52 protein-coding genes (1 of these 52 cut by a window edge) are annotated in these 57042 nt (G+C 64.4%); 32 read left to right on the plus strand and 20 right to left on the minus strand.

Annotated elements, in window-relative coordinates; all coding sequences use genetic code 11:
- On the minus strand, positions 1-245 hold the 5' portion of the coding sequence (gene pilM, locus ACFOSU_RS01865; protein WP_380685878.1) for a type IV pilus assembly protein PilM. The gene continues 835 nt to the left of window position 1, outside the view; only the first 245 of its 1080 coding nucleotides appear in the window; its start codon is at positions 243-245; its stop codon lies off the left edge, out of view.
- A gap of 325 nt (positions 246-570) precedes the next feature.
- Here pilM and ACFOSU_RS01870 point away from each other — a divergent pair, with 325 nt between their 5' ends.
- From ACFOSU_RS01870 to ACFOSU_RS01885, 4 genes are all read left to right on the plus strand, one after another.
- Positions 571-2928, plus strand: a complete 2358-nt coding sequence (locus tag ACFOSU_RS01870) for a penicillin-binding protein 1A (RefSeq protein ID WP_380685880.1) — start codon at positions 571-573, stop codon at positions 2926-2928.
- 84 nt (positions 2929-3012) lie between these two features.
- On the plus strand, positions 3013-3648 hold the full coding sequence (locus ACFOSU_RS01875) for a hypothetical protein (RefSeq protein WP_380685883.1): 636 nt from the start codon (positions 3013-3015) through the stop codon (positions 3646-3648).
- Positions 3626-5095 carry a DHA2 family efflux MFS transporter permease subunit gene (locus ACFOSU_RS01880; protein WP_380685885.1) on the plus strand — a complete coding sequence of 490 codons (1470 nt, stop codon included), beginning with the start codon at positions 3626-3628 and terminating at the stop codon, positions 5093-5095. The genes ACFOSU_RS01875 and ACFOSU_RS01880 overlap by 23 nt, the downstream gene beginning before the upstream one ends.
- Positions 5061-5540, plus strand: coding sequence for a universal stress protein (locus ACFOSU_RS01885; protein ID WP_380685887.1), 480 nt, complete (start codon positions 5061-5063; stop codon positions 5538-5540). Before ACFOSU_RS01880 ends, ACFOSU_RS01885 begins: the two co-directional genes overlap by 35 nt.
- A 2-nt stretch (positions 5541-5542) precedes the next feature.
- Here ACFOSU_RS01885 and cysQ read toward each other — a convergent pair whose 3' ends face one another.
- Positions 5543-6343: a 3'(2'),5'-bisphosphate nucleotidase CysQ gene (gene cysQ / locus ACFOSU_RS01890; RefSeq protein ID WP_380685889.1), complete on the minus strand. Its 801-nt coding sequence runs from the start codon at positions 6341-6343 to the stop codon at positions 5543-5545.
- Positions 6344-6446: 103 nt separating this feature from the next.
- Positions 6447-7754, minus strand: a complete 1308-nt coding sequence (locus ACFOSU_RS01895) for a DEAD/DEAH box helicase (protein ID WP_380685891.1) — start codon at positions 7752-7754, stop codon at positions 6447-6449.
- 358 nt (positions 7755-8112) lie between these two features.
- On the opposite strand from ACFOSU_RS01895, the gene trxA reads away from it, so the two are divergent.
- Complete coding sequence (trxA, locus tag ACFOSU_RS01900; protein ID WP_380685892.1) at positions 8113-8439, plus strand: thioredoxin TrxA; 327 nt, start codon at positions 8113-8115, stop codon at positions 8437-8439.
- Between the two features lie 409 nt (positions 8440-8848).
- Positions 8849-10108: a transcription termination factor Rho gene (rho, locus tag ACFOSU_RS01905; RefSeq protein WP_380686443.1), complete on the plus strand. Its 1260-nt coding sequence runs from the start codon at positions 8849-8851 to the stop codon at positions 10106-10108.
- 90 nt (positions 10109-10198) lie between these two features.
- Here the strand turns inward: rho and ACFOSU_RS01910 are convergent, their stop codons facing one another.
- The 10 genes from ACFOSU_RS01910 to rph all read right to left on the minus strand — a co-directional run bounded on the left by ACFOSU_RS01910 (position 10199) and on the right by rph (position 20023).
- The gene (locus ACFOSU_RS01910; RefSeq protein ID WP_380685894.1) at positions 10199-10711 is read right to left on the minus strand and encodes a DUF7282 domain-containing protein; all 513 of its coding nucleotides are present in this window, start codon (positions 10709-10711) and stop codon (positions 10199-10201) included.
- 107 nt (positions 10712-10818) lie between these two features.
- Entirely contained in the window at positions 10819-11406 is a 588-nt protein-coding gene (locus ACFOSU_RS01915) for a PqiC family protein (RefSeq protein ID WP_380685895.1), read from the minus strand.
- On the minus strand, positions 11403-13094 hold the full coding sequence (gene pqiB, locus ACFOSU_RS01920; protein ID WP_380685897.1) for an intermembrane transport protein PqiB: 1692 nt from the start codon (positions 13092-13094) through the stop codon (positions 11403-11405). The genes ACFOSU_RS01915 and pqiB overlap by 4 nt, the downstream gene beginning before the upstream one ends.
- On the minus strand, positions 13091-14401 hold the full coding sequence (locus ACFOSU_RS01925; protein WP_380685899.1) for a PqiA/YebS family transporter subunit: 1311 nt from the start codon (positions 14399-14401) through the stop codon (positions 13091-13093). The genes pqiB and ACFOSU_RS01925 overlap by 4 nt, the downstream gene beginning before the upstream one ends.
- Positions 14402-14465: 64 nt before the next feature.
- A complete protein-coding gene (locus ACFOSU_RS01930) occupies positions 14466-15761 on the minus strand; it encodes a citrate synthase (RefSeq protein WP_380685902.1) in 1296 nt (431 codons plus the stop codon).
- 36 nt (positions 15762-15797) lie between these two features.
- Complete coding sequence (locus ACFOSU_RS01935; protein ID WP_380685904.1) at positions 15798-17069, minus strand: malic enzyme-like NAD(P)-binding protein; 1272 nt, start codon at positions 17067-17069, stop codon at positions 15798-15800.
- A 240-nt stretch (positions 17070-17309) separates the two neighbouring features.
- The gene (locus ACFOSU_RS01940) at positions 17310-17498 is read right to left on the minus strand and encodes a CPXCG motif-containing cysteine-rich protein (RefSeq protein WP_380685906.1); all 189 of its coding nucleotides are present in this window, start codon (positions 17496-17498) and stop codon (positions 17310-17312) included.
- Positions 17491-18708 (minus strand): radical SAM family heme chaperone HemW, encoded by a 1218-nt coding sequence (gene hemW, locus ACFOSU_RS01945; RefSeq protein WP_380685908.1) that lies wholly within the window; start codon positions 18706-18708, stop codon positions 17491-17493. The genes ACFOSU_RS01940 and hemW overlap by 8 nt, the downstream gene beginning before the upstream one ends.
- Entirely contained in the window at positions 18695-19300 is a 606-nt protein-coding gene (rdgB, locus tag ACFOSU_RS01950) for an RdgB/HAM1 family non-canonical purine NTP pyrophosphatase (protein ID WP_380685910.1), read from the minus strand. Before rdgB ends, hemW begins: the two co-directional genes overlap by 14 nt.
- 3 nt (positions 19301-19303) lie before the next feature.
- Positions 19304-20023, minus strand: coding sequence for a ribonuclease PH (gene rph / locus ACFOSU_RS01955; protein WP_380685912.1), 720 nt, complete (start codon positions 20021-20023; stop codon positions 19304-19306).
- 151 nt (positions 20024-20174) lie between these two features.
- Between rph and ACFOSU_RS01960 the strand changes: the two genes are divergently transcribed.
- The 7 genes from ACFOSU_RS01960 (at position 20175) to ACFOSU_RS01990 (ending at position 28929) form a co-directional block, all read left to right on the plus strand.
- A complete protein-coding gene (locus ACFOSU_RS01960; RefSeq protein ID WP_380685914.1) occupies positions 20175-21038 on the plus strand; it encodes a YicC/YloC family endoribonuclease in 864 nt (287 codons plus the stop codon).
- Between the two features lie 5 nt (positions 21039-21043).
- The gene (gene gmk / locus ACFOSU_RS01965) at positions 21044-21625 is read left to right on the plus strand and encodes a guanylate kinase (RefSeq protein WP_380685916.1); all 582 of its coding nucleotides are present in this window, start codon (positions 21044-21046) and stop codon (positions 21623-21625) included.
- A gap of 69 nt (positions 21626-21694) precedes the next feature.
- Positions 21695-22009, plus strand: coding sequence for a DNA-directed RNA polymerase subunit omega (gene rpoZ / locus ACFOSU_RS01970; RefSeq protein WP_380685918.1), 315 nt, complete (start codon positions 21695-21697; stop codon positions 22007-22009).
- 152 nt (positions 22010-22161) lie between these two features.
- On the plus strand, positions 22162-24324 hold the full coding sequence (locus ACFOSU_RS01975; RefSeq protein WP_380685920.1) for a RelA/SpoT family protein: 2163 nt from the start codon (positions 22162-22164) through the stop codon (positions 24322-24324).
- 75 nt (positions 24325-24399) lie between these two features.
- Complete coding sequence (locus tag ACFOSU_RS01980) at positions 24400-24795, plus strand: RidA family protein (RefSeq protein ID WP_380685922.1); 396 nt, start codon at positions 24400-24402, stop codon at positions 24793-24795.
- Positions 24773-26917, plus strand: a complete 2145-nt coding sequence (recG, locus tag ACFOSU_RS01985) for an ATP-dependent DNA helicase RecG (RefSeq protein WP_380685924.1) — start codon at positions 24773-24775, stop codon at positions 26915-26917. The genes ACFOSU_RS01980 and recG overlap by 23 nt, the downstream gene beginning before the upstream one ends.
- Before the next feature lie 68 nt (positions 26918-26985).
- Positions 26986-28929 (plus strand): CASTOR/POLLUX-related putative ion channel, encoded by a 1944-nt coding sequence (locus ACFOSU_RS01990; protein WP_380685926.1) that lies wholly within the window; start codon positions 26986-26988, stop codon positions 28927-28929.
- Positions 28930-28939: 10 nt separating this feature from the next.
- Here ACFOSU_RS01990 and corA read toward each other — a convergent pair whose 3' ends face one another.
- Positions 28940-30025, minus strand: a complete 1086-nt coding sequence (gene corA / locus ACFOSU_RS01995; protein WP_380685928.1) for a magnesium/cobalt transporter CorA — start codon at positions 30023-30025, stop codon at positions 28940-28942.
- Positions 30026-30116: 91 nt separating this feature from the next.
- Entirely contained in the window at positions 30117-30821 is a 705-nt protein-coding gene (locus ACFOSU_RS02000) for a ComF family protein (RefSeq protein WP_380685930.1), read from the minus strand.
- A gap of 67 nt (positions 30822-30888) precedes the next feature.
- On the opposite strand from ACFOSU_RS02000, the gene bioB reads away from it, so the two are divergent.
- The 8 genes from bioB to ACFOSU_RS02040 all read left to right on the plus strand — a co-directional run bounded on the left by bioB (position 30889) and on the right by ACFOSU_RS02040 (position 39507).
- Positions 30889-31941 (plus strand): biotin synthase BioB, encoded by a 1053-nt coding sequence (bioB, locus tag ACFOSU_RS02005; RefSeq protein WP_380685932.1) that lies wholly within the window; start codon positions 30889-30891, stop codon positions 31939-31941.
- 8 nt (positions 31942-31949) lie between these two features.
- A complete protein-coding gene (gene bioF / locus ACFOSU_RS02010; RefSeq protein WP_380685934.1) occupies positions 31950-33131 on the plus strand; it encodes an 8-amino-7-oxononanoate synthase in 1182 nt (393 codons plus the stop codon).
- The gene (gene bioH / locus ACFOSU_RS02015) at positions 33128-33913 is read left to right on the plus strand and encodes a pimeloyl-ACP methyl ester esterase BioH (protein ID WP_380685936.1); all 786 of its coding nucleotides are present in this window, start codon (positions 33128-33130) and stop codon (positions 33911-33913) included. Before bioF ends, bioH begins: the two co-directional genes overlap by 4 nt.
- 6 nt (positions 33914-33919) lie before the next feature.
- A complete protein-coding gene (bioD, locus tag ACFOSU_RS02020) occupies positions 33920-34591 on the plus strand; it encodes a dethiobiotin synthase (protein ID WP_380685938.1) in 672 nt (223 codons plus the stop codon).
- Positions 34592-34678: 87 nt separating this feature from the next.
- Positions 34679-35164 (plus strand): DUF2244 domain-containing protein, encoded by a 486-nt coding sequence (locus ACFOSU_RS02025; protein WP_380685940.1) that lies wholly within the window; start codon positions 34679-34681, stop codon positions 35162-35164.
- Between the two features lie 44 nt (positions 35165-35208).
- A complete protein-coding gene (gene coxB, locus ACFOSU_RS02030; RefSeq protein ID WP_380685942.1) occupies positions 35209-36720 on the plus strand; it encodes a cytochrome c oxidase subunit II in 1512 nt (503 codons plus the stop codon).
- A 35-nt stretch (positions 36721-36755) separates the two neighbouring features.
- Positions 36756-38387: a cytochrome c oxidase subunit I gene (gene ctaD, locus ACFOSU_RS02035; RefSeq protein ID WP_380685944.1), complete on the plus strand. Its 1632-nt coding sequence runs from the start codon at positions 36756-36758 to the stop codon at positions 38385-38387.
- Between the two features lie 244 nt (positions 38388-38631).
- Complete coding sequence (locus ACFOSU_RS02040) at positions 38632-39507, plus strand: cytochrome c oxidase subunit 3 (RefSeq protein ID WP_380685946.1); 876 nt, start codon at positions 38632-38634, stop codon at positions 39505-39507.
- An 89-nt stretch (positions 39508-39596) separates the two neighbouring features.
- Here ACFOSU_RS02040 and ACFOSU_RS02045 read toward each other — a convergent pair whose 3' ends face one another.
- Complete coding sequence (locus tag ACFOSU_RS02045; RefSeq protein WP_380685948.1) at positions 39597-39803, minus strand: twin transmembrane helix small protein; 207 nt, start codon at positions 39801-39803, stop codon at positions 39597-39599.
- Between ACFOSU_RS02045 and ACFOSU_RS02050 the strand changes: the two genes are divergently transcribed.
- From ACFOSU_RS02050 to cyoE, 4 genes are read left to right on the plus strand one after another with little or no spacing between them, the layout of a single operon-like run.
- A complete protein-coding gene (locus tag ACFOSU_RS02050; RefSeq protein ID WP_380685950.1) occupies positions 39804-40544 on the plus strand; it encodes an SURF1 family protein in 741 nt (246 codons plus the stop codon). It abuts the gene before it with no gap.
- Positions 40541-41119, plus strand: coding sequence for an SCO family protein (locus tag ACFOSU_RS02055; protein ID WP_380685953.1), 579 nt, complete (start codon positions 40541-40543; stop codon positions 41117-41119). Before ACFOSU_RS02050 ends, ACFOSU_RS02055 begins: the two co-directional genes overlap by 4 nt.
- 12 nt (positions 41120-41131) lie before the next feature.
- Entirely contained in the window at positions 41132-42136 is a 1005-nt protein-coding gene (locus tag ACFOSU_RS02060) for a COX15/CtaA family protein (RefSeq protein WP_380685955.1), read from the plus strand.
- The gene (gene cyoE / locus ACFOSU_RS02065; protein WP_380685957.1) at positions 42129-43052 is read left to right on the plus strand and encodes a heme o synthase; all 924 of its coding nucleotides are present in this window, start codon (positions 42129-42131) and stop codon (positions 43050-43052) included. Before ACFOSU_RS02060 ends, cyoE begins: the two co-directional genes overlap by 8 nt.
- Here the strand turns inward: cyoE and ACFOSU_RS02070 are convergent.
- A complete protein-coding gene (locus tag ACFOSU_RS02070; RefSeq protein WP_380685959.1) occupies positions 43049-43378 on the minus strand; it encodes a YqcC family protein in 330 nt (109 codons plus the stop codon). The two genes, cyoE and ACFOSU_RS02070, sit on opposite strands and share 4 nt — an antisense overlap.
- Positions 43379-43414: 36 nt before the next feature.
- The gene (locus ACFOSU_RS02075) at positions 43415-44020 is read right to left on the minus strand and encodes a transglycosylase SLT domain-containing protein (RefSeq protein WP_380685961.1); all 606 of its coding nucleotides are present in this window, start codon (positions 44018-44020) and stop codon (positions 43415-43417) included.
- Between the two features lie 225 nt (positions 44021-44245).
- Here ACFOSU_RS02075 and ACFOSU_RS02080 point away from each other — a divergent pair, with 225 nt between their 5' ends.
- From ACFOSU_RS02080 to ACFOSU_RS02090, 3 genes are all read left to right on the plus strand, one after another.
- On the plus strand, positions 44246-46078 hold the full coding sequence (locus tag ACFOSU_RS02080) for an assimilatory sulfite reductase (NADPH) flavoprotein subunit (RefSeq protein ID WP_380685963.1): 1833 nt from the start codon (positions 44246-44248) through the stop codon (positions 46076-46078).
- Between the two features lie 70 nt (positions 46079-46148).
- The gene (locus tag ACFOSU_RS02085) at positions 46149-47900 is read left to right on the plus strand and encodes an NADPH-dependent assimilatory sulfite reductase hemoprotein subunit (RefSeq protein ID WP_380685965.1); all 1752 of its coding nucleotides are present in this window, start codon (positions 46149-46151) and stop codon (positions 47898-47900) included.
- Positions 47869-48423, plus strand: a complete 555-nt coding sequence (locus ACFOSU_RS02090; protein WP_380685967.1) for a DUF2059 domain-containing protein — start codon at positions 47869-47871, stop codon at positions 48421-48423. Before ACFOSU_RS02085 ends, ACFOSU_RS02090 begins: the two co-directional genes overlap by 32 nt.
- A gap of 21 nt (positions 48424-48444) precedes the next feature.
- Here the strand turns inward: ACFOSU_RS02090 and ACFOSU_RS02095 are convergent, their stop codons facing one another.
- Positions 48445-49104 (minus strand): TetR family transcriptional regulator, encoded by a 660-nt coding sequence (locus tag ACFOSU_RS02095; protein ID WP_380685969.1) that lies wholly within the window; start codon positions 49102-49104, stop codon positions 48445-48447.
- A 199-nt stretch (positions 49105-49303) separates the two neighbouring features.
- Here ACFOSU_RS02095 and ACFOSU_RS02100 point away from each other — a divergent pair, with 199 nt between their 5' ends.
- The 4 genes from ACFOSU_RS02100 to ACFOSU_RS02115 all read left to right on the plus strand — a co-directional run bounded on the left by ACFOSU_RS02100 (position 49304) and on the right by ACFOSU_RS02115 (position 55382).
- Positions 49304-50365 carry a ferredoxin reductase gene (locus ACFOSU_RS02100; protein WP_380685971.1) on the plus strand — a complete coding sequence of 354 codons (1062 nt, stop codon included), beginning with the start codon at positions 49304-49306 and terminating at the stop codon, positions 50363-50365.
- 63 nt (positions 50366-50428) lie between these two features.
- Positions 50429-51547, plus strand: coding sequence for a fatty acid desaturase family protein (locus ACFOSU_RS02105; protein ID WP_380685973.1), 1119 nt, complete (start codon positions 50429-50431; stop codon positions 51545-51547).
- Complete coding sequence (locus ACFOSU_RS02110; RefSeq protein WP_380685975.1) at positions 51531-51842, plus strand: hypothetical protein; 312 nt, start codon at positions 51531-51533, stop codon at positions 51840-51842. Before ACFOSU_RS02105 ends, ACFOSU_RS02110 begins: the two co-directional genes overlap by 17 nt.
- 72 nt (positions 51843-51914) lie before the next feature.
- Complete coding sequence (locus ACFOSU_RS02115; RefSeq protein WP_380685977.1) at positions 51915-55382, plus strand: mechanosensitive ion channel domain-containing protein; 3468 nt, start codon at positions 51915-51917, stop codon at positions 55380-55382.
- A gap of 34 nt (positions 55383-55416) precedes the next feature.
- Here the strand turns inward: ACFOSU_RS02115 and ACFOSU_RS02120 are convergent, their stop codons facing one another.
- The gene (locus ACFOSU_RS02120; protein ID WP_380685979.1) at positions 55417-57000 is read right to left on the minus strand and encodes a glucan biosynthesis protein; all 1584 of its coding nucleotides are present in this window, start codon (positions 56998-57000) and stop codon (positions 55417-55419) included.
- Positions 57001-57042: the final 42 nt, after the last annotated feature.

Consider the following 57042-nt stretch of genomic DNA (forward strand, 5'->3'; position numbering starts at 1 on the left):
GCTGCCTCGCGGGTGCGCGTGCCGCTGCGATCGAGCACACGCCGCATGACCGCCGCGACCGCGTCGGCATCGACGATCTGGTCGTTGGCGACCGCTTCGGGCGGCAGGGCTTCACTGGCGTAGCTGAGTACCCGGTATGCGCCGGCGCGGCCTTCGAGTTCGAGTAATTTGATGCGCGTCGCGCTGATATCCACGCCCAGCAGCGGCCGTGCTCTTGGCTTGAAGAATTGCTCGAAACGCCCCATCCGATTCCCCCTAGGCAGTGATTTCACGTCTGTTTTCGCCACGTGCCGTTTCCCCAACGGCCCGCGACGGACGCGTGTGCCATACGATGCACCGCGCCCACAACGCCAAATCTCCGGGTGTAACTATACCCGACACCGAACGCTTGGCAACGGCTGTGTCGTGTATTTAAGCATTTGAATCCGCGCATCTAATCCGGTATCGGCCGATTGCGGCCGTCTCTGACCGGCGCGCGCAAAAAAATGCGGGCCTCGGTATCATGAGCCGGGTTTTATCACTGAGCGGCCCGCGAGCCGTACGTTGCCGATGAAAGCGATGCCGCGCGCCTTGAAGTTTCTTGTATTTCTGATGGCCGGGCTGCTGTCGGCGGCCACGCTCGCCGTGTGCGTGGTCGGTGGGGTGTATCTGTACTTCGGGCCGCAGTTGCCGCAGGCCGGCGATATCGGCGAGCCGGAACTCAACGAGCCGCTGCGCGTGTACACCGCGGATCGCAAGCTGATCGGCGAATTCGGGCTCGAACGGCGCCTGCCGCGAACCTACGATGAGATTCCGCCGGCCATGGTCCAGGCTTTCGTGGCCGCGGAGGACGACCGCTTCTTCGACCACCCGGGCGTGGATTACCAGGGCATCATCCGGGCGGCGATCAACCTGGTCGAGACCGGGCGCAAGACCCAGGGTGGCAGCACCATCACCATGCAGTTGGCGCGCAATCTCTATCTGAGCAACGACCGCACCTATGTGCGCAAGATTAAGGAGATCATCCTGGCGCTGCGGATCGAATCCAAGCTGACCAAGGAACAGATTCTCGAGATCTATCTGAACAAGATCTATCTGGGCAACCGATCCTACGGGGTGGGCGCGGCGTCGCAGGTGTATTACCACAAGCCGCTCAAGGAACTGAGCCTGGCGCAAATGGCAATGATCGCCGGCTTGCCGAAAGCACCGTCGCGCTACAACCCGATGGCCAATCCCGAGCGTGCCAAGCAACGACGCAACTACGTGCTCACGCGTATGCATGAACTCGGTGAAATCGACGACGACGCCTTCAAGCAGGCGATGGCCGCGCCGGTCAGCGCCACGGCAAAGGTCGCGGATGACCGCTTCGAGGCCGACTACGTTGCCGAAATGGTGCGCCAGGATATCGTGGCGCGCTTCGGTGACGAGGCCTATACCCAGGGTTTCGATGTGACCACCACCCTCGACAGCAGCCGCCAGCGGGCCGCCAACCGTGCGTTGCGGCGGGCGCTGCTGGGTTACGACGAACGCCACAAGTGGCACGGTCCGGAAAAGACGCTGGACGCTGGCGTTGTGGATGACGCCACGGCGCTCAAGAATGCGCTCGAACAGTTCAACGTCGCCGGCGGCCTCGTGCCTGCCGTGGTTACCAGCGTCGGCAAGCGCAGCATCGGTCTTGCGACCGAACAGTACGGCGAGGTCAATCTGGCGGCATCGCAGATTCCCTGGCTCGGCAAGAGCGATCCGGCCAGCAAGCTCGTCTCCCGGGGCGATGTCGTGCGGCTGGCGTATACCGGCGAAAAGGACAAGAGCAAGTCGTGGACGTTGGCCGAGGTGCCCGAAGTGCAGGGGGCGATGGTCGCGCTCGATCCTGTCGACGGCGGTATTCAGGCGCTTGCCGGCGGTTTCGATTTTTCGCTGTCCAAGTACAACCGCGCCGTACAGGCTCGTCGACAGCCCGGTTCGTCGTTCAAGCCGTTCCTGTATTCGGCCGCGCTCGCCAACGGTTTCACCACGGCGTCGCTGGTCAACGATGCACCGGTGGTCTATGACTCGCCCGGGCTCGACAATGCCTGGCGCCCGCAGAACTACAGCGGCCGAATCTACGGCCCGACGCGGCTGCGTGAAGGCCTGGTGCATTCGCGCAATCTGGTCTCGATTCGTCTGCTGCGCAGCGTGGGCGTGAACAAGGCGATCAACTACATCAGCCAGTTCGGGCTGCCGGCCAACCAGATGCCGCACGACCTGTCGATGGCGCTGGGCAGCGCCTCGTTCTCGCCGCTGCAGATGGCCCAGGGTTACGCCGTGTTCGCCAACGGCGGCTTTCGCGTCAAGCCTTATTACATCAAGAAAATCACCGACGCGCGAGGCAAGGATCGCTTCATCGCCGAGCCCCAGGTTGCCTGTGACAGCACCGCCGATTGTCCCGCGCTGCAGGCCTCGGGCGGTAGCCAGGATGCGTCGCGGTTGGCGCCGCGCGCGATCGACGCGGACAACGCCTATCTCGTTGGCGACATGATGCGCGACGTGATTCGCCGTGGTACCGGCCGCCGGGCGCTCGTGCTCAAGCGATCGGACTTGTCCGGCAAGACCGGCACCACCAACGATCAGATCGATGCCTGGTTTGTCGGCTTCAACGCCGATCTCGTGGGCATCAGCTGGGTCGGCTTCGACAAGCTCACCCCCATGGGGCATAGCGAAACCGGCGCCCACGCTGCGCTGCCGATGTGGGTCGATTTCATGCGTAGCGCGCTTGCCGGCAAGCCGGAGGACCCACCCAAACGCCCGGCCGATCTGGTGACGGTGCAGATCGACCCGGAGACCGGCGAGCGCGCGATCTACGGCGGCGGGATTCCGGAAATTTTCCGGCCGGATCACGTGCCGTCGGAGGCAGCAGCGAGGCGCTCCGGCGCGAATGCACCTTCGAATGAGGTGGAACAGCTTTTCTAGTTTTCCGGGCGCTTGCGACACGGCCGGCAGGAGAGCGCCGGCCGGGGTCCACGGTTTGCCGGATCTACAGGCGGAGTTTGAATCATGGCCAGCGCGCGCAAACAGGCGGCGCAGCGTCAACACATGGCGCAGCTTGCGGCTCGACTGATGTCCGAGCAGGGGATTCGTGATTTCCGGATCGCCAAGCAGAAGGCGGCCCAGCATCTGGGCATCGATGTCAGAAACAGTATCCTGCCCAAGAACAGCGAGATCGAGGCCGCGCTCGCCGAACATCAGCGCCTGTTCGCGGGCGACGAGCAGCCGCTGCGATTGCGCGCCATGCGTGAAGCGGCGCTCAACGCCATGCGCCTGTTCGCCGACTTCAGGCCGCGCCTGGTGGGCGACGTGCTCTCCGGTCTGGCCGATGCCCATTCCGATATCCAGCTGCACGTATTTGCCGAGCAGTCCGAGGCCTTCGATTTCTTCCTGCAGGCGCAGGGGATACCGTTCGAGATAGCCGAGCGCCGGTATCGCGTCAGCCGGGATGAGCACCGTTTCTATCCGGCGTTCCGGTTCGTGGCCGGAGACCATGCGTTCGAGGCGACGCTGTTCGCCGCGACCGAGATCCGCGAGGCCCCGCGCAGCCTGGTGGACGGCGGGCCCATGGAGCGCGCCAGCGCAAGTCAGGTCGAGCGTCTGATCGCCGACGAAGACATTCGTGAACGGCTCGCGAGCCTCTGAAGCGCCGCCGGCTTCGGCGCGCAAATGGCCGGTCACGCTGACCGTGATCATGGGCACGGTCGCGGTGGTTCTGAATGCCACGGTCGTGAACGTGGCGATCCCGCCGATCATGGCCGATTTCGGCATGGGCCAGATCGCTGCGCAATGGCTGGCGACCGGCTTCATGGCGGCGATGACCGCGACCATGCTCGCCAGCGCCCGGGTGATGGAGCGATTCGGCCAGCGGCGCACCTTCGAGCTGGCGATCTGGGTGTTTCTGGCCGCCTGTGTGCTGGCCGCGATGAGCCCCAGCAGCAGCGTGATGATCGCCGCGCGCGTGCTCCAGGGCGCCACCGCCGGCATCATCCAGCCGCTGGGGCTGGTGATGATCTTTCAGGTCTTCGACGACAGCGAACGCGGCAAGGCGCTGGGTATGTACGGCATGGGCGTGGTACTTGCGCCGGCGATCGGACCGGCGGTCGGCGGTGTGCTCATCGACTGGTTTTCCTGGCGCGTGATCTACCTGCCGGCTATTCCCTTCGGCCTGCTCGCGCTGTGGGGGGCGCGTCGTTATTTCGTCGACGAGGTGTCGCCCAGCCGGGTGGCTTTCGACTGGCTCGGGCTGGCCCTGCTCTGTGCCAGCCTCGCGCTGTTGCTGATCGGCCTGTCCGAGTTGTCCGATACGCCGGTTCGCGGCTGTGTGCTGATCGCGACCGGTGTGCTCGCCATGCTGGCGTTCATCCTGCGCGCTTTGAAAGCGAGCGCGCCGCTGATCGATCTGTCGGTGCTAGCGTATCCGCGTTTTGCGCTGGCCAGCCTGTTGGCGATGTTCTACGGCGCTGGCCTGTACGGATCGACCTATCTGCTGCCGTTGATGGCGCAAAGCGTGCAGCAGTTCTCGGCGGGCACCACCGGTCTGGTGATGATGCCCGCCGGGCTGGCACTGACCGTGATCTTTCCGATCGCCGGTCGGTTGGCCGACCGGATGCCGGCGCACCGGTTGATGCTGGTGGGCTGCGGCGGGTTCGCGATCGGCATGGTCGGGCTTGCATTCAGCCATCCGGCTACTGCGTTTGTTGCCCTCGCCGGCTGGATCGCCTTCGGCCGGATGGCGCTGGGTGTGATGATGCCGGCCCTGAATATCGACGGTCTGCGCAGCCTGCCCGCGCAGCTGACCCATCAGGGCTCGGGGATGATCAACTTCACGCGCCAGCTGGGTGGCGCATTCGGGGTCAATCTGTTCGCGCTGCTGTTGCAGTGGCGCGTCGGCGCCAATATGGGCGACACGATCGATCTGCACAGACTGTTCAATCAGGCCAATCCTGCGCCACAATCATTGAGCGCCTTGACAACGGGCTTTCGTGAGACCTTCATGGTCATGGCGTTACTGTTTGTGGTGGCCATGGTTATTGCAGCCTGGATGGGGGTGTTACATGCAAAATTTCGAAAAGATTCTTCTCGCGTATGACGGCAGTGAGCAGGGGCGTGTGGCGCTGCGGCGTACGTTGCCCCTGCTGGGTGCCGGCGAGGTGGAAGTGCATCTACTGGCGGTCGTGCCATTGACCGGCGCCGTCGCGGCGGCAGAAGGCTTCTATACCGAAAGCATGTACGAGGCCGAGCGCGAGCGCGTGGAGAAGATCCTGGCTGAAGGCGTGGCTCTGCTCAAGGGGCGCGGCATCGATGCCCAGGGCCATCTGCGCGCCGGTGAGCCGGCGCATCAGATCACCCGTCTGGCCGACGAACTGCGCGTGAATCTGGTCGTCGTCGGCCACCAGCGCCGCGGCGTGCTGGCGCGCTGGTGGCAGGGCTCGGTCGGCGCGTCATTGCTCGACCGTCTCGACTGCAGCCTGCTAGTGGCCCAGGCCTGCGGCGAACACGAAGGCGCGGACGAGGGCGAGGACGAGCAGGAATAAGCCTATTCGGGCAGGTAGGCCTGCCAGTCGTGGCGGCTGTCGCCGTAGGCCAGAAACCAGTCGTTGAGCACGCTGTCGGTCTCGTTGTAGCGCAGATGCTGACCGTGCACGTCGATAACGTCACCTCCCGCAACGGCGAGCACGGCATGGCCGGCGGCGGTATCCCATTCGCTGGTGGGGCCCAGACGCGGATAGAAATCCGCGGAACCCTCGGCGATGACACAGAACTTGAGCGATGAGCCCATGCTGACCGGCTCGTAGTCGGGCATGCGCGCGAGCAGGGCGTCGATTTCCGGCGAGCGATGCGAACGCGAGACCAGCACGCGCGGCTTGGCGGTGTGGGCGTCTGCGCTGTGGATGGCCTGGGGCGCGTCCTCGCCGACCTGGCGAAAGGCGCCGATTTCACGCGCGGCGAACCATATCGTATCCAGCACCGGCGCATACACCACGCCGAGCACCGGCTCGTGGTCGCGAATAAGCGCGATATTGATCGTGAACTGATCGTTCTTCTTGACGAACTCGCGGGTCCCGTCGAGCGGATCGATAAGCCAGTATTCGTTCCACGTGCCGCGCTCTTCGAAGGCGATCGATGCGCCTTCCTCGGACAGCTGTTTCGTGTCCGGCGTGAGCTTGTCCAGATCGGCCTTGATGCTGCGATGCGCGGCCAGGTCGGCCTGGGTCAGCGGGCTGTCGTCGCTCTTGGTCTCGACGTCGAAGTCACTGTGGTAGATCGGCAGGGTTTTCTGGCCGGCAGCGACAGCGATGTCGCAGACGTGGTCGAGCAGTTCGCGGGTGAGTTCCATGGCAGCGTCGGCAGGCGGATTGAGCGCCGCATCATACCCTGTCGCTGTCAGAGTCGAAAAAGTCGCCAGGCGCGTTGGCGCCTGGCGGTGCCTTTTCAGACGGTCAGGCCCGGCGCGAGCGCGGCCGTCCCGATCCACCGCTGCGGCGCCCCCCACCGCGCGGCTTGCGCGGCCGGCGCGCCGGCACGACGACGTTGTCGGCGAATGCCTCGTTCTGCGGCATCTCGGCTTCGATCTTGTGCTCGATATAGGCTTCGATGTCCGGCAGGGAATAGACATATTCCTCGCAGGCAAAGGAAATGGCGTACCCGGTGTTGCCGGCGCGTGCCGTGCGACCGATGCGGTGGACGTAGTCCTGCGCATCCTGCGGCAGATCGAAGTTGATCACGTGAGTCACGTCCGGGATATGCAGGCCGCGCGCGGCCACGTCGGTGGCCACCATGATCGGCAGTTCGCCCCGCTTGAAATCCTCGAGCAGGCGCAGGCGCTTGTTCTGAGCGACGTCGCCGGACAGCGTGGCCGCCTTGAAGCCGTTGGCGTTGAGGCCGTCCTCGACGAATTCCGCGGTGCGTTTGGTATTGATGAAGATCAGCGTACGACCGTTGTCGACGCTGCGCAGCGTGCCGAGGAGCAGGGCGAGCTTGTCGTCCTTGGACACATGGTAGAGCTTCTGCGTTATCGCGCCGATATTCACTGTCTCGGTGTCGGTGCGAATCAGCGTGGGGCTGTTCATGTGCTCGTAGGCCAGTTCCAGCACGCGGTGTGACAGCGTTGCCGAAAACAGCAGATTCTGGCGGTTAGCGGGCGGCGGCATCTGGCGGAACATGTAGCGGATATCGTCGATGAAGCCGAGATCGAACATGCGATCGGCTTCGTCGAGCACGGCCACTTCGATGGCCTTGAGCGTGTAGATCTTCTGCTTGTAGTAGTCGATCAGTCGGCCCGGCGTGCCGATGAGAATATCGACGCCGTCGGTAATCGCCTGGCGCTGTTCTTCATAGCCGGTGCCGCCATAACAGACAACGCACTTCAGGCCGGTATCGGCCGCGAGGGGCAGGGCGTCGTTGTAGATCTGGTCGGCCAGTTCGCGTGTGGGCGCAAGAATCAGCGCGCGCGGCTGGCTGGCCTTGGCGGGGGCATGCTCGCTCGGCTGGGGTTTGTCCTTAAGCAGACGATGCAGCGTGGCGAGCAGGAAAGCCGCGGTCTTGCCGGTGCCGGTATGAGCCTGGCCGGCGATATCGTGGCCTTCGAGTGCCAGCGGCAGCGTTTCCGCCTGGATCGGCGTGGCGTGCGAAAAACCACGCTGTACAAGGCCGGTGAGGATTGTCTGGTGCAGCCCAAGGCTGTCGAGACGCGTGTCGGTGAGCAGCTTTTTCTGTTCCGGCGCGTCAACGGGTTGGGTTTCGGTCATATGAGCCCTTGAAATACGGGTGCGAGAATCCGCGATGACAACGATATCGCACAGGGGTTGAAAAACATGCCGATATAGGCTCCAATAGCAGTCATCGTTGCGAACACAGAGATTCGCTGCTCTGCCCGAGTCGGTTGGCTCGTATTTCAGCACCGTTTTTCAGCAACCCCCACTATAACAGCTTGTGACCGTCACGGTTGTCGGGTGGCCTCGCCGGATGGCTTACGTCCGTGCAGCTTGCAAATTTCCGCTGTAGCCCTTAACTACCTGCCAGTTGGTGCCGCGCCCATGCGAATGGGTGGGCATGCAGTAGCAAACCTTTAGTCTATTTTGTCCTGCTTTATTATCGAGGACGTCCATGAGTGAAAATATCGTAAAAGTCAGCGACGACAGCTTCGACAAGGATGTGCTGTCCGCGCCCGGCCCCGTGCTGGTTGATTACTGGGCCGAATGGTGTGGCCCGTGCAAGATGATCGCACCGGTACTCGACGAAATCGCCGACGAGTACGACGGTCGCCTGACCGTGGCGAAGTTGAATATCGACGACAACCCGAATACGCCGCCCCGCTATGGCATCCGTGGCATTCCCACGCTGATGCTGTTCAAGGACGGTGAAGTGGCCGGAACCAAGGTCGGTTCCGTGTCCAAGACCCAACTGGCCGAATTTGTCGACCAGCACATCTAGCAATAGATTCGGCCGTCGGCATTCGCCGGCGGCCCGCTTTCGATCCGGCCCGTGCGGTCCGATCCGAAAGGACAACCCCCATGATGCTATGCCAATCACCCGTCCGTTCACTGCGAAGCACATCGTGCTTTGCTGCAACTTGTAGATAACCGTGTCCGAAGAAACACTCGACGAACGCCAGTCCAAGGATTCCAACAATAACGGCGGTAACGGTGGTGGCAACAACCGCCGCGGACGCCGGCGCAAGACGCCCAATGGCGGCGGCGGTGGCGGCGGTAACAAACCGCCGCGGAACAACAACGGCAATCGCGGTCGCGGTGGGCCCAACAAGGGCGGCAACAATCCGCCCAACGAGGATATCGACGAGGCCGAATTCGAGGCCTATGCCGGAGTTGCCGGTGACGGGCCGATCCTCAATCTCAGCGAGCTCAAGCAGAAGACGGCCGCCGAGCTGATGGAGATGGCGCAGGAGATGGGTCTGGACAACCTGACCCGCATGCGCAAGCAGGATCTGATCTTCGCCATGCTCAAGGGGCATGCGAAGTCGGGCGAGCGCATCTACGGCGATGGCGTGCTCGAGACCCTGTCGGATGGCTTCGGCTTCCTGCGTGCCAGTGAATCCTCCTATATGGCCGGGCCGGACGATATCTATGTCTCGCCGAGCCAGATTCGTCGTTTCTCGCTGCGCACCGGCGACACGGTCAGCGGACGCATCCGTCCGCCCAAGGAATCCGAGCGTTATTTCGCGCTGCTCAAGGTCGACGAGATCAACGAGGATCCGCCCGAGAAATCCAAGGGCAAGGTGCTGTTCGAGAATCTCACGCCGCTGTTCCCGACCGAACGGTTGATCATGGAGCTGGGCAACGGCTCCACCGAGGACATCACCGCGCGCACCATCGATCTGGTCGCGCCGTTCGGCAGGGGCCAGCGCGGCCTGGTGGTTTCGCCGCCCAAGGCCGGCAAGACCATGATGCTGCAGAACATCGCTCAGTCGATTGCGCAGAACAGCCCCGACTGCCATCTGATCGTGCTGCTCATCGACGAGCGCCCCGAGGAAGTCACCGAGATGGAGCGTTCGGTGCGCGGCGAAGTGGTCTCCTCGACCTTCGACGAGCCGGCATCGCGCCATGTGCAGGTGGCCGACATGGTCATCGAAAAAGCCAAGCGCCTGGTCGAGCACAAGAAGGATGTCGTCATTCTGCTGGATTCGCTCACCCGCCTGGCGCGTGCCTACAACACCGTGGCGCCGTCCTCGGGCAAGGTGCTCACCGGTGGCGTCGATGCCAACGCCCTGCAGCGGCCCAAGCGTTTCTTCGGTGCGGCGCGTAACGTGGAAGAGGGCGGCAGCCTGACCATCATCGCCACCGCGCTGGTCGAGACCGGTTCGAAGATGGACGAGGTCATCTACGAGGAGTTCAAGGGCACCGGCAACATGGAGGTCCATATGGATCGCCGTATTGCCGAGAAACGCATCTACCCGGCGATCCACGTCAATCGTTCCGGCACACGTCGGGAAGAGAAACTGGTCTCGCAGGACGAGTTGTCACGCATGTGGGTGCTGCGCAAGCTGCTCCACAGCATGGACGACGTGGCCGCAATGGAACTGCTCATCGATCGCATGAAGCAGACCAAGACCAACGCCGAGTTCTTCGATTCGATGAAGCGTTAGATTGCCGACGGTTAAACGTTGCGCATTAAAAAAGCGGGCCACTGGCCCGCTTTTTTTGTATGCGACATCCGTCGCTGATCTGTTCGACCGCTATTGGACCATGAAGGGTTTGATCACCGGCTTGTTGTCGGCTTTCATGGCGCCGTCCTTCTTGCCGCCGGACTCGGCGAACTCGTAGCTGCCGTGCGCGCCGGTGTCGTCGTGCAGCATGGCAAAGAGCTTGTCGCCGGATTCGACCGGCTCGTCCAGCTTGATCTTCACATCCGCGTGCTCGCCTTTCCTGATCATCATGTGGCCAATCGACTCGGGCGCCTTGAGCTTGCCATCCGCGTCGGCGGCGTGGATGACCAGATAGCCATCCTGCGGCACATACAGATCCTTGATGACCACGGTGTCGTCCGCGATCTTCTGGTCCGCGACCTCGAGCATCGGCGCCTTCATCGACACCGAGTCCTTGGCCACGCTGTCCTTGGACATCATGCTGCTGTCGTTTGAGCCCATGCTGTCACCGCTGTCGCTGGCGGCGAGGGCCATACCGCTGCCGGCGATCAGGCTGACGGCCATGGCGGCGGCAAGGGTGCGATTGTGTGTCTGATTCTTCATCTATCATCTCCTGGTCACTGATTCACTGTCAGCGCGTCCAAGGATAGTGTCGAGGCACAAACACAGGCTGAACAGGCATCGAAAACAGGGCGCCTGCGGCACCGCGGCTACTGCGTGGCGAGGGTTTCCGACAGGGGCGGTACAAGGCTTTCCGCGGTCATCCGCCAGCCACGCGAGAGGCTTTCGACCAGGGCGTCGTAGCCGTCGTTCTGCAAGGGCAGGCGCTGCTCGAAGTGACGCCCGGCAAGCCGCGTGCCGCTGGCGTCGACAAGCTGCCACTGGCCGGCGATATGGGCATAGCCGTCGTAATGGCCCATGAACTGGTCGACCCGGGTGACCAGATGCAGCGCCGAGGCCGGTGCGTTGCTTCCCGGGCGCTGGATATGGGCGTTGTTCACGCTGCCGTCGAGCGCTGAATAGAGGCCGTCGGTCAGCTGTGTCGCCAGCGGCGAGGCCCAGCGATTGTTGTTGGCCATGACCACGCGATGCGGTTCGGTCTGATAGACGATGCCGCTATCATCCAGATAGGGAGCGACGGTGACCCGGTCGATGATCAGCACGGGGGCGGCGACATGGCTGGCACGTACGGCCGGCGCGCTGGTATCGAGCAGGAACATCGATGGCGCGCCACCGCTGCCGGCGCAACCCGTCAGCAGGAGGACGCAGCAGCTCAGAGTCAGACAAAAACGGGTCATCGGGCAGCCTTCGGTATGGGGTCCTTGCCGTCGGGCGGACCGAAGATGAGGGCGTTCGGGTCGTTGCGCAGCGTACGTGCCAGCGGGGCGACATCGTCGAGTACGCGGTTCAGGCGATTCATCGACCGGTCGAGCTGATCGTAGGCCGGCGCGCCCTGCTGGAAACCGTCCAGCGTCTGCTGCAGTTGCGACAGCGACTCGCGGACCTCGCCGGGCAACGCCCGGGTGTCGGAATCCGACAGCAGGCGGTTGATGCTGCGGGTGGCCTTGTGCAACTCGTCGAGCGTCGCGTTCGAGGTCTCGAGCGTGTGCTTGAGGTCGTTGACGATGGGCCGGACGTCGATGGCGTTGAGGCGATCCATCAGGCTCGACAGCTGCTGCTGGATGCTGGTGATGCTGCTGGGCACACTCGGAAACACGGCGTAATCGCCGAGCGTGCTGGCCTGGTAATCGTCGCCGCCGTTCTCGAACTGCATGTCTATGAACATGGCGCCGGTCAGCAGATTGCCGGACTTGATGGTCGCGCGCAGGCCGTTCTTGAAGAACCGTTCCATGTTCTCCCGCCACTGCGCATCGCTCCAGTTCGACCAGCTGTTGGACGGACGTTGCGGCTCGATCGCGATGAGAACCGGTATCTTGAAATTCGAGTAGCGTTTGAAGTCGAAGTCGTCACGGAAGAACGGCACTTCCTCGACCGTGCCCACACGCAGGCCGCGATATTCGACCGGCGCGCCGGGGCTCAGCCCGCGCACGGAATCGTCGAGCAGGATCACGTACTCGATCTTGTCGTCGAAGCGATCCTGTACCGCGGCGTTGCGGGTGGCATAGAGTTCGTAGTGGGCGCCATCCTGGGCCGGCTTGCCGTTTTCCACGCCGTCCGGCTGACCGAAGGTGACACCGCCGGCAAGTACGCTCTGGATCGAACCCAACTGGACATCGACGCCGTCCGAGCCCAGGTGAAAATCGATCCCCGAGCGCAGCCAGAACTGGGTGGTATCGCTGACCAGCGTCGAGAACGGTTCGCGCACAAAGACCTGATAGTCCATGCGTTTCTTTTCGATGTTGAAATGGGTCGACTCGATCTGGCCCACGGTCTGGCCCTGGTAGATGATCGGGTCGCCCACGGCGAGCGAATTGTCGTTATCGCTGGTCAGGCTGAACGAAATGCCCGGCTCGTCGGTGGAAATAGCCGGCGCACTGTCGCGCACGTCGAATTCGTATTGTTCGGTGTCGGAGCTGCCCGGCTGCAGCTGGATATAGGCGCCCGACAGAATCGTGCCCAGGCCACTGATGCCCTGGCGGCCGACCCGCGGCTTGACGATCCAGAAGCGGCTGTCGGCGACCAGCAGATCGGCGGTGTCCGGGTCCATGCGCACGGTGACGATCGCGCCGTTGTAGTCGTCGGCCAGATGTACCTGCGTGACGTGGCCGACCTCCACGCTGCGCACCTTGACCTGCGTGCTGCCGGCCTCGATGCCGTCCGCGGTGGCCACTGCCAGCGTGATTTCCGGGCCCTTGGAGACGATGTTCTGATAGATCAGCCAGGCTCCGATCAGGGCGGCGCCCAAGGGAATCAGCCAGACCGGCGACAACCGCCCACGTTTCGGCCGGCTCAGCACTGCAGCGTTATCTTGCGCCGCTGGCTCGTCTGCGTGCGCCTGTGTCTTGTGGTCAGTGGGTTCGCTCATTCAGGGGCAACGGGGTGGTCGGGGCGAAAGCGCGGGTTGCTGTCGCTGTGATCCGCGGGTCGCCACAGCAGACGGGTGTCGAAGGTCAGCGCGGCAATCATGGTGATGACCACGACCGCCGCAAACGATAGCGCCGCCGGGCCGGGGTGGATTGCCATGAGCGCCCCGGCCTGGACCAGCGAACCGAGTATGGCGACCACGAACACATCGATCATCGACCAGCGGCCAATCTTTTCGGTAATCCGGTACAGCCGGGTCTTGTCGAGCGCATTGCGATACCAGCCGAACTGGGCGGCCAGGCACAGCCAGGCCATTGCCACGATCTTGCTGATCGGTACGACAATACTGGCCACGAAGATCACCAGCGCGATCGGCCAGGAGCCGGCCGCCGCCAGATGGACCACGCCACCGATGATGGTCTGGGGCTCGGCTTCGCCCAGCGTCACGGTCGACAGGATCGGATAGACATTGGCCGGAATGTACAGGATCAGCGCCGCCACCAGTAGTGCCCAAGTCAATTGCACACGATCGGCACCGTGGCTCCAGTGTCTTTTCCTGCAACGCGGGCAGCGATGCGCCGGATTGATCAGGAACGGCGTATCACAGGCGTGGCAGACCATCAGCCGCTGGCTTTCGCCGCTGCGCTCATAGTCCAGACGCGCGACGACATGGGCGTCGAGCACGCCCTGCGGGGCGATGCCGTCCCAGAGCGTGATCCAGTCGACCAGCGTGAAGGTACGGATCAGCAGCAGCGAATAGACACAGAACGCAATGAACGACGCCCCGATATGAATATCGGCCAGCGCTATGATCTTGATCAATGCCACCAGCACGCCAACGATGAACACATCCGACATCAGCCAGGGCTCGAGCGGGCGCAGAATACGGGCCAACACGATCGCGCCGGGCAGTCGGGCGCCGGCCCGCACGCCCAGGCACAGATAGATCAACGCGAACAGATAGAGCGCGGGCAGACCGACGGTGGTGGCCAGCAGCAGGATCGCCAGCGACGGATAGTGGTAACCGAGCAGGGACTGGGCGGCGTCGAGAAACGACATCGTGTGGCCGATACCGCGGGTCGAGAAGCTCAGGAAATCGAAGGCGAAAACCAGGCCGAGCATGATCGCGGCGGCCAGCGCCCAGGCCAGCGTGCGTTGGACGTCGCGCTGGGCGGCGGGGGCGACATGGTGATGACAGCGCGGGCAATGGGCCGATTCGCCCGGTGCGCGCTGCGGCAGGGTCATGAGCCGGTCGCACTGCCGGCACAGCAGTACGCGTGAAGAGGCGGGCGCGTTTGCAGTACTCATCTGTGCCCCTCCGCGCCGGTCGAAAACGGCGCAGACGGCGGGTGCCGCCCGCGCCGTGTCTGCTTCAGCGCTTGTCGATATTGATGTAGTCGCGCAGTTCGTAACCGGTGTAGACCTGACGCGGACGCGCGATGCGCATGCCGGGGTCGGCCATCATTTCCGACCAGTGCGCGGCCCAGCCGACAGTACGCGCGATCGCGAACATGGGCGTGAACATGTTGATCGGAATACCCAGCGCCTGGTAGATGATGCCGGAATAGAAATCCACGTTCGGATACAGCTTGCGCTCGATGAAGTAGTCGTCTTCCAGGGCGATGCGCTCGAGTTCCAGGGCCAGCTCGAACAACTTGTTGTTCTGCATGCCGAAGTGCTCGAGGATCTCGTGGCAGTAGCCACGGATGATCGTGGCGCGCGGGTCGAAGTTCTTGTAGACCCGATGACCGAAGCCCATCAGACGGAACGGATCGTCCTTGTCCTTGGCTTTCTCCACGTACTTGCCGACCTGCGACACGTCGCCGATCTGGCTGAGCATGTTGAGCACCGCCTCGTTGGCACCGCCATGCGCCGGCCCCCAGAGCGCGGCGATGCCGGTGGAGATCGCGGCGTAGGGGTTGGCGCCGGTGGAGCCGGCCATGCGCACGGTCGAGGTGGACGCGTTCTGCTCGTGATCGGCGTGCAGAATGAACAGCACGTCCAGCGCCTTGGCGGCCACCGGGTCGATCTCGTATTCCTCGGCCGGCACGGCAAAGCACATGCGCAGGAAGTTCGAGGCGTAGTCGAGATGGTTCTTGGGCCCGATCTTGGGCTGGCCGATCGAGTGCTTGTAGGCGGCGGCCGCGATCGTGGGCATCTTGGCGATCATGCGGCGCGCGAAGATCTCGCGATGCTCGGGGTTATTGACATCGGTGGTGTCGTGATAGAACGCTGACAGCGAACCGACGATGCCCGTGAGCATGGCCATCGGGTGGGCGTCGTAGTGGAAGCCGTCGTAGAACTTCACCAGCGACTCGTTGAGCATCGTGTGATGCGTGATCGCATCGCGGAACTCATCCATTTCCGGCGCGTTCGGCAACTCGCCGTTGAGCAGCAGGTAACAGACTTCCAGAAAGCTGGATTTCTCGGCCAACTGATCGACCGGATAGCCGCGATACATCAGGATGCCGTTCTCACCGTCGATGAAGGTGATATCGGAGGTGCAACTGCAGGTCGCGGTGAACGCCGGATCGTAGGTGAACACGCCCTGCTTGGTGTTGAGCCCGCGCACATCGACAGCAGGGGTGCCGAGGCTGCCCTCGATCACCGGCAGTTCGGTGGTGTTGTCGTTGCTCGGATTATTCAGCGTAAAGGCTTTCTCGGTCATCTACGATCTCCCGGTTTTTGCCCGCAGTGAACTGGATCAGTCCGTGGTGGCGTCGACCACCGGCTGCGGATAATGCGAAGGGTATTCGGTGCGTGCCACGCCGGTTTCGATCGCGGCAGTCGCGACGGCGGGCGGTATGAAATCGATCAGGCGCGGATCAAACGGGCTCGGAATGATGTAATCCGGTCCGAACGCCATCTGCTTCTGATCATGCGCTTCCAGCACGCTGTTGGGAACGGCCTGGCGTGCCAGTTCGCCCATGGCGCGCGCGGCCGCCACGCACATCTGCATGTTGATGCGCCGGGCGCGCACATCCAGCGCGCCGCGGAAGATATACGGAAAACCGAGAACGTTGTTGACCTGGTTCGGGTAGTCGCTGCGCCCGGTGGCCATGATCAGGTCGTCACGTACGCTCTTGGCGTCTTCGGGGCTGATCTCGGGATTCGGGTTGGACAGGGCGAATACCACCGGTTTGGCCGGCATCGATTTGATCTGCGCTTTCGAGACGGTGTCGGGGCCCGACAATCCGACGAACACATCGGCCTGGGCCATGGCGTCATCGACCGTGCGCAGGTCGGTCTTGGTGGCGAACTGGGCCTTCTGCTCGGACAGGTCGTCGCGATCGGAATGGATCACGCCCTTGCTGTCGCACATGAATACATTTTCGAGCTGTGCACCCATCTCGAGCAGCAGCTTCATCGAGGCCACGCCGGCGGCGCCCGCGCCCATGCATACGATCCTGGCGTCGGCCAGCGTCTTGCCCTGCAGTTCCAGCGCGTTGATCAGTCCGGCGGCCACGATGATGGCGGTGCCGTGCTGGTCGTCGTGAAAGACCGGGATATCCAGGCGCTCGATCAGCGTCTGCTCGATCTCGAAGCAGTGCGGGGCGGCGATATCCTCGAGATTGATGCCACCGAAAGTCGGCGCGATGCGCACCACGGTTTCGATGAATTCCTTGGGGTCCTCGGTGTCGAGTTCGATATCGAAGACGTTGACGTCTGCGAACTTCTTGAACAGGACCGCCTTGCCTTCCATGACCGGCTTGCTAGCCAGCGCACCGGTGTTGCCCAGCCCCAGCGTCGCGGTGCCGTTGCTGATCACGGCGACGAGATTGCCCTTGGAAGTGTAGAGATAGGCATCTTCGGGATTGTCGCGAATCGCCTTGACCGGCTCGGCCACGCCCGGCGTATACGCCAGCGACAACTCACCGTAGGTCGTGAAAGGCTTGGTTACCGAAATCGCCAGCTTCCCCGGTTTGGGTTTGGCGTGATAGTCCAGAGCTTCCTGTTTGCGCGAGTAGTCGGCCATGCAGAGTGCGTCGTGTCCGGCGAATCGGCGCTGCAGTGCACAATGCGTGCCGCAGGCCAGGATAATCGAATAGGCGAGTATACCGGCGCGGCCGCGTCGCGACTAGCGAACGGCCCCGAGCATCAGCCGTTGGCGCGTCGCCAGCGGGCGTTGGCCGATACGCGACAATCAACGCGCCAGGCCGTCAACGCCTGGTCGCACCGTGTCGGCCCGCGTTGCACTGCAGTGGATGCGATCGCGTCAGTCGTTTTCCGGGCGCGCGTCGATTCCGGCCAGGCCGCCTTCGCTGTCGACGTCGACTATCAGCTCGATCGGCTGGCAGCAGACGAAACAATCCTCGACATATCGCTGCGGGCCGGCGGAACAGTCGACGAGGACAGTGATCGTCTCGCCGCAATAAGGGCAGGTGACGGCGGCTTCTTCAAGCATGGTCGGGCGCCTCGTCTGCCGGGTCCGGAACGAGTTCCGCCAGAATTGAATCGAGGAAATACCAGCCGCGTTCGGTGGCGGCGAGGTGGTCGTCGTGCACAGCCAGCAGGCCGTCGTCGCACGGTGTGGTCAGATGGGCGAGCAGCTGGTCCCAGTCCAGTCCAGTCCGGCTTTCGTAGTCGTGGCGGGACAGGCCCTGCCGCCGTCGCAGCGCGCCCAGCAGGCATTCGAAGCGAGCATCGTCCGCAGTCAGCTCGCGTGTCTCGGCAATCGAGACCGGCTGACCGGCCGCGCTCATATAGCCGGTGGGCCAGCGCACGCGCGCAGTGCGTTCGATGATGCCGTCGGCGCGGGTGCGCTTGCCGTGGGCGCCGGCGCCCACGCCCAGATAATCGCCGAAGCGCCAGTAGTTGTCGTTATGCCGGCAGGCCGCGCCGGGCTTCGCCCAGGCCGAGACTTCATATTGCACATGGCCGGCGGCGATCAGGCGTTCGCGGGCCGCCTCGAAGATATCGGCGACGCTGTCGTCGGGCGGCAGTGCCGGCGGATGCTTGTAGAACGGCGTATTGGGTTCGAGGGTGAGCTGGTAATAGGAAATATGTCCGGGATCGAGGGCGATGATCTGGTCGACGTCGGCCATGGCCGTTTCCAGAGTCTGTCCCGGCAGGCCGAACATGAGGTCGCAATTCAAGCGGTCGAAGCCGGCCTGCTGAGCATCGTCTATCGCGGACAGCGCTTCGGCGGCGCCGTGGATCCGGCCGAGCGCCTTGAGACAGTCGTCATTCAGGCTCTGGATGCCCAGCGACAGGCGATTGACCCCGGCTGCGCGCAGATCGGCAAACCGCGAGCGTTCGGTGGTGCCGGGATTGGCCTCGAGCGTGATCTCGCAGTCGCGGCTGAGCCCCGGGCCGGCATCGAGCGCGGCCAGGATACGGGCGATCGATGCGGGCGCGAACAGGCTCGGCGTGCCGCCGCCGAAGAACACGGTATCGATAGGGCGCGGCTCGTCGGCTCTTGCCAGTGTCCAGTCGGCGAGCAGGGCGTCGACATAGGCGGTTTCCGGCAGCGTATCCGGCGCCCGATGCGAGTTGAAATCACAGTAGGGGCATTTGCGCACGCACCAGGGCAGGTGGACATAGACCGACAGCGGTATCCCGGTCCGGTCGGCGCGCGCGGGCTGTGTCGCGGCGGAGATCTCAGCCGTCGGCACGCAGTTGCTCGATAAGACGCTGCATGGCCCGGCCGCGGTGGCTGATCGCATTCTTGCGTGCCGGCGCCAGTTCGCCGGCACTGGCACGCTCTTCGGCGACCCAGAACAGCGGGTCGTAGCCGAAGCCGCCGTCGCCGCGCGGCGCGCGCAGAATCGAACCACGCCAGATGCCGTGGGCGATGAAGGGTGCCGGGTCACGCGCGCCGCGGGTGGCGGCGAGACAGCAATGAAAGGCCGCGCCCCGTTCGGCGTCGACCACGTTGGCAAGCCGTTCCAGCAGCAGTCGGTTGTTGGCCGCATCGTCGCCGTGGGTGCCGGCATAGCGCGCCGAATGAACCCCCGGCGCGCCATCCAGGGCATCGACTGCAAGCCCGGAATCGTCCGCGATCGCGGGCAGGCCGGTATGGGCAGCGGCATGACGGGCCTTGATCAGGGCGTTGTCGACGAACCCGATGCCGGTCTCCTCGGCCTCGGGCACGTCGAAATCGCTCTGGGCGACCAGGTCAATGGCCAGCGGCGCCAACAGCGCGCGCATCTCGGCGAGCTTGCCGGCGTTGCCGGAGGCCAGCACCCAGCGCGTTGCCGTGCTCATGGATCAGGCGCGCGCGGCGCGCTGGGCCTCGAGCAGTTCGCCGATGCCTTTTTCGGCATGGCCGAGCAGGGCGTCGAGTTCGTCGCGCTTGAAGGCATGGCCCTCGGCCGTGCCCTGGATCTCGATGAAACCGCCGGCTTCATTCATGACCACGTTCATATCGGTTTCGGCCTGCGAGTCTTCGGCATAGTCGAGATCGAGTACCGGGGTGCCGTCGAAGATGCCTACCGACACCGCGGCGATCTGGCCGTGGATCGGATTGCTCTTGAGCTTGCCGGATCGGGTCAGCGAATCCATGGCGTCGAGCAGGGCGATATAGCCGCCGGTGATCGACGCGGTCCGGGTGCCGCCATCGGCCTGGATGACATCACAGTCGACGGTGATCGTGCGGCTGCCGAGCGCGTTCATGTCCACGACGGCGCGCAGGCTGCGTCCGATCAGGCGCTGGATCTCGACCGTGCGCCCGCCTTGCTTGCCGCGTGCGGCTTCGCGGCCATTACGGCTGCCGGTGGCGCCCGGCAGCATGCCGTATTCGGCGGTCAGCCAGCCGGTGTTCTGGCCGCGCAGCCACGGCGGGACGCGCTCTTCGACGCTCGCGGTGCAGATCACGCGGGTGTCGCCGAAGCTCACGAGGACGGAACCCGCTGCGTGCTTGGTAAAATTGCGCTCGAAATGCACGGCGCGCAATTCATCGGGTGCTCGGCCGCTGGGTCGCGTGGTCAAGGTTCTGCCTCGTCGGATCGATCTTGAATGGGGCGCAGAGTGTACCAGCGCCGGCCTGTCGACCCCGTGCCGGCGCCGGTGCTGCTGTTGACGCCGCCAGCTATGCGATACTGCGCCGCCAGCCCGAGACCCAACCGATACAGGCAGGCCCATGACCCGCAGCATGACCGGATTCGCACGCAGCCAGGCCCAGGGTGACTGGGGAGAGCTCGTCTGGGAACTGCGCAGCGTCAATCACCGTTATCTCGATATTCATCTGCGTCTGCCCGAATCGCTGCGCGCGCTCGAGCCCGCGGTGCGTGAAGCCGTGGGCAAGCAGCTGTCGCGCGGCAAGATCGACGTCAGCGTCAAGCTGGCCGCGGCCGATGCCAGCCAGACCATCGAGATCGACCACGATCGCCTCGAAGCGCTCGCCCAGGCGCTGTCCGACGTGCGCTCGACGGTGATCGATTGTCGGGCGCCGGACGCGCTGCGGCTGCTGACTTTCCCCGGCGTCCAGCGTGAGGCCGAGGGCGATACCGATGCGCTCAACCGGGACGCGCTGGCCGCGCTCGGCGATGCGCTGGCGCAGCTGCAGGCCACGCGCGCCGAAGAGGGCGAACGCCTGGCCGCGTTGCTGCGCGAGCGTGCCCGGCTGATCGCCGAGCACGCCGACGCAGCGGCCGCGCGCCTGCCGCAGGTCAAGCAAGCCTGGTACGACAAACTGCACGCCCGGCTGGCCGAGCTCGACGTGGAGACCGATCCGGCACGCCTGGAACAGGAACTCATCTTCACCACCCAGCGCATGGATGTGGCCGAGGAACTCGACCGGCTGCACAGCCATGTCACCGCGCTGGATCAGGCGCTGGCCAAGAACGAGCCGGTCGGCCGGCGGTTGGATTTCCTCATGCAGGAGTTCAACCGCGAAGCCAATACCCTGGGCTCCAAGTCCCAGGACGCGCAGCTGACCGCGCACGCGCTCGAAATGAAGGTGCTCATCGAACAGATGCGCGAACAGGTCCAGAACATAGAGTAGTGAGCGTGTCGACAAAACATACCCGCGGTCAGCTGTACGTCATTTCCGCGCCCTCGGGTGCGGGCAAGACCAGCCTGACCCATGCCCTGATCGAGCGTCTCGAACGCGTGGGTCGCCAGGCCCGTTTCTCGGTGTCCTACACCACGCGTGCCGCGCGCCCCGGCGAACAGGACGGTGTGGACTACCACTTCGTACCGATGGCCGATTTCCAGGCGATGATCGAGGCCGGGGCGTTTCTCGAATACGCCCAGGTGTTCGATCGCTACTACGGCACTTCGGCGGCCGAGACCGAACGCTGGATCGCGCACGGTCAGGATGTGGTGCTGGATATCGACTGGCAGGGGGCGAGACAGGTGCGCGAGCGCGCGCCCGACACCATCAGCATCTTCATCCGGCCGCCGTCGCGCGAGGAGCTCGAACGACGGCTGCGCGACCGGGCCTCGGACGATGATGCCGCCATCGCACGCCGGCTGGCCGAGGCGGACGACGAGATGGCGCGCGCGGACGAGTACGATTATCAGATCGTCAACGACAGTTTCGAGGATGCGCTCGCCGAACTCGAGCGTATTTTCCTGAAATCGACATAAACGCCTTGTGCACGGCGCGCAAGAGCCGGTAAACTACGCTGTTTACTAATCCCCCAGCGAGACCTAAGCATGGCACGAGTCACGGTCGAAGATTGTCTTGAGCATGTGAACAACAAGTTCGAACTGGCCACCATCGCGGCCAAGCGCGCGCGCCAGCTCGCCCGCGGCGCCAATGCGCGGTTGCCCTGGGAAGACGACAAGCCCACCGTGATGGCCCTGCGCGAGATCGCCGCGGGCGAGATCGATATCTCGATTCTGGACGAGCCGGACCTGCCGCCGATTTCCACGAGCATGGATACGCCGCGGCCCGCCGAGCCGACCGAAGACGAACTCGATATCGAGGCGGCCAAGAAAGCCAAAGCGGCCGACGACGCCGATATCTAGCGCTTGTCGACGCGTTCAGTTGCAAAAAGGCCGCTGTCTTCAGCGGCTTTTTTTATGCCCGCATGCGGTAGGTAAGGGCTTCGGCGTGTCCGCGCACGAGGTGGGTTGACGCTCCAGTCGTCAACCGGCCGGCTTCCCGGTAATCTGGAGGCATGGAACTGACCAGCGGATTCACCCGTATCCAGAGTCGTATCCGCACCTCGCGCATCTCACGCGAGTTCGGTATCGATACCCTGGCCGAACATCTGGAGAGCTATCTCCCGGAGCCGGCCATCGCGCGCGTGCGCGCCGCCTACGAGTTTGGCGAGCGCCAGCATCGCGGACAGTTCCGCAAGACCGGCGAGCCGTATATCTATCATCCGTTGGCGGTCGCCCGGATCCTGGCCGAGATGCGACTGGATGCGACCACGCTGATCGCCGCGATTCTGCACGACGTGATCGAGGATACCGACGCCGCGCGCGATGAGGTCGCGGCGCGTTTCGGCAAGGAAGTGGCCAATCTCGTCGATGGCGTGTCCAAGCTCGACAGGGCCCAGTTCCACAGCCGCGAACAGGCTACCGCCGAGAGTTTTCGCAAGCTGATGCTGGCCATGACCCACGACCTGCGGGTCATCATGGTGAAGCTGGCCGACCGGCTGCATAACATGCGCACGCTCGAGGGCATGACCGCCGCCAAGCGGGCCCTGATCGCCAAGGAGACACTGGATATCTATGCGCCGATCGCCCGACGCCTGGGTATCAACAGCATGCGCGTCGAACTTGAGGAGCTCGGCTTCGCCAATCTCTACCCCCAGCGTTACGCGGTGCTGCAACGCGCCAGCCGTTCGATCACCGGCGACCGCCGCAGCTTGCTGCGCGAGATCGAGGAGACGTTGTCGCGCGGGCTGGCGGCCGAAGGCATCGGCGCCAACGTCAAGGGACGGCGCAAGAATCTCTACAGCATCTATCGCAAGATGCGCGAAAAGCACCGCCGTTTTCTCGACGTGTTCGATCTCTACGGCGTGCGCGTGATCGTCGATTCGGTGGACGACTGCTACCGGGCGCTGGGCATCGTGCATCATCAGTACCGGCCGATCACCGAGCAGTTCAACGATTTCATCGCCAATCCGAAACTCAACGGCTATCAGTCGTTGCACACCACGGTCATGGCCCGCGGCGGGATCAAGTTCGAGGTCCAGATCCGGACCCGCGAAATGGACCAGATCGCCGAGAGCGGCATCGCCGCGCACTGGCAGTACAAGCTGGGCGAACGGGTCGGCAAGCTCGGCAATCTCGACGCCGAGGAATGGCTCGGCCATCTCACCGAAATGCACGTCGGCGAAGCCGATTCGCTGACCTTCGTCGACGATCTGCGCATGGATCTGTTCCCGGACGAGGTCTATGTGTTCACGCCCAAGGGCAAGATCATACGGCTGGCGCGGGGATCGACCTGTGTCGATTTCGCCTATGCGGTGCATACCGAGCTGGGTGATCGCTGTGTCGCGGCTCGCGTCGACGGGCATCTGGCGCCGCTCAACAGTCAGCTCGAGTCGGGGCAGACCGTCGACGTCATAACCGCCAAGCACGCCCGGCCCAACGCCGCCTGGCTGCATTTCCTCAAGACCGCGAAAGCCCGCAACGGCGTACGCAATTTTCTCAAGAACCAGCGCGCCGACAAGGCTGAACGCCTGGGGCAGCGCCTGCTCGACAAATCCCTCAGCGATCTGGGACTGTCGCTGCGGCGTCTGTCGCGCACCGATATCGACCGCGGCCTGTCCGAGATGGACGAGCCCAGCCTGCCGGCGTTGTATGCCGCGATCGGGCTGGGCAAGAGGCTGGCGCCGCTGGTGGCCCGGCATTTTCTGTCCGGCGACGCACCGATCGCCAAGGGCCGGCGCGCCAAGCCTCTGGCTGTCGAAGGCACGGAAGGTCTGGTGGTCGAGTTTGCCAAATGCTGTCATCCGGTACCGGGCGACGCCATCCACGGCCAGGCGAGCATGGGCCGGGGCCTGGTCGTGCATCGTTTCGGCTGTGCCTATTCGCGGCGCAAGGGCGCCTCGGCGGACCGGGTGGAGCTGACCTGGGCCGACAACGTCAGCGGCGAATACAACGTCGAGTTGCGTGTGACCGCCAGCAACAAGCGAGGCCTGTTGGCGACGCTGACCGCCAAGTTCGCCGATTCCGACTGCAATATCGAGAACATCACCTTCCCCGAACGCAGCGGCGCATTGATCACCATCCGGTTTCTCGTCGGCGTGCACGATCGCCATCATCTGGCCAGCGTTATCCGCCGCCTGCGTCGGGTAGCGGCGGTGGAGCGGGTCGAGCGCTGCTGAGTGTTTTCAGGGCGGGCTGCTCGACCGGTGGCCGCTGTGTGACAATAACGGGCTGATTCCCAAGGCCGACACGCAATGATTAAACCGATCAGCCATCAGATCATCGAGACCAAGGAGGCACCGGGCGCAATCGGTGCCTATTCGCAGGCCGTCAAGGCCGGCAATACCCTCTATATCTCGGGTCAGATCCCGCTCGACCCGGCCACCGGCGATCTCGTCGATGGCGATATCGAAGCCCAGATCGAGCGTGTGTTCGACAATCTCGCGGCGGTGGCCAAGGCCGCCGGTACCACGCTGGCTCATGTGGTCAAGTTCACGATCTATCTCACCGATATGGCCGACTTTGCCGCGGTCAACACGGTGATGCAGGCGCGGCTCGACGCGCCGTATCCGGCTCGTGCCGCCGTCGGTGTAGCCGCGCTGCCCAAGGGTGCACGCGTCGAGGCCGATGCCATCCTCGTCCTCGGGTAGGCGCGCCGGCGCGGCACCTGCCGCACCGCGAGCACTGCGTGCCGGTGATCCCTGCAGCCGTCTGAGCGGCGTCGGCCCGAAGCTGGTCGACAAGCTGGCGGGGCTAGGCATCGAGCGCATCGGCGACGTGCTGCTGCACCGGCCGCTGCGTTACGAGGACCGTAGCCGCATCACGCCGGTTGCCGAGTTGCCGTGGCAATCCGGCCCGGCGCTGGCGGTGGTGCGCGTGGAGGCCTCGGAAGTGCGCCACGGCCGCCGCCGCAGCCTGCTGGTGACCGCCAGTGATGGCGCGGCGCGGCTGTGGCTGCGGTTTTTCCATTTCGCACCGTCGCAGCAGGCGCAGATGAGCGCGGGTACCTGGCTGCGCATATTCGGCGAACCCCGCCCCGGCGTCTACGGCGTGGAAATGGTGCATCCCGAATATCAGGTGGTCGCCGACGCGGCGGCGGGGCAGGCGATCACGCCGGAACTGCGCGCGGTCTATCCGACCACCAGCGGCGTGACCCAGCCACGGCTGCGGGACATGGTCGATCAGGCGCTCGCACAGCTGCAACGGCCCGAGTTCTGGCCGCCGGCGCTGCCGGCAGATCTGGAGCGCGAGATCGCGGGAAAGACCGGCCCGATCAGCGCGCAGCAGGCGTTGCACACCATTCACCGGCCGACGCCGAATGACGATCTGGGCGCGCTCATCGAGGGCAATCATCCGGCTGTGACCCGGCTCGCCTTCGAGGAACTGCTGGGCCATCAACTGGGCCTGCGTTCGCGCCGGCGCCAGATCAAGACCGAGCGCGCGCCGGCGCTGGGCGATGCCGGGCGTGGTCTGGCGCCGTTGTTCGAGCAGCTCGGCTTCGCGCCTACGAACGCCCAGCGCCGCGTGATCGGCGAGATTCTGGCCGACATGGCCGCGAGCGCGCCGATGCTGCGCCTGATCCAGGGCGATGTCGGCTCGGGCAAGACCGTGGTTGCGGCCGCGGCGGTGCTCACCACGGTGGAGAACGGCTGGCAGGCCGCCTTTATGGCGCCAACCGAACTGCTCGCCGAGCAGCATTACACGAGTCTCGCCGGCTGGCTGGAACCGCTGGGCCTGACGGTCTGGCTGATCACCGGCAAGCGCAAGCGTGACGACGCCCAGCTGGCCGCGATCGAGGCCGGTACGCCGGGCGTGGCTATCGGCACCCATGCGCTGTTTCAGGATGCGCTGACATTCGGCCGCCTGGGCCTGTGCGTGATCGACGAACAACACCGTTTTGGCGTCAACCAGCGGCTGGCGCTGCGCAACAAGGTCGCGCGCCGCGGCTTCACCGCCCACCAGCTGATCATGACCGCCACCCCCATTCCCCGCACGCTGGCGATGAGCGCCTATGCCGACCTGGATACGTCGGTGATCGATGAACTGCCGCCGGGGCGCACGCCGGTGGTGACGGTGGCGGTGCCCAATACGCGCCGCGACGAGGTGGTCGAGCGCATCGGTCGGGCGGTGGCCGCGGGCCGTCAAGTCTACTGGGTGTGCACCCTCATCGAAACCAGCGACAAGCTCGAGGCCCAGGCCGCCGAAGCCGCCGCGGAGGCGTTGTCGGTGGCGCTGCCCGGTGTACGGGTGACGCTTGCGCACGGGCGCATGCGCGCCGCGGACAAGCAGGGCGCGATGGCGGCGTTCAAGAGCGGCGAGATCGATGTGCTGGTCGCGACCACCGTGATCGAGGTGGGCGTGGACGTGCCTAACGCCTCGCTGATGATCATCGAAAACGCGGAACGGCTGGGGCTGGCGCAGTTGCATCAGCTGCGCGGCCGGGTCGGGCGTGGTCGGGTCGAAAGCCACTGCGTGCTACTTTATCAACCGCCCTTGTCGGATACCGCGCGCCGGCGGCTGTCGGTGTTGCGCGAGACCGGCGACGGCTTCGCCATCGCCCGTGCCGACCTGGAGTTGCGCGGACCGGGCGAAGTGCTGGGCACTCGCCAGACCGGTGCGGCCACGTTCCGCATTGCCGATCTGATGCGTGATGGCGACTGGGTCGAGCGCGCGTTGACGGTAGCCGACGATGTGCTGGCCTATCATCCGCGCGAGGCAGAAATACTCATCGAGCGCTGGGCCAGTGCCGGCGGCGCCTATGCCCGTGTATGAATTCGGCGTCCGGGGCGCGACCGGCCGTGCCCGGTCAGGCCGCGCGGGCAGCATTTAAGGGAGAGGGCATGAATCTGGTCACGCGTATCCGAAATCTGGGGCAGTTCCAGCTTGAGCAGTTCATCCTGCGCGGCGCCCTGTCCCGACTCATGGTGATCGCGCTGGCGATGGTGCTTATCGCCGGCGGCGCCGGGCTGCTCGTGTATACGGCAACGCCGACGCCTTCCGAGGCCTATCCCGACGCCGGCTCGGCGGTCTGGTGGGCGTTTCTGCGCCTGACCGACTCCGGCTATCTGGGCGACGACGAGGGCGCGCTGCTGCGCACCGTGTCGACCATCCTCACCGTGCTTGGCGTGGTGCTGTTCGTGGGCGCGCTGATCGCGACCATGACCCAGTGGCTCAACGACACCATCGAGACGCTGGAGGCGGGCTACACGCCGATCGCACAGAACAATCACGTGTTGATCCTGGGCTGGAACAACCGCACGGCGAGCATGGTCGAGGATCTGGTCGAGTCGGAAGGGCGGGTGGCGCGTTTTCTCAGTCGTCATGGCGGCCGGCGGCTGCGTATCGTCATCCTCGCCGAGCGCGTGTCGCCGGCATTGATGCAGGAGATCAAGGACAAGCTCGGCCGGCGCTTCGATTCGCGGCGGATCACGCTGCGCTCGGGCACCCCGCTACGCGTCGAGCATCTGCGGCGGGTGGATTATCTGCATGCCGCGGTGATTCTGCTGCCGACCCGTGAATTCGACGCCGACGGCTCGCCCGACGAGTTGACCATCAAGGCGCTGATGAGCGCCGCCCATTCCGACGACGAGGTCGAGCCGCAGGATCTGCCGCTGGTGGTCGCGGAAATATTCGACGCCGATCGTCTGGAAACTGCGCGTCGGGCGTATCCCGGGCCGGCCGAGTTCATCGGCACGCCGCTGATCATCAGCCGGCTGCTGGTGCAGAACGCACGTCATCCCGGACTGTCCTGGATCTACAACGAGCTGCTCGGCGGGCACGGCAACCAGATCTTCGTGCGCAAGTGTCCGGAACTCGCCGGCCAGCGCATGATCGATGTCGCGGCTTGCTTCGAGGACGCGATCCTGCTGGGTATCGCGCGCAACGGCGAATTGCAGCCGCTGTATGCCGACAACGCCGATACCGTGACCGAGAATGATCCGCTGGCGTTCATCGCCGCCGATTTCGACGACTGCAAGCCCACCCGAGATGCCCAGGCTGACGAACAGGGCCGCGCACGGCCGCCGTTTCACAGCGACTCGCCGCTAAGAAACCGGCGCGTGCTCGTACTGGGATGGAATCAGAAGCTGCCGTCGCTACTGGCCGAGTTCGATGCCTACGAGCGTGAATCGGTGGAGGTCGACGTATTTTCGCTGCTAAGCATCGGCGAGCGCGAGACGACGCTGCTGCGCAAGGGCGTACAGCTCGATCATGCCCGCGTGAACCAGCTGGAGGGCGATCTGACCTCGCACTACGAGGTCGGGCTGCTCGATGTGGCCAGCTACGACAGCATCATTCTGGTGGCCAGCGACTGGCTGGGCTCGGCGGACGCCGCCGATGCGCGCATGCTGCTGGGGTATCTGGTGCTGTCCCGTCTGCTCGAGGACGTGGCCAACCCGCCGCGCTTGGTCGTCGAGACGATGTCGACGGACAACGCGAAACTGTTCGATGTCGCCAACGTGGAGCGTCTGGTCTCGCCGGATCTGCAGGCGAGCATGCTCACCCAGGTGGCGCTCAGGCGCGAACTGCACTGGGTCATGGAAGAACTGTTCGGTGCCGGCGGGGCGGAGGTCGAGTTTCGAGACGTGACCGCGCTCGGCCTGGCCGGCGCGTCCAGAAGTTTCGAGGCCATGCGACTCGAACGCGCAGCCTATGGAGAGGTGTTGCTGGGCACCCTGGCCGATGCCACCGGCGCCGCGCCCCGTCTGCGGCTGAACCCCCACGACAAGCAGGCGCTGCTGGAGCTGGCCGACGGCGACGAACTGGTGGTGCTCGCGGTGGCGTGAGCTGCGTCGGTCATAGCCAGCGTCGCCGTCGGAAATACAAGAACATGCCCAGGACCAGCACCGCCATGACGCCGATCACGGCTGGATAACCGAAGCGCCAACCCAGCTCCGGCATGTTCCAGGGGCTGCGGGTGTCGAAGTTCATGCCATAGACGCCGGCAATGAACGACAGCGGCATGAAGACGGTCGCGATCAGCGTGAGCATGCGCATGATCTCGTTGAGCCGGGTCGACGCCAGCGACAGATAGGTGTCCAGCAACGAGCCAGCGGTTTCGTAATAGCCTTCGGCCAGGTCGAGCACACGCCTGGCGTGGTCTTCCGCATCCCGGAAATAGGGCCGGTTGTCCGCATGGATCAGGTCGTGGTCGAGGCCGATCCAGTGCAGCAGCATCTCGCTCTGGCTGCGCAATACCTTCTTCATGCCGATCAGCCGTCGGCGCATGGCATGGATCACCTCGATCATGTCGCGGTTCGTGTTGTCGAAAATCTCGTCTTCCAATTCCTCGAGGCGGTCGTTGTAGCCGGCCAGCACCTCGAAGCTGGTGTCGACCACCACATCGGCCAGGCAGTAGGCGAGATAGTCCGATTCGGCGTGGGCGATGCGTCCCTGTGCTTCGTGAATACGATTGCGCACCGGCGCGAACACGTCGTGCGTGCCGGCATGAAAGCTGAGCACGAAATCCTCGCCCACGAACAGGCTGACCTGCTGAAACAGGCACTCGTGCTCGCGGGTGAACGGCAGCGCCATCGAAGCGAACACGCTGTAGCGATAGGCATCGAGTTTGGGGCGCTGGCCGTGGTTGAGCACGTCTTCCAGGGCCAGCGGATGCAGATGATAGGCCTCGCCCAGACGCGCCAGGTCGGCGGCCGGGACGTCGCCCTCGAAGTGCAGCCAGGTCAGGCGATGATCCTCCTGGGACGGGACCGTGAGCGCGGCGTCGAGATCGGTCTCGGTACGCTCGCGGGTATCGGCGTCACCGCCGAAATCCATGCGATAGATGGTGAGCGCGCCGACACGTGCGTCCGGTTCGGGATCGATCAGCGCGCCGGGGCGCACACCGACCCGGGGGGGGCGGCCGAGCAGATAATGCAGCATCAGCGTTCTCTTGAGTCGAGAAATTAAAGGGTTGCGTCGAGTAAAGCCCAGTCGCGGCCGCGCCTGCAAGCGGGCGCCGGCCATCGCCGATTCAGGCGCGCCCCACGCAATACAGGTCGACGCGTGCGGCCCCGGCCGTGCGCAGGCAGCGCGCCACCGCCAGTGCGGTCTGGCCGGTGGTGACCACATCGTCGACGATGGCGACATGCCTTCCGGCAAGCGATCCGTGGCAGACGAACGCACGGCGCACGTTAGCCGCCCGCCGGTCGGCGCTGAGCGTGCTCTGGGCCACGGTATCGCGAACGCGCTCGACGAGTCCGCTTGCCACCGGCCGCCGTTGTACGCGCGCGATGCGACGCGCCAGCCGCTCCGACTGATTGAAGCCGCGGCGTCGATAGCCGCTCGGGTGAAGCGGTACCGGCACGAGCATCTCCGGCGCGTCGAGGCCGGCATGAACAACACGCTCGGCGAGCAGGTCACCGAGCAGGCGTGCATGCGCCAGCCGGCCGTCGAACTTCAGGCGCGTGATCAGCCAGCGTATCGGCTGGTCGTAGGCAAACGCGGCGAGCGCCCGATCGAAACGTGGTTGCCGGGCACAGCGATGACAACGGGTGATACCGACCGTGCCTGTCAGCGGCAGGGCGCAGTGGACGCAGGCATGGGTGAGCCACGGCAACTCCTGCTCGCAATCGCCACACAGTTCACGGGCCAGCGACGCCGGCGCCCGGCACAGCACGCAGCGCGGGCCCAGCAGTTGTGTTTGTACAGAAGTTAACCATCGGTAAATGAATGGCATATTTTCAGGTTGACAGCCGCGTGCGTCTGACAAAAGCTGGTCGTGAAATCCACGCTCCGATTCTGCCATGACCGATTCTCCGGGCACCGCCGCGCTGCGCCACGACTGGCGCCACGACGAAGTGGCCGCGCTGTTCGCGCTGCCGTTCACCGATCTGATCTATCGGGCCCAGAGCGCGCACCGCGCGCATTTCGATGCCAATGCGGTGCAATTGTCGACGCTGATGTCGATCAAGACCGGCGCCTGTCCGGAAGATTGTGCCTACTGCCCGCAGAGCGTGCGTTTCGATACCGGTCTCGAGCGCGAGGCGCTGCTGCCGCTGGAACAGGTGCGCGATGCGGCCCAGCGCGCGCGTGCCGCGGGTGCGACGCGTTTCTGCATGGGCGCGGCCTGGCGCAGCCCCAAGGATCGGGATCTGGAGAAGGTCATCGACATGGTTCAGGCGGTCAAGGACGAAGGCCTGGAGACCTGTGTGACCCTGGGCATGCTCAAGGCCCAGCAGGCACAGAAGCTCAAGGCTGCCGGACTGGATTACTACAATCACAATCTGGACACTTCGCCCGAGTATTACGAAGACATCATCACCACGCGTACCTATGACGACCGGCTGGATACGCTGGGTCACGTGCGCGACGCAGGGCTGAAAGTCTGCTGTGGCGGCATTGTCGGCATGGGCGAATCGCCCATGGACCGCGCCGAGCTGCTGCGCCAGCTGGCCAATCTGCCCGAGCATCCGCAGAGCGTGCCGATCAACAATCTGGTGCAGGTCGAAGGCACGCCACTGCACGGCGTCGACCCGATCGACGAACTCGATTTCGTGCGCACGATCGCGGTCGCCAAGATCATGATGCCGGCCTCCTATGTGCGTCTGTCCGCGGGCCGGGAGGATATGTCGGAAGCGGTGCAGACACTGTGTTTTCTGGCCGGTGCCAACTCGATCTTTTACGGCGACCAGTTGCTGACCACGGCCAATCCGGCTCATTTGAAGGATCTGGCCCTGCTCGACAAGCTCGGCATGGCCCCGGAAGCCTCGCCCAAGTACAGCAATATCCAGGCCGCTGCCGCGCCCAGTGCCGAACACGCGCCGCAGGGTGAAGCGCGCACCGCCAGCGCCGGCTGAACGAGCCGATGTCGCTGGTCGAGCATTGCCGCGCGCGGGTCGCGGACATCCGGGCCGCCGAGCGTTTTCGGCGGCGGCGGGTGATCGGCGGCGCGCACGGGCCGGAAGTCGTGGCCGACGATCAGCGCTGCATCAATTTCTGCAGCAACGATTATCTGGGGCTGGCCGCGCACCCAGCGTTGGCCGAACGCATGGCGCGTGCCGCAGCCCGTGTCGGCACCGGCAGTGCGGCGTCGCAGCTGGTCACCGGCCACAACGCCGAACACGCAGCTCTGGAGGCCGAGCTGGCCGACTGGGTAGGGCGCGAGCGCGCGTTGCTGTTCGCTACCGGCTATGCCGCCAACGTCGGCGTGGTCAGTGCCTTGACGGGCAAGGACGATCATATCGTTGCCGATGCGCTCAACCACGCATCCCTCATCGACGGCGCTCGGCTTTCGGGGGCGGCCAAACATGTCTATGCGCACGGCGATGCAACGGCCGCCGGCCAGCGGCTGGCCGATTGCGCGGGCGGGCACAGATTGCTGCTCACCGACAGCGTGTTCTCCATGGACGGCGATACTGCGCCGCTGGCCGCACTTGCCGATCTGGCGGCGCACCACGACGCCTGGCTGGCGGTCGACGATGCCCACGGCCTCGGCGTGTTCGGCCCCGAGGGCGCCGGCCGCGTGGCCGAGGCCGGGCTGGACAGCGCTCGCGTGCCGATTCTGCTGGCCACGCTGGGCAAGTCGGTGGGCGCGGCGGGGGCGTTCGTGGCTGGCGATCACGACGTCATCGAGGCCATCCTGCAGACCGCGCGTTCGCTGATCTTCTCTACCGCGCCGCCGCCCGCGGTCGCCGCCGCGGCCCGTGAAGGCGTGGCCATGGCACGTGCGGGCGACGACCGACGCGTGCGGCTGATGGCATTGATCGCGCGTTTTCGCGCGGGGGCGGCGCAGCTCGGTCTGCCGCTGGGCGACTCCGACAGCCCGATTCAGCCGCTGATAGTGGGCGACGAGGCACGCGCGCTGGCGCTCAGTGATGCATTGCTCGAGCGCGGCTATCTGGTCGGGGCGATCCGGCCGCCCACGGTGGCGCCGGGTACGTCCCGATTGCGGGTGACGCTGACCGCCGGCCACAGTCGCGATCAGGTCGACGGCCTGCTCGACGCCCTGGCGCGGGCCGTGGACGACATTCGCTGCGTGAGCGCATGACGTTGACCGTGACGAGCCGGGGCAGCGGCCCGGATGTCGTGTTCCTGCACGGCTGGGGGCTGTCGTCGCGTATCTGGCAGCCCCTGGCCGATCGCCTCGCGCCGACGTTGCGCTGTCATCTCGTGGATCTGCCCGGCCATGGCCAGAGCCCGGACGGTTACGCCGGGCTCAACAACTGGGTGGACGCGGTCGCCGAGACGGTCGATAGGGCCGTCGACGGGCCGGCGGTCTATGTCGGATGGTCGCTGGGCGGGCTGGTCTCGCTCGGCATGGCCGCGCGCCACCCGCAGCGGCTGCGCGCGACAGCGCTGATCGCGGCACTCCCGCGCATGGTGCGCGCGCCGGACTGGCCGTGGGGATTGAAGTCCAACGCCATCGAGGCCACGCGGCGCGGACTCGCCGAGGATTTCGCCACCACGCTGAGCGAGTTTCTCATGCAGCAGGTCCTGGGCGAGCCGGGCGCGGCGCGTGCCGTGCGCAGCCTGCGTAACGATCTGATCGACCGGCCGCCCAAGCGCGACGGACTCGAACGCGGCCTGGATATTCTCTTCGAGGCGGATTTTCGCCCCGCGCTGCCCGACCTGCGCGTGCCGAGTCTGTGGGTCGGCGGCGCGCGCGATCGCATGGCGCATCCCGACGGTATGGCCTGGGCCAGCGAACAGGCGCCCGACGGTGAGCACTGGCGCGTCGAGCGCGCCGCGCACGCGCCGTTCATCTCGCATGAAAAACGGGTCGCCGATCGCATCCGTGCGTTTGTCGATGCGCTCGACGCGGGCGCTTGACCGGCAATGACGGCGACCACGCTTTTCGTAACCGGTACCGACACCGGTGTTGGCAAGACCCGCATTTCAGTCGCTTTGCTGCAGGGGCTGCGCGCAGCCGGTCATCGCGCGGTGGGTTACAAGCCGATCGCCAGCGGCTGTGAGCGCAGCGGCGACGGCCTGCGCAACGACGATGCGCTCGCCCTGCAGGCCGCGAGCACGCCCGGCTGGGGCTATGACGCGATCAACCCCTATGCGTTCGCGCCGCCGATCGCCCCGCATATCGCGGCCGCGGACGCCGGTGTCGTGGTCGATCCCGCGGTGCTCGATGCGGGCCATGCGCAGCTTGCCGCTAACAGCGACTGGGTGATCGTCGAGGGCGCGGGTGGCTGGCATGTGCCGCTGTCGTCGACGCTGGATTTCGCCGACTGGGTAAGCGCGGCCCGCTGGCCGGTACTGTTGGTCGTGGGCATGCGGCTCGGCTGTGTGAACCACGCCATCCTCAGCGCGCGGGCGATCGCTGCCGGCACGACGCTGGCAGGGTGGATCGCCAATACGCTGCCGCCGCTGCAGCCGCGCATCGAAGCCAATATCGAGTGCCTGGAACAGCGGATCGCGGCGCCTTTGCGGGCGCGGGTTCCAATCGATCCGCCGGCTGAACTGGGCCTGAATCCCGAGCCGTGGATTGTGCGTAGATAGGGCTTATGCGAACAGGCTATCGATGCGATAACTGTTTGCCAGCACAACAGTGCTTCGCATAAACTCTCGGCCGGAGGACACGGCGGGATGTCGAGCCGACTGGAAACCAATGAACACGTGCGACGATTGGTGATTGCGCCCAACGGGTCGCTTTCGGTCGCCCAGGCACAGTGGTTTTTCGTGGGGATGTGCGCTGTGTCGTTTGGTATCGCGGGGTTCATGACCGTATTCGGACTTTGGTTGATCTGGCCCTTCGCCGGGCTGGAAATGGCTGCGCTCGGAGCTGGGCTTTATGTGAGCCTTCGTGATAACGGATATCGTGAAGTGGTATCGGTTTACGATGATCGGATCGAGGTCGAAGCGGGTCTCAATGAGCCGCAGCGACGCTGGGAGTTTCCGCGGCTGCTCACGCAGGTGCGTTTGAGTCCGGGGCAGCGCCTCAACAGCCCGTCCAGGCTGCTGGTGACGCGCCACGGGCATGGGTGTGAGCTCGGACGCTGCCTGACGGATGAGGAGCGCGCCGAAGTCGCCGAACGGCTCAAGGCGTGGGTGACTGCGCCGCGGCTGACGTGAAGCCACGCACGCCGGCTGCGAATGGTGTTTTACAGAGAGTGACTATGAATAAAATCAGTATTCTGTCTCGATCGGGCCTGGTGGCGCTGGGCGCGTTGGCGATGTCGCCCGCGCATGCCGCCTGGACCCTCAACATGAACGAGGGCGTGACCGATCTGACCAAGGAAATCTTTGGTCTGCACATGCTGATTTTCTGGATCTGCGTGGTCATCGGCATCGGCGTGTTCGGCGCGATGCTTTATTCGGTCATCGTGCATCGCAAGTCGCGCGGTTTCGAAGCGGCGCATTTTCACGAGTCCACGGTGGTCGAGATCGCCTGGACCATTATCCCGTTTGTCATTCTCATCGCGGTGGCGATCCCTACCGCGGGCACGCTGCTCAAGGTCGAAGACAGCAGCAATCCGGACATGACGATCCGGGTGACCGGCTATCAGTGGCTGTGGCAATACGACTACGTCGATACCGACGTCAATTTCTTCAGCCGGCTGGATCGCAAGAGCGACCAGGCCCGCCAGCTCAACTCGGGCATTGACCCTTCCACGGTCGACAATTATCTGCGCGACGTCGACAACCCGATGGTTGTTCCGGTTAACAAGAAGGTCCGTTTGCTGCTGACTTCGGGCGACGTGATCCATTCCTGGTGGGTACAGGATCTGGGCGGCAAGAAGGACGCCATCCCCGGCTACATCAACGACATGTGGTTCAAGGCCAACAAGACCGGCATCTATCGCGGCCAGTGCGCCGAGCTGTGCGGTCGTGGGCATGCTTTCATGCCGATCGTGGTCAAGGTCGTCTCCGACGCCGACTACAAGAAGTGGGTCGCGCAGCAGGGCGGCAAGAGCGACGCCGATTCCACGCTGGCCAAGGGCCAGCCCAGCGGCGCGGACGCCGATCAGCAGGCGCAGTCGCAGACATCGGCACAGGAAACACCGACCGAGGGCAACGCTACCGAATCGCGCACCGAGGACAAGGCCAGCGTGAATGACCAGGCCGCCAAGGACGATCTCGTCGGCCAGGGCACCAAGGCCGGCGGCGGCGAGCCCGAAGCCGCCAAGCAGGATTCCGGCAAGCAGGACGCTGCCGGCGACCAGCAGCCGGACGCGGCTGGTCAGGACAGCGGTGCTTCGGATTCGGATAGTCAGAACCAGAATCAGGGCGACCAAAGTCAGGACGATCAGAACCAGGCTGACTCGGATCAGAGCGATCAGGGTGCCGCGCAGGGTGCGTCCGCCGCGGGCGGCGCCGGCGAAATGTCCAAGGACGAATTGATGACGCAGGGCAAGGAGGTTTACGGCAGCCTCTGCGCGGCGTGCCATCAGCCCGACGGCAAGGGTATGCCGGCCGCCGGCTTCCCGGCCTTGAGTGGCAGTGCCGTGGCGACCGGGCCGATTCCGGCGCATATCAAGCAGGTTCTCAACGGCAAGAACGTGATGCCGCCGTACAAGAGCGAGCTGGACGACAAGCAGATTGCCGCCGTCGTGACCTACGAGCGGAATGCGTTCGGTAACGAAACCGGCGACGTGGTGCAGCCTTCCCAGGTTGCCGAGCAGCGATAACACAAGCCCCGTCAACGGCGGCTTAGGAGTTTTTGATGAGCACTGTCAATCCGACTCATTCCCACGATCATCACGATGACCATCACCATGGGCCGGTTACGCTGGCCGACGGTGTATGGCCGTGGATGAAACGCTGGATCGGCACCACGAACCACAAGGATCTGGGTACCCTGTACCTGATCTTCTCGTTCACGATGCTGTTCATCGGCGGCCTGATGTCGCTGGTGATTCGCGCCGAACTGTTCGCGCCGGGCATCCAGTTCGTGGATCCGGGCTTCTACAACGAGATGATCACCCTGCATGCGCTGGTGATGATCTTCGGCGGCATCATGCCGGCCTTCGTCGGTCTGGCGAACTGGATGGTGCCGATGATGATCGGCGCATCGGATCTGGCGTTGCCGCGCGTGAACAACTGGGGCTTCTGGATTCTGCCGTTCGCGTTTTCCATGCTGCTGGGCACGCTGTTCGTATCCGGCGGCGCGCCGGCCGGCGGCTGGACCATGTACCCGCCGCTGGTTATGCAGACGGGTAATGCGCTACCGCTCATGGTGTTCGCCATTCATATGGCCGGTATCTCGTCGATCACCGGCGCGATCAATATCGTTGTCACCATCCTGAACATGCGCGCGCCGGACATGCCGCTGCTCAAGATGCCGCTGTTCGTATGGACCTGGCTGATTACCGCCTATCTGCTGATCGCGGTCATGCCGGTGCTCGCCGGCGCGGTGACCATGCTGCTGACCGATCATTTCTTCGGTACGACCTTCTTCGATGCCGCCGGTGGCGGCGACCCGGTGCTGTTCCAGCATATCTTCTGGTTCTTCGGGCATCCCGAGGTCTACATCATGATTCTGCCGGCCTTCGGCATTGTCTCGACCATCATTCCGACCTTCGCGCGCAAGCCGCTGTTCGGGCATGACTCGATGGTCTACGCCGTGGCCTCGATCGCGTTCCTGAGCTTCATCGTGTGGGCGCATCACATGTTCACGGTCGGCATGCCGGTCTCGGCCGAACTGTTCTTCATGTTCGCGACCATGCTCATCGCCGTACCCACGGGCGTGAAGGTGTTCAACTGGGTCGCCACGATGTGGCGCGGGTCGATGACCTTCGAAACGCCCATGCTGTTCGCGATCGCCTTTGTCGTACTGTTCACCATCGGCGGCTTCTCGGGCCTGATGCTGGCGCTGACCCCGGTGGATTTCCAGTATCACGACTCCTACTTCGTGGTCGCGCATTTCCACTATGTGCTGGTGCCCGGCGCGGTGTTCTCGATCATCGCTGCCATCTACTACTGGATTCCCAAGTGGACCGGCGTGATGTATAGCGAGAAGCTCGGCCAGTTCCATTTCTGGTGGAGCGCGGTCTGGATCAACGTGCTGTTCTTCCCGCAGCATTTCCTGGGCCTGGCCGGCATGCCGCGCCGTATTCCGGATTACGCCACCCAGTTCACCGACTTCAACATGGTGTCGTCTGTGGGTGCGTTCATGTTCTTCATCGGGCAGTTCGTGTTCATCTACAACATGATCCAGTGCATGCGCCGTTCCGGCCAGAAAGCCACCGGCCGGGTATGGGAAGGCGCGCGCGGCCTGGAATGGACGGTCGATTCGCCGGCGCCGTATCACACCTTCGAACTGCCGCCCAAGATCGACCCGCGGGAAATGGCGTAAGCCGGGGCGGTGCAGATCATGTCACCCGGCAAGAAGAACGCGCTGCTTGCGCTCGCCCTGGGCGGGATCGCGGTCGGCATCTATGTCGCTTTTTTCTTCGAGATGGCGGCGCGCTAGTCTAGACGGGCCGGGTTGTCGACGCCGACAGCCCGGCCCGCCGATTCGCCCGATGGCGAACTGCCAGAAATAGCCGGCCCGTTTGTGGTCGGGCACGGTTAGGATCAAGAGCAAGGGATTACTGCTTATGGCCACGCACACCAGCGCACATAAATACTACGTACCGGACCAGTCGTCGTGGCCGTTCATGCTGACCCTGGCGCTCGTCCTGACGCTGGGCAGCACTGCTTTCTGGCTCAACGGGCACAACGTCATTGCCCCGTACCTGGCTGCCATCGGTCTGGCGGCGCTGCTGGTGATGGTGTTCATCTGGTTCCGCGACGTGGTCCATGAAAACCTGGGTGGCGTCTACGGCCATCAGGAAGACATGACCTTTCGCTGGGCGATGAGCTGGTTCATCTTCTCGGAGGTGATGTTCTTCGCGGCCTTCTTCGGCGCGTTGTTCTATACCCGCATGATTGCCTTGCCTTGGCTCAACGGCGAAGGCGAGAAGTTCTTCACCAACATGTACCTGTGGCCGAGCTTCGAAGGCGTCTGGCCGACCAACGGTCCGGGCCATGTCGGCGGCGACTTCGAGACCGTCAACGCCTGGCATCTGCCGTTGATCAATACGGTGCTGCTGCTGACGTCATCGGTAACGGTCACCTGGGCGCACTGGGGCCTCAAGGAAGATAATCGTTTCAAGCTCTGCCTGGGGCTGTTCCTGACGGCGGCGCTGGGTGGGACCTTCCTCTATTTCCAGGCCGTCGAATATATCGAGGCCTACGAGCATCTGGGTCTGACCCTGGGCTCGGGCATCTACGGCTCGACCTTCTTCCTGCTCACGGGTTTTCACGGCATGCACGTGACCCTGGGCACGTTGATGCTGACCATCATCCTGCTGCGCTGCCTGAAGGGGCACTTCAGCTCCCACGATCATTTCGGCTTCGAGGCGGTCGCCTGGTACTGGCATTTCGTGGATGTGGTCTGGCTCGGGCTATTCGTCTTCGTCTATATCCTCTGACGATATCGTTGTCCTGGTTCGCCGCACGAGTACGTGCGGCGAACTTCATCCGTCTTGTCGGGTCGAAACGTCGCGAGGCGCCGGGCTGTTCAACGGCCCAGGTTGTGCGGATGCACGATGCCGGTGAGATAGCCCAGAAACAGCAGTCCGATCAGCACGAACGAGAGCACGATACGCCAGGTCAGTGCCTTGACCACGCGTTGCGTATCGCCGGTGTCGCGTACGAGAAACACCAGCCCTGATCCCAGGGCCACGAGTATGGCGATCAGGAAGGCGACGATGAATAGTTTGATCATATGCGAGTAGGGCGCTATCGGTTTGCGCCACCTTGGTGGGGTGTGGTCGTGCTGGTGCTGGTTGCCGGCGCCCTTTGCAGTCTGGGGATCTGGCAGATCGATCGCGGCGAGAGCAAGCAAATCATGCTAGCGCAGCAAAAGGCGGCCGGCAAAGCCGCACCCCTGTCGTTCTCGAGTGCGGCCACCGACGCGCCAGCGCAGACGCCGGCCTATGGTCACAGATATACGGTAGCCGGCCGGGTGGATGCAGGGCACCAGATCCTGCTCGATAATCAGGTCTTCGATCAGCGCGTCGGTTACCGGGTGTGGACGCCGATCATCCAGGCAGACGGGCGCCGCGTACTGGTAGATCGAGGCTGGGTGTCACTGAGTGCCGGCGGGCGCAATCAGCCGCCGACACCGCGGGCGCCCAAGGGGCATGTCGAGATGACCGGCCTGTGGCGCGGTCTACCGGAACCCGGTCTGCGTCTGGGCGCGGATCAGGCCTGTGATGCCACCGGCTGGCCGCGCGTTCTCAATTATCCGGAGATCGCATCGGTGCGCTGTCAGTACACCGGCCCGGTCGCCGACGGGCTGCTGTTGCTCGACGAGCGTGATACCCGCGGTTTCCCCCGCAACTGGCAACTCGGGCTCACGCGCATGCCGCCGATTCGTCATTTCGGCTATGCCGCGCAGTGGTTTGCCATGGCTGCCGCGGTCGCCGTCATTTTTCTGGTCGTCAACCTCAAGCGAATCCGATGAAAACACAATCTCTTGCCCGTCTGAAGATGCTGGGCGTATTCATGATCTTCCTCGGGCCGCTCGCGCTGGCGTATCTGATGTACTACGGCCTGTCCTACGGCGGCGCCGTACGCACCAACGACGGCCAACTGGTCAGCCCGGCACAGCCGTTACCCGATATCGCCCTCAGCGATGGCGACGGCAACAGCGTGCCCAGCGGGCAGATACTCGAACAGAAATGGACGATTCTCCAGGTCGCCGGCGAGGGTTGTGGCGATGCCTGTCGCAAGAGCCTGGACGAGACCCGCCAGATCCGTGCCCTGCTGCATCGCCGTGCCGCGCGCGTGCAGCGTGTTCTCATCGTCGACGGGGCCCAGCCGCTGCCTGACCTCGATGCGCAGCCGGATCTGTCCGTCTATCAGGGCGACACCGCGCAGATGAGCGCCCTGTTCGATGCCCAGCAGGCCGACAAGCCGGGCATGGTCTATCTCGTCGATCCGCTGGGCAACTGGATGCTCTACTACCCGCCCGGCGGCGACGGCAGTGCCTTGTTCAAGGACATCAAGCACCTGCTCAAACTGTCTCATATCGGCTAGAGGCCGGCCGCGATGACCCGTTTCCAACTGAATCTGCTCACCCTCTGTCTGGCCTTCGTGGTGATCACCCTGGGCGCGTTCGTGCGTCTGTCCGACGCCGGCCTGGGGTGCCCCGACTGGCCGGGCTGCTATGGCCATCTCGACGTGCCCACGGCGCAGGCGGACGTGGCCGCGGCCAACGAACGCTTTGCCCAGCGCCCGGTCGAGGCGCACAAGGCCTGGAAGGAGATGATCCACCGATACGCGGCGGGCACGCTGGGCCTGCTGATCCTCGCCATGGCGCTGGCAGCCCTCAAGCGCAGCGACAATCCGCATCAGCAACGCGTGCTGCCATGGGTACTGGTGGTGCTGGTGATGTTTCAGGCGTTGCTGGGCATGTGGACGGTCACGCTTCTGCTCAAGCCGTTGATCGTCACCGGTCATCTGCTCGGCGGCATGGCCACCTTCGCCTTGCTCGGCTGGTGTCTGTACAGACAGGGCAATCTGTTCAGCGGCTGGCGCGTCCGTGCCCGCGCCGGCTTGCGTTTCGCCGCCGGTGGCGCGCTGCTGTTGCTGATCTGCCAGATATTTCTCGGCGCCTGGACCTCGACCAACTATGCGGCGCTGGCCTGCCCGGATTTCCCTACCTGCCAGACCTATTGGTGGCCGGCGACCGACTTCGGCAAGGCCTTCACGCTCTGGCACGGCCTTGGGATCAACTACGAGTACGGCATTCTCGACAGCGTGCCGCGCGCCACCATCCACTGGGTTCATCGCCTGGGCGCGGTGGTGATCACGCTGGTGATGGTCACGCTGGCGGCGCTGCTGTGGGCACAGGCGCGGGCGGATACGCGCTGGCGCGGCATGGCCGTCACCCTGCTGGCGGCGTTGGCGCTGCAGGTGAGCCTGGGTATTTCGGTGGTCGTGTTTCATCTGCCGCTGCCGGTGGCGGTGGCCCACAACGGCGGGGCGGCCCTGTTACTATTGACGCTTATGGCGATCAATCATGCAGTGTGGAGAGCGCAGGACCATGTCTAGCGGGACAGGATCTGGCGTCGCGGTCGCGCGATCGGCGATCTCGCAGCGACTCAACGATTACTACGAGCTGTGCAAGCCGCGCGTGGTGTTGCTGATCGTATTCACGGCGATGGTCGGCATGTTCCTGGCGACGCCGGGCATGGTGCCGATTGATGCACTGCTGTTCGGCACGCTCGGCATCGGCCTGATGGCCGCCTCGGCGGCCGCGGTCAACCAGATGCTCGATCGCAAGGCCGACGGGCGCATGGCGCGCACGCGCGGACGGCCACTGGTCACCGGCCATCTCGACATGGGGCAGTCGGTGCGTTTCGCGCTGGCCATCGGCGTGGCCGGCATGCTGGTGCTGCTGTTTATGGTCAACGCGCTCACCGCCTGGCTGACGCTGGTCACGCTGATCGGCTATGCCGGTGTATATACGGTCTATCTCAAACGCGCGACGCCGCAGAATATCGTCATCGGCGGCGCAGCCGGTGCGGCACCGCCGGTGCTCGGCTGGGCCGCGGTCACGGGCACGGTCGACGCCGACGCGCTGATCCTGTTTCTGATCATCTTCATCTGGACACCGCCGCATTTCTGGGCGCTGGCAATCGAGCGCCACCGCGAATACGCGGAAGTCGACATTCCCATGCTGCCGGTCACCCACGGGCTGGAATACACGCGCACGCAGGTGCTGCTCTACACGGTGCTGCTGTTTCTGGTCTCGTTGCTGCCGTTCGCCAGCGGCATGAGCGGCCCGCTGTATCTGGTCAGCGCCATCGGCCTGTCGGGCTGGTTTCTGGTCTATGCGGTGCGGCTCAAGTACTGGCCGAAACCGGGGCTGGCCATGCGCACCTTCGGCTACTCGATTCTGTATCTGATGGCGATCTTCACCGCGCTGCTGGTCGATCACTACGTGCCGGTGGTTTTCGGCAGCTAGACCCGAGGATTGCCGCCGATCAGCGCGTCAAAGCGCTGAAGATGGGCGACCAGTTCCGATTTGCCCAGGCGCTCCTCGAGCGCTTCCTCGGCCAGTGGCGCGATCGCACTGGCCGTCGGCAGTGCGCCATTATCCTCGATCAGAGCGCGTATTCGCGGCAGAAACACGAATTGCAGCCACTCGCTGAACGCCAGCGTATCGGCACAGAAAGGCGTGCGGCTGGCCATCGCCGCCGGTGTGGGCACGTGGTCATGCCAGAAATCGGCATCGCGCATCGCCTGCTCGATGCCCAGCACGATATCTGCGGCTTCGTGAAGTCGTTGCATTGGGAAAGCTCCCGGGTCATCGAGGATGGGTTGAACCTAGAACGGCCACCACCAGTGGCCGGGATTCTCGAGGTCGGCGCGGCAACGCTGCAACTGCTGCGAATAGCGACCGGCACGCGCGTCCACACGGCCGGCGGTTCGCAGCAGCCAGGGCTTGGCCTTGTAGGTGCCACGGCGATAGCCGGCCTGACCTTCGTGGTAGGCCAGATACTGGCTGTAGGTATCCCATTTGGAAATACCCAGGGTGGCCGCGCTCTTGGCGACATACCAGCCGACGAAATCGGTGGCATCGGAAAAATCGTCGCGATCGGCCCAGCTGTTGCTGCTATCGCGCTTGTACCAGTCCCAGGTGCTGTCTAGCGCCTGGGTGTAGCCATAGGCCGAGGTGATATGCGTCCAGGGAATGATCCAGAGCAGGCGTTTGCGGGGCGGCCGCGCATCGCCGACGAAGCGTGATTCCTGATAGATGATCGCCATCTGCACCTGGATCGGCGCGCCCCAGCGCTTGAAGGCGTCGTTGGCGTCATCGAACCAGCCGTCTTTTTCGTAGAAGATATCGCAGACGTTATCGGTCGCGCGCGGCGGGGCGGTGGCGCAGCCGGACAGAACGGCCACGAACAGAAGCAGGCAATAGCGAAGCATGCGACAAAGCCTAGCAAAACTTGACCCATGGGTTTCGGTTGGCCTGCCGCGGGTGGCGGGTGCGCTATACTATGCGCCGCGCAGCGCGGCACACCGCGTCCACGCCAAGACACGTCATACAGAAACGTTATAAGAAAATAAAAAAATAGACGTTTTCATATGAACGTGCGCCCGCTAACCTGCGGCGCGCATGCAGGTGAATACCCGAAACAGCCCGGACCGTTGATGAAGTCATCTCCCATCCAAGATCATACGAGCCCGCTCAACGCGCAACAGGCGCAGCAGCTCACCGCACTCATCGAAACGCTCACGCCGATGCAGGTGACGTGGATCAGTGGCTATCTGTCCGGCATCAACGCCGCCAGCGCCACCGGTGAGGTGGCGCCGCCGCAGGCCGCGCCCGCGGCGCAGGCCGTTACCAGCGAGCCGTTGACGATTCTCTACGGCTCGCAGACGGGCAACGCCGAGGATATCGCCGAGCAGCTCAAGGAGCGCGCCGAGGCGGCCGGCCTGAGCGTGAACGTCTACGACATGCTCGACTACAAGCCGAAGGACCTCAAGAAGGAACAGAACGTCATCGTCTGCGTGTCCACGCACGGCGAGGGCGATCCGCCCGACAACGCCGAAGAACTGCATGCCTTCATCTTCGGCAAGAAAGCGCCGAAGCTCGACGGTCTGCGGTTTTCGGTACTCGCTTTCGGCGATACCAGCTACGAGCATTTCTGCCAGACCGGCAAGGACTTCGACACACAGCTGGAGAAGCTCGGCGGCGAACGCGTCGCCGATCGCGTCGATCTCGACGTGGATTTCGACGACGCCGCCGAAGCCTGGATCGAGGACGTGGTCAAGGTGTTCGGCGACACCCTCGGTGGCACCGGCGAACAGCCGCATCCCACGGTTACGGCCATGCCCGGCGCCGCGGCTGCGCCGGCGCAATCGACCTATTCGCGCAAGAATCCCTACAGCGCCGAAGTGCTCGATAACATCGTGCTCAACGGGCGCGGCTCGGACAAGGAAGTCCATCATATCGAGCTCGATACCGAAGAGTCGGGTCTGGTCTGGGAGCCGGGCGATTCGCTGGGCATCATTCCGGAGAACGACCCGGCCGTGGTCGAGGAACTCATTGCCGCGCTCAAGCTGTCGGGCGACGAGCAGGTCACCGGCATCGACGGCGAGGTCAGCCTCGAACACGCGCTCACCCATCAGTACGAGATCACCACGCTGACGCGTCCGTTCGTGGAGAAATACGCGACCCAGGCTCAGACCGACGCCCTCGACAAGCTGCTGGCCGAAGATCAGCGCGAAGCGTTGACGGAATACATGGACGGCCGCTTCATCGTCGATCTGGTCGAGGATTTTCCGATTTCAGGGCTGACCGGCGCGGACTTTGTGCGTCTGCTGCGCAAGCTGCCGCCGCGTCTGTATTCGATTGCCTCCAGCTATGCGGCCAATCCGGACGAGGTGCATCTGACCGTCGCCGCGGTACGCTACGAGACGCATGGCCGGCCGCGCCACGGCGTGGCCTCGGTCCAGCTGGCCGATCGCAGCGATGATGCCAAGCTGCCGATCTATATCGACAGCAACAAGAACTTCAAACTGCCGAGCGACGACGCCGCGCCGATCATCATGATCGGACCCGGCACCGGCGTGGCCCCGTTCCGGGCCTTCATGGAAGAGCGCGAGGAACGCGACGCCGCCGGTGACAACTGGCTGTTCTTCGGCGCCCAGCATTTTCTCACCGATTTCTATTATCAGACCGACTGGCTGCGCTGGCGCAAGGACGGCCTGCTGACCCGCATGGACGCTGCCTTCTCGCGTGACCAGGAAGAAAAGGTCTATGTGCAGGACCGAATCCGCGCGGCCGGCAAGGATGTCTACGACTGGATCGAGCGCGGTGCCACGATCTATGTCTGTGGCGACGCCAATGCCATGGCCCATGACGTGCACGAAGCTCTGCTCGAACTGCTGGGCGAGCACGGCGGCATGGACGCCGAGGCGGCCGCGGGCCATCTCAAGCAGATGCAGAAAGACAAGCGGTACCAGCGCGACGTCTATTGATCGCGTCGTGTTTCGACGCCAGATTCATCGATAGCGCCATCCGCTGACCCACCGAATTCGAGCCAGAGCCATGAGTGACGACAAAGAACTTTCCCCGGTCGAACACATCAAGATCGCCAGTAACTATCTGCGCGGCACCATCGCCGACGGGCTGGCCGACGAACTCACCGGTTCGATCGCCGAAGACGATACCCAGCTGACCAAGTTCTACGGCTTCTATCAGCAGGATAATCGCGACCTGCGCACCGAGCGCAAGCATTCCAAGCTGGAGCCGCACTACCAGTTCATGCTGCGCCTGCGCCTGCCCGCGGGCGTGGTTACCGGCGAGCAGTATCTGGCCATCGACGATCTGGCCCACAAGTACGCCAACGGCACGCTGCGCCTGACCACGCGCCAGACGTTCCAGTACCACGGGGTGCTCAAGAAACATCTGCGTCCGCTGCTGCAGGATGCCTACAAGGTGGCCGTCGATGCACGCGGGGCCTGTGGCGACGTCAACCGCAACGTCATGGCCACGGCCAATCCGCATCTGTCGGCCCTGCACACTGAAGTGCACGACTGGTCGGTGAAGATTTCCGAGCATCTGGCCTGGAAATCGCGCGCCTACGAGGAAATCTTTCTCGAGCAGCCGCCCCGGGGCGAGGATCACGAGCCGATTTACGGCAAGACCTATCTGCCGCGCAAGTTCAAGATCGCGATCGCGATTCCGCCGGAGAACGATGTCGATCTGTTCGCCAACGACATCGGCCTGATCGCCATCGTCGAGGACGGTCAGCTCGCGGGGTTCAATATCGCCATCGGCGGCGGCATGGGTACCACCCACGGCGACGAGGCGACCTACCCGCGTCTGGGCTCGGTCATCGGTTTTGCCACACCCGAGCAGACGCTGGAAGCGGTCGAGACGCTCGTCAAGATCCAGCGCGACCACGGCGACCGCAGTGATCGCAAGCACGCGCGCTTCAAGTACACCATCGACGATCACGGTATCGACTGGATCCACGCGCAGCTCGCCGAGCGCATGGGCTGGTCGTTGGCCGAGGCGCGCGACTACAAATTCGAGCGTAACGGCGACCCACTGGGCTGGGCGCGGGACGACAGCGGCAGCTGGCACCTGAGCCTGTTCATCGAGAATGGCCGGATCGCCGATTTCGATGCCAAAGGCACCGCGTTCCACGGTCAGTATCTGGGCCGATCCGGCTACAAGCTGATGACCGGCCTGCGCGAGCTGGCCAAGATCCACAAGGGCACCATCCGCCTGACCGGCAATCAGAACCTGATCATTGCCAACGTCGCTCCGGAAGACAAGGCGGCGATCGAGGAGCTGGTGGCCCATTACGAACTCGACGACGGCAGCCGCAATTCGACGCTGCGCTACTCGGCCATGGCCTGCGTGGCGTTTCCGACCTGCGGGCTGGCGATGGCCGAGTCCGAGCGTTATCTGCCGGAGCTGGTCGGCAAGCTGGAAGCCGTGGTCGACGACGCCGGGCTGTCCGATCAGCCGATCGTCATCCGCATGACCGGCTGCCCCAACGGCTGTGCGCGCCCGTTCCTGGGCGAGATCGGCTTCGTCGGCAAGGCGCCGGGCAAGTACAACCTCTATCTGGGCGCCGGCTTCGACGGCGCGCGCCTGAACAAGCTCTATCGTGAGAATATCGGCGAGGAGGAAATCCTGTCCGAGCTGACGCCCATGATCCAGCGCTATGCGGCCGAGCGGGAAGAAGGCGAGCCGTTCGGCGATTTCGTCATTCGTGCGGGTATCATTGCTGAAACCATTGAAGGGCGTGACTTCCATGAAAACGTCGGTTCTCCCCAGGCGGCCTAATCGCACCGCGTCCATCGGCGCGGGTCTCGCGCTACTGCTGTCGCTGGCCTGTGGTCACGGCGCGATCGCGCAGACCACGGCCACCGGTCAGGCGTCAGCGCCGAATGCGTCCAAGGACGATCTGATTCGCGAACTGGTGGGGCTCACCGATGCCGCGCAGCTCGAGGCGGTGTTCTCGCGTCAGTTCATCGACCGGGTGGCCAACGCAGTGGCGTTCCTGCAGCCGACGATGGATCCCGCCACGATGACGGTCATCCGCCAGGAAGCCACGGACGTCATCCACGAGCGTATCGAGTCCGGCGATGCGCTGTACTCGGTGCTCTACCCCGTGTACGAAAAACACTTCAATATCTTCGAGTTGAACGAGCTGGTGACGTTCTACGAATCGCCGCTGGGGCAGAAGCTGGTCCGGGTCTCGCCGCAGTTGCTCACCGAGTCGCTGTCGCTGGGCCGCGAATGGGGGCTGTCGCTGGTACCCGAGATCATCGACCGCGTGCAGACGCGGCTGGCGAACCAGAACTAAGGCTGCAGGCCAACTGCCTGGCTAGCGCGCGGCGCGTACCGGCTGGCTCTCCCAGCGCCCGACGCCCATGAAGATCAGGCGCAGCTGTTTTTCGGCGCGCAGCATCAGCGCGTCGTCCTCGGCGTTGTCCGGGGCCACCTCGAGGATGCGCTCGGACAGCGAGATCACGGTATTCACGACCAGGTCCGCCATCATGCGCAGATCGATCTCGGCGATATGCGAGAACTCGTCGAAGCGACCGAAGTCGTAGGCCAGGGCATTGGTGAGCAGCTTGATCTCGTCGTGGATGGCGGCGCGCATGGCCACCGTGCCGGAAAAGCGCTCCTTGACCACGAACTGGAACAGCAGACTGTTGTCGCGCACATGATGGGCAAACAGTTCCACCGAGTACCGCACCAGCCCCTTGAGCGGCAGCGACGACAACTGTGCGCGTTGCAGGATCTCGCGCAGCGCGCGGAATGTCTCCTCGACCAGGGCCAGGCCCAGGGCATCCATGTCCGCGAAGTGGCGATAGAAGGCGGTCGGCACGACCCCGGCCTGACGCGCGATCCGGCGTAGCGATATCGCCGAGAAGTTGGCCTCGCTGGCGACCAGTTCGAGCGCGGCCTGCATCAGCGCTTCGCGCGCCTCGCCGCGACGCGGCGCCTTGCGCGGTCTGGGCTGGAGAGGGGGCTGTGCCATTCGGGTCATGGGCGATAACGTCGCTGTCATGTTGTTGTGATGCGGCTGCGCGGTGACGCTGGCGACTCCGCTACCGGAGTGGAACCGCCGCCGCCACAACGTTTACAGCGACGGCTGATATTTATTTGTGAACAAGTGTTGACTTAGTGCTGCGTCGCACCTAAAGTGTACACGTGTTCACATTCACTAGGAAGCGGAAATGAGGCCAGTCGTCAAAAAAGTGTTGAGCAGTTCGCTGGTCGGCGCATTGGCGAGCCCGCTGTCGGTCGACGACTATCTGTCGCTGATCGACCGGCGCCTGTCGATCAAGGAGCCGCGCGGCCGGGTGACCAGTGTCGCCCGCCAGACCGACGACAGCGTCACCTTGACGATCGACCCCAACGACAACTGGCAGGGCCATCATGCCGGCCAGCACGTCTTGCTTGGTGTCGATCTCGACGGCGTACGCCACAGCCGCTGTTTTTCCCTCGTGAGCGCGCCGAGCGACCCGTTGATCGAGATCACGGTCAAGCGCAACGGCGACGGCCGGGTGAGCAATTTCCTGGTCGATCACGCCGCCCGCGGGCAGTTGGTTCATCTGAGCCCCGCCGAAGGGGATTTCTGCCCGCAGCGTATCGCGCCGCCGAAAGCGCTGCTGATCAGCGCCGGCAGCGGCATCACGCCGGTGATGGGCGTGCTGCGCGACTGGATTGCGCGCGGTCAGCTCAACGATGTGGTCTTCATACACTATGCGCGCTCGCAGGCCGACATGATCTATGCGGCCGAGGTCGATGCGCTGGCGGCCCGGCACGACGGGCTGCGTGTGGCCACGGTGTTCACCGCCGAGGGCGCCGGACGTATCGACGACGCGGCCATCGATGCCCAGGTGGCGGATCTGGCCGAGCGCGAGACGTGGCTGTGCGGCCCGTCCGGCTTCATGGACGCCGCCGAAGCACTGATCGTCGCGCGCTCGAACAAGCCGCTGCACCGCGAGCAGTTCGCCGCCACCCGCCGCGAAGCCGCACATGGCGAGGGCGCCGTGCGTTTTCTCAAGAGCGACAGGGCCGCCTCCGGCGAGACCGGCTCGCTGCTCGAGATTGCCGAGGGCGCGGGCCTCAAGCCCGCCTACGGCTGTCGCATGGGCATCTGCCACGCCTGCAAGTGCCGGGTGAGCGAGGGCAGCGTGCGCGATCTGCGCACCAATCGGGTCCGCGAAGTGCGCGATACCGATATTCAGCTTTGTATCCACGCCGCCGCCGGCGACGTGGCGGTCGAACTCTAGCGTTCGTCCCTCGATTTTCAGGATTTCACGACAGGGCGCCTTTCGCGCCTCGGAGCACAAGACATGGGCAAGCCCACACATCTGACCGACGCCGACGTCGCCGAATTCGGCCGCGAACTCGACGCCATCCGCGACGAGGTCATGAACGATCTCGGCGAGCGCGATGCGCGCTATATCCGCAAGGTGCTCAAAACCCAGCGCTACAGCGAAGTCGCTGGCCGTGCGCTGCTCATGGCCGGCTTTCTGCCGCCGGCCTGGCTGGCCGGCACCGGCCTGCTGTCGCTGTCCAAAGTCCTCGAGAACATGGAGATCGGGCACAACGTGATGCATGGCCAATGGGACTGGATGAACGATCCGGCGCTGGATTCGGCCACCTACGAATGGGACAACACCTGTCCGTCGAACCAGTGGAAGCATTCGCACAACTACATGCACCACACTTTCACCAACATCATCGATCTGGATCGCGATGTGGGCTACGGCATCCTGCGCATGAGCGAGGACCAGGACTGGCGTCCGCAGCACCTGGCGCAGCCGCTCACGGCGGCCACGCTTGCCGCGTTCTTCCAGTGGGGCGTGGCCCTGCACGACCTGGAAGTCGAGCGTCTGGGCAAGGACAAGACCTTCAAGGAAGCCGCTGTCCAGGCGAAGGCGATCTGGGGCAAGGCGCGCAAGCAGGTGCTCAAGGATTACCTGCTGTTTCCGGCCCTGGCCGGCCCCATGTTCGTGCCTGTGCTGACCGGCAATTTCGCGGCCAACCTGAACCGCAACCTGTGGACGTTCCTGATCATCTTCTGCGGGCATTTCACCGACGAGGTGGAAATGTTCGACGAGGCCGAGGCGACCGACGAAACCCGCGGCCAATGGTATCTGCGCCAGCTGCTGGGCTCCTCCAACCTGACGGGCAGCGTGCCGTTTCATATCCTGAGCGGCCATCTGAGTTATCAGATCGAGCATCATCTGTTCCCGGACATGCCCTCGCACCGCTATCGCGAGATCGCCCCGCGCGTGCAGGCGATCTGCGAACGTTACGGCATCAACTACAACACCGGGCCGCTGACCAAGCAGTTCGGTGGCGTGGTCAAGCGTATCCTGCGCATGTCGTTGCCGCATCGTCGCAAACGCAATACGCTGACCGAACAGTCCACCGTGCATGCGCCTGTCTATGCTGAAGCTGCTTGAAACACTCAAGGATTCGGCCGAGTCGACCTTCGACTCGGCCGCCTCGCGTGTCGAGAACGTGCATCGGCTGATCGGTGGTTATGTCGGCGATCAGGCCCGCCGGGTGCGCGGGCGCGGTAAACCCGCCCCTGAGCGGGATGCCGACGAGAACCGAGCGAATATCTACGACGTCATTCGCGGTGTGAACCGCGAGATCGGCGAATTCGGGACCGACCTGTTCGAGATCATCGACGATGCCCGCGCGCGCCGTCACGCTGAAAAGCGCGCGGATTCCGACGAGGGTGACGGCCGGTAGGTTCGCTTTCGGCCCCCGCTCCGGTTTAGAATCGCGGCGCCTGTTGCCACATTGTCCAGGGAGCGATTGCCGGTGTACCGCGTCCAGCATCATCGAACCCTGTCGTGGCCAATTCGCGCTCTGCTCGTCCTGTTCCTGCTGGCGATAGCCCTGTCGACGCCAGGGGCGGTGCTGGCGCAGACATCGGCGCAGGTGACGGACGGCGATCTCGGCGAGCAGATCGGCCAACTCCAGGACCGTGTCACCGCGCTGCAATCGCGCGACGACGTTGAATCCGCGGTTCGCGATCGCGCGGCGCAAACCTACCAGCAGGCCATTTCGGCGCTCGAATCGGCGCGCAGCGATCGCCGCAAGACAACGGATCTGCGTGCCAACGCACGCGAAGCGCCGAGCGAGATCCAGACGCTGAAAAGCCAGCTCCAGCAACTCGGTTCGGTGCCGTCGATGGCTGATCTGGATGACGTATCGTCGGCGTCATTGTCCGCGCGCGCCGACGAGATCGGGTCGCGGCTGGCCGATATCCAGGCGACGCTTGCTGATCTGCGCGACCAACTCACCCGGGTCGCCCAGCGTCCGGAAGCCGCGCGCCAGCAACTGATCGATGCGCGCAACGCCCTGCAATCGCTCGATAGCAGCGTGTCCGCGGGCAGCGATCAGCCCAGCGTGGTCACCGAGGCCGAGAGTGCATTGCTGTCGGCCCGTCGCGAATCCCTCACGTCCGAAATCGAGCGGCTGCAGCAGGAGCTCAGTGGTCTCGACAGTCGCGAGCGTACGCTGGAGGCGCGCAGGGCGCTCGCCGAAGGCAAGCTGGCACACGACAACGAGATTCTGGCCGTGGTGCAGCGTGCGCTGAGCACACGCCAGAACGAATCCGCCCAGGCGCTCGGCCGGCAAAGCGAAGAGAAACTCAGCGAACTGCGTACCGCCGTGGCCCCGATCGCCGACGCGGCCCAGCGCAATGTGGAACTGACCAATCAACTCGAGCAGCTGACCGACCGTAGCGAAACGCTGGCCCGGCGCCAGGTCGGTGAACGCAATCGCGTCGAGGACATACAGCGCCGGCTGAATCTGATCCAGCGCCAGCTGGAGATCGGTGGCGGTTCGGTGGCGCTGGGCGACGTGTTGCGATCGCAGCGTCGAGATCTGGCCAAACCGTCGCTGGTGTCGGGGTTGGCCAGCACCGGCAAGGATCCGGAGATCGCGGCCGCCGAACTGCAGCGCTTCCAGTTGCAGCAGTCGCGGGTGGAACTGGACGACCCGCGCCAGATGGCGCGCCAGATGCTGACCAATGCAAAGCTCGACGTGAGCGATGGGCAATTGAGCTCGTTGACCGCGTTGATCGAGCAGCGTCGGAAGATCGTCGATCTGCTGATCGACTCACAGGGCCGCTACGTCGATATCGGCCGCGATCTGCGGGCCCTGTCGCAGCAGTACAACGACACGCTCGCGTCGTTCAATCGCCTGCTCGACGAACGCCTGTTCTGGTTGCCGTCGTTCGCGCCGGTCAAGATCGACTGGCCCGCGCGTGTCGCGGCGGATCTGCCCTGGGCGCTCAATCCCAAGTCGTGGAAACAGACGCTCGCGGGGCTGGTGGCGGGCGCAGGCCAGCGGCCGTTCATCACCGGTATTGCACTCGCGCTGCTCGCGGCGCTCGTGGGCATGCGCCGGCCGCTGCGCGAACGCCTGCGGCATCTGGCCGAGCCGGTGGGCAATGTCCGTCGCGACACCTTCTGGCTCACCCTGCGCGCGCTGGTGATCACGGTGCTGCTGTCGACGCCCATTGTGGCTGTGTTGTTGCTGGCCTCCTATCTCGCGAGTCAGTCCAGCAGCGACAATGTCTTCACGCAGGCCGTCGCGGCCGTGTTCATGCAACTGGCAATACTGACGCTGTTCATCGAACCGTTCGTGCATGTCTGCCGCAAATTCGGGCTCGCTGAGAGTCATTTTCAGTGGACTCACGATGCCCGCCGCGGCCTGCATCGCATGCTGCGATGGCTGCTGGGCATGCTGATTCTGCCGACCCTGTTCGTGACCTTCACCGAAGCCTTCGACGACGATGCCAAGCGTGAAACCATCGGTCGGGCGGCGTTCATGCTCGGGTCGCTGATCATTGCCGGCTTCTCCTGGGGACTGCTGCATCCGGTGCGCGGCGTGTTGTCCAACGTGCTCGGCGGCGAGGACGACAAGGCGCACTGGCGGCTGGGCTATCTGTGGCTGCCATTGGCCGCCGGCGTGCCGGTGCTGCTGTGCGGTCTGGCCGCCATGGGCTACTACTACACCGCCTTGCAGCTTCAGAGCCGGTTTTTCTACTCGGCCGCACTGCTCGGCGGCTGCATGATTCTGTACAGCCTGATCGTGCGCTGGCTGACCGTGGCCGAGCGCCGCCTGGCGCTTACGCGGGCCCTGCGCAAGCGCGAGGAAGCACGCGAGGCGCGCGCCAGCCGTGAGGCCGCCGCGGCGGCGGGCGAGGGCGCGCCGGATAACCTGGATACGCTGGAAATCGATCTGGTCCAGATCAGCGAGCAGACGCGTGGTCTGATCAAGGTGATCATCGCACTGCTGATCGGAGCCGGCCTGTGGCTGGTGTGGTCGGATACGCTGCCGGCGCTGCAGCTGCTCGACAATGTCACCCTCTGGCAGCACAGCGCCCAGGTCGACGGCAAGACCCAGTTGACCAGTGTCACCCTGGGCGCACTACTGCTGGCGCTGGCGGTGAGCGTGGTCACCGCGCTCGCGGGTCGTAACCTGCCGGGCTTTCTGGAAATCACGGTGTTGCGGCGTTTTTCGCTGAATTCGGGCAGCCGCTATGCCATGGCGACCCTGTTTCAGTATGCGATCGTGATCATCGGCATGCTGGTGGCGGTCAATCTGATCGGCCTGCGCTGGTCCTCGATCCAGTGGCTGGTGGCCGCGCTGGGCGTCGGTCTGGGCTTCGGCCTGCAGGAGATCTTCGCCAATTTCGTGTCCGGCATCGTGATCCTGTTCGAGCGCCCGGTCCGGGTCGGCGACACCGTCACCGTGGGTACGCTCACCGGTACGGTGTCGCGTATTCGTATCCGCGCGACCACGGTCACCGACTGGGACAACAAGGAGGTGGTGATCCCGAACAAGACCTTCATCACCGAAACCGTGATCAACTGGACGCTCACCGACGACATCACGCGCTTGATCGTGAAGGTCGGTCTGGCCCTGGAGACCGACACCGATCTGGCCGAGAGCCTGATCATGGACGCGATCGAGGCCGAGCCGGTGGCGCTCGACACGCCGGCCCCCTCGGTATTCTTCGTGGGCTACGATGATGGCGCGATGCAGTACGAAGCGCGCGTGTTCTATCACGATCTCTACAATCTGCTACCGCTGCAGCATGCCCTCTACAAGCGTATCCACGCCGCGTTCGCCGCGCACGATGTGGTGGTGACGTTCCCGCAGCGCAATCTGCATCTGCGCTCGATGGACGAGTCGTTCACCCGTTTCGCTAGCGAGCGGCCGGGCAAGCCGGCCGACAAGGAGCCCGACGACGGCGCGCCGCAGACGAGCTGAGTCGTCCAGGTATGCGGATGCGTTCCCGGGTTGGTCAGGCGTTGCTGTCGTCTTCGCTCGACAGGCGCCGGGGCAGCGCCTGCGGGAAATAGCTGAACGCCCAGGTTTCGGTCAGGGTCTCGTCGCCGCGCACCATGGCACAGCGTAGTCCCACGGGCTCGTCGGCCGGCGGCAGTTCGCCGCTCCAGTCGAAGAACGCACGCCAGCGTGCGGTGTCTTTGATCTTTACCGTATACGGATTGACGATCTCGCCGTGGCTGGCGTCGATACGCAGTTCCAGCTTGCTGTCGTCGTCGAGTCCGCGCAACGGGCCGCCCTCGAAATCGATCACGAACTTGCGGGCGAGCACCGATTGCTTGTCATAGTTGCCGGGCGCGCCCGCGCGGCCGGTGCGCGTGGCCACGACCCGCGCGAGTTGCGGCGGATGCGGCTCCTCGGCGCACCAGGACAGGCGATAGTCGAAGCGCCAGCTGCGATCGGGCGCGTCGCTGGCATCAGGGACCCAGAACGCATTGATGTTGTCGTAGATCTCTTCGTCGGTAGGCAGCTCGAGCAGACCTACATGACCTCGACCCCAGTCACCGCGCGGCTCCACCCACAGGCTCGGGCGGCGTTCGAAGCCGACATCGGCGTCCTGATAATGATCGAAGTCACGGTCGCGCTGAAGCAGGCCGAAACCACGCGGGTTTTCGTCCATGAACGCGCTGTACTGCGTGCGCGGCGGGTTGTCGAGCGCGCGCCATATCCGCTCGCCGCGGCCGTTGGCGATCGCCAGACCGTCGCTGTCGTGGATTTCGGGGCGCCAGTCGATACCGCGCCGTGCATTGGTTTCGGAAAACCAGAACATGCTGGTCAGCGGCGCGATACCCAGCCGGCGGACCGCGGTACGCTGAAACAGATGGGATTCGATATCCATGATCACGTCGCCGGGCCGCCGGCAACGCATGCGATAGGCGCCGGTGATGTCCTTGCCTTCCAGCAGGGCGCAAATCGTGATCGAGTCGTCGTTCGTCTGAGGCTGAATCAGCCAGTAGGCCGAGAAGCGTGGAAACTGCTCGTCTTCGCCATAACCGGTATCGACCGCAATGCCGCGCGCCGACAGCCCGTACTGATCGAGACCGCCCGGGCTGCGAAAATAGCTCGCGCCCTTGAACGCCAGCCACTCCATGCCGTCGCCGCGCTGGTCGACCAGTCGAAAGCCGGCGAAACCCAGATCGTCAGGCAGTTTCCTGGCTACGTCGGGGTCGTCGTAGCGAAACAACTCGGGATCGTAGGCAAAAGGGCGGGCCTGGCCATTTTCGACCACATGGATGGCGACGGGCTGACGGGCGTTCTGATCGAGATGGAAGAACTCGACCGCAAACGGCTGATCGCTGCCAGCCCACAGCGCCTTCTTCTTGCGGGTATGTATACCCATGAAGGCGTCGTAGCCGAGATCGTTGAGCAGTTTCTCGTGGCGGACCGCGGGCTTCTGGTAGGGCTGGCCGGCGAGTTGCCTGGCGTGCGCGATCAGGCCGTCGAAGCTGAAGGGCCGGTTATCGCCGGCGTCGTCCGCGCCGTGCCCCAGCAACGGCCACGCGCCCAATGCGGAGACGCCTGCAAGTGCCGTTGTCGACACAAGCAGGCGTCGCCTGCCGTGATTGATCGTCACGCTGTTACG

This window comes from Salinisphaera aquimarina, assembly GCF_042643355.1.
GTDB lineage: Bacteria > Pseudomonadota > Gammaproteobacteria > Nevskiales > Salinisphaeraceae > Salinisphaera > Salinisphaera aquimarina.

Excerpts from the sequence above, each read along its gene's own strand:
- ACFOSU_RS01875 (WP_380685883.1), top strand. The coding sequence starts at position 3,013 with ATGGCCAGCGCGCGCAAACAGGCGGCGCAGCGTCAACACATGGCGCAG.
- ACFOSU_RS01885 (WP_380685887.1), top strand. The coding sequence starts at position 5,061 with ATGCAAAATTTCGAAAAGATTCTTCTCGCGTATGACGGCAGTGAGCAG.
- cysQ (WP_380685889.1), bottom strand. The coding sequence starts at position 6,343 with ATGGAACTCACCCGCGAACTGCTCGACCACGTCTGCGACATCGCTGTC.
- ACFOSU_RS01895 (WP_380685891.1), bottom strand. The coding sequence starts at position 7,754 with ATGACCGAAACCCAACCCGTTGACGCGCCGGAACAGAAAAAGCTGCTC.
- trxA (WP_380685892.1), top strand. The coding sequence starts at position 8,113 with ATGAGTGAAAATATCGTAAAAGTCAGCGACGACAGCTTCGACAAGGAT.
- ACFOSU_RS01910 (WP_380685894.1), bottom strand. The coding sequence starts at position 10,711 with ATGAAGAATCAGACACACAATCGCACCCTTGCCGCCGCCATGGCCGTC.
- ACFOSU_RS01915 (WP_380685895.1), bottom strand. The coding sequence starts at position 11,406 with ATGACCCGTTTTTGTCTGACTCTGAGCTGCTGCGTCCTCCTGCTGACG.
- pqiB (WP_380685897.1), bottom strand. The coding sequence starts at position 13,094 with ATGAGCGAACCCACTGACCACAAGACACAGGCGCACGCAGACGAGCCA.
- ACFOSU_RS01925 (WP_380685899.1), bottom strand. The coding sequence starts at position 14,401 with ATGAGTACTGCAAACGCGCCCGCCTCTTCACGCGTACTGCTGTGCCGG.
- ACFOSU_RS01930 (WP_380685902.1), bottom strand. The coding sequence starts at position 15,761 with ATGACCGAGAAAGCCTTTACGCTGAATAATCCGAGCAACGACAACACC.
- ACFOSU_RS01935 (WP_380685904.1), bottom strand. The coding sequence starts at position 17,069 with ATGGCCGACTACTCGCGCAAACAGGAAGCTCTGGACTATCACGCCAAA.
- ACFOSU_RS01940 (WP_380685906.1), bottom strand. The coding sequence starts at position 17,498 with ATGCTTGAAGAAGCCGCCGTCACCTGCCCTTATTGCGGCGAGACGATC.
- rdgB (WP_380685910.1), bottom strand. The coding sequence starts at position 19,300 with ATGAGCACGGCAACGCGCTGGGTGCTGGCCTCCGGCAACGCCGGCAAG.
- ACFOSU_RS01960 (WP_380685914.1), top strand. The coding sequence starts at position 20,175 with ATGACCCGCAGCATGACCGGATTCGCACGCAGCCAGGCCCAGGGTGAC.
- rpoZ (WP_380685918.1), top strand. The coding sequence starts at position 21,695 with ATGGCACGAGTCACGGTCGAAGATTGTCTTGAGCATGTGAACAACAAG.
- ACFOSU_RS01975 (WP_380685920.1), top strand. The coding sequence starts at position 22,162 with ATGGAACTGACCAGCGGATTCACCCGTATCCAGAGTCGTATCCGCACC.
- ACFOSU_RS01980 (WP_380685922.1), top strand. The coding sequence starts at position 24,400 with ATGATTAAACCGATCAGCCATCAGATCATCGAGACCAAGGAGGCACCG.
- recG (WP_380685924.1), top strand. The coding sequence starts at position 24,773 with ATGCCATCCTCGTCCTCGGGTAGGCGCGCCGGCGCGGCACCTGCCGCA.
- ACFOSU_RS01990 (WP_380685926.1), top strand. The coding sequence starts at position 26,986 with ATGAATCTGGTCACGCGTATCCGAAATCTGGGGCAGTTCCAGCTTGAG.
- corA (WP_380685928.1), bottom strand. The coding sequence starts at position 30,025 with ATGCTGCATTATCTGCTCGGCCGCCCCCCCCGGGTCGGTGTGCGCCCC.
- ACFOSU_RS02000 (WP_380685930.1), bottom strand. The coding sequence starts at position 30,821 with ATGCCATTCATTTACCGATGGTTAACTTCTGTACAAACACAACTGCTG.
- bioB (WP_380685932.1), top strand. The coding sequence starts at position 30,889 with ATGACCGATTCTCCGGGCACCGCCGCGCTGCGCCACGACTGGCGCCAC.
- bioF (WP_380685934.1), top strand. The coding sequence starts at position 31,950 with ATGTCGCTGGTCGAGCATTGCCGCGCGCGGGTCGCGGACATCCGGGCC.
- bioH (WP_380685936.1), top strand. The coding sequence starts at position 33,128 with ATGACGTTGACCGTGACGAGCCGGGGCAGCGGCCCGGATGTCGTGTTC.
- bioD (WP_380685938.1), top strand. The coding sequence starts at position 33,920 with ATGACGGCGACCACGCTTTTCGTAACCGGTACCGACACCGGTGTTGGC.
- ACFOSU_RS02025 (WP_380685940.1), top strand. The coding sequence starts at position 34,679 with ATGTCGAGCCGACTGGAAACCAATGAACACGTGCGACGATTGGTGATT.
- coxB (WP_380685942.1), top strand. The coding sequence starts at position 35,209 with ATGAATAAAATCAGTATTCTGTCTCGATCGGGCCTGGTGGCGCTGGGC.
- ctaD (WP_380685944.1), top strand. The coding sequence starts at position 36,756 with ATGAGCACTGTCAATCCGACTCATTCCCACGATCATCACGATGACCAT.
- ACFOSU_RS02040 (WP_380685946.1), top strand. The coding sequence starts at position 38,632 with ATGGCCACGCACACCAGCGCACATAAATACTACGTACCGGACCAGTCG.
- ACFOSU_RS02045 (WP_380685948.1), bottom strand. The coding sequence starts at position 39,803 with ATGATCAAACTATTCATCGTCGCCTTCCTGATCGCCATACTCGTGGCC.
- ACFOSU_RS02050 (WP_380685950.1), top strand. The coding sequence starts at position 39,804 with ATGCGAGTAGGGCGCTATCGGTTTGCGCCACCTTGGTGGGGTGTGGTC.
- ACFOSU_RS02055 (WP_380685953.1), top strand. The coding sequence starts at position 40,541 with ATGAAAACACAATCTCTTGCCCGTCTGAAGATGCTGGGCGTATTCATG.
- ACFOSU_RS02060 (WP_380685955.1), top strand. The coding sequence starts at position 41,132 with ATGACCCGTTTCCAACTGAATCTGCTCACCCTCTGTCTGGCCTTCGTG.
- cyoE (WP_380685957.1), top strand. The coding sequence starts at position 42,129 with ATGTCTAGCGGGACAGGATCTGGCGTCGCGGTCGCGCGATCGGCGATC.
- ACFOSU_RS02070 (WP_380685959.1), bottom strand. The coding sequence starts at position 43,378 with ATGCAACGACTTCACGAAGCCGCAGATATCGTGCTGGGCATCGAGCAG.
- ACFOSU_RS02075 (WP_380685961.1), bottom strand. The coding sequence starts at position 44,020 with ATGCTTCGCTATTGCCTGCTTCTGTTCGTGGCCGTTCTGTCCGGCTGC.
- ACFOSU_RS02080 (WP_380685963.1), top strand. The coding sequence starts at position 44,246 with ATGAAGTCATCTCCCATCCAAGATCATACGAGCCCGCTCAACGCGCAA.
- ACFOSU_RS02085 (WP_380685965.1), top strand. The coding sequence starts at position 46,149 with ATGAGTGACGACAAAGAACTTTCCCCGGTCGAACACATCAAGATCGCC.
- ACFOSU_RS02090 (WP_380685967.1), top strand. The coding sequence starts at position 47,869 with ATGAAAACGTCGGTTCTCCCCAGGCGGCCTAATCGCACCGCGTCCATC.
- ACFOSU_RS02095 (WP_380685969.1), bottom strand. The coding sequence starts at position 49,104 with ATGGCACAGCCCCCTCTCCAGCCCAGACCGCGCAAGGCGCCGCGTCGC.
- ACFOSU_RS02100 (WP_380685971.1), top strand. The coding sequence starts at position 49,304 with ATGAGGCCAGTCGTCAAAAAAGTGTTGAGCAGTTCGCTGGTCGGCGCA.
- ACFOSU_RS02105 (WP_380685973.1), top strand. The coding sequence starts at position 50,429 with ATGGGCAAGCCCACACATCTGACCGACGCCGACGTCGCCGAATTCGGC.
- ACFOSU_RS02110 (WP_380685975.1), top strand. The coding sequence starts at position 51,531 with ATGCTGAAGCTGCTTGAAACACTCAAGGATTCGGCCGAGTCGACCTTC.